The organism is Streptomyces sp. NPDC045968, from assembly GCF_056430475.1.
The window spans coordinates 182,564-239,443 of record NZ_JBWKLF010000002.1 but is presented as its reverse complement, the minus strand read 5'-3'; the positions used below and the strand labels follow the sequence as shown (position 1 = coordinate 239,443).

Below are 56,880 nucleotides of genomic sequence, written 5' to 3'. Positions count from 1 at the left end.
CACCTCGACGACGACCAGCGCAACTACCTCTTCGGCCTCGCGGGCAAGGAGACCCCGCGCCCCCGGCGCCGTGCACGGCAGAAGGTCCAGCCGCAACTCCAGCGCCTGCTGGACGATCTCACCGCCACCCCCGCTGTCGTCCTCGGACGACGGATGGACGTCATCGCCTGGAACCAGCTGGCAGCCGCACTCGTCACGGACTTCGCCCGCATTCCCGAGAAGCAGCGGAATTACGTCCGCATTCTTTTCACCGACCCCGCGATGCGAACGCTGTACGCCGACTGGGAGAAAGTGGCCCGGACGGCCGTCGCCCAGTTCCGGATGGAAGCCGCCAAATACCCCGATGACCCGCGCCTGACCGCCCTGGTCGGCGAGCTGTCCGTCCAGGACACCCAGTTTCGCCAGTGGTGGGCCGCCCATCATGTAGCCGCCCTGGCCATCGGCTCCAAGACCCTCCATCACCCCGTCGTGGGCGAGCTGTCCCTCGACTGGGACACCCTCACGGCCAGCACCGACCCCGACCAGCAACTGGTCATCTGGACGGCCGCGGCCGACACCCCCACCCACGACCGCCTGCGGATCCTCTCCTCCTGGGCCGCCGACCAGGACCTCTCGGCGGCCGTGCCCTCGGAGTGACGCCGACCTCCGTCAAGGGCCCGGACCGGGCGCTGACACCCCGCGTACGTGCCCCGGCGTCAGGGGAGTCCGTAGGCGCGCGCGAGCACCTCCACGGTGGCGGCCATGGCCCGGCGGAGTTCTGCCGGTGCGACGACTTCGACGTCGACTCCGAGCCGCAGTAGTTCGCCGCAGGCGTGCTCGGTGCTCTCGGTCGGGATGACCGCCTCGATCCATCCGTTCTCGTCGGCGGCGGTCGCGGTGGCTTCGACAGCCCGGACGACCTCCGGGGGCACGTTGTCGGGCAGGCGAAGGCGTCCGCGGGGGGACAGGCGGATGGTGGCCGCGCCGGTGTGGCGGCGTGCCCGGAACTCGTCGAGGTAGGAGGTCCAGTAGGCGCCCAGGTCGAAGTCCCGCGGCCGGTCGAACCGCCCGTCGCCCAGTACGGCGTCGAGGACTTGGGTGACACGGTAGGTCGCGACGCCCCTCTCCGAGGCGGCCACGACGTACCAGACCCCGGATTTGAGGACCAGGCCGTAGGGGTGAAGGCGGCGGTCCACTTCCTGCGGGGCGCGCCAGCGGCGGTAGCGCACATCCACCGCACGCCGGGTGAGTACGGCCTCGACGAGCAGGGGCAGCTGTGGTGTCGGCTCGGCTTCCCGGTACCACCCGGGAGCGTCCAGGTGGAACACCGCCGCCGTCCGCGCCGCCTCCTCCCGCAGTCCTGCCGGCAGTGCGGCAAGCAGCTTCAGGCGCGCCGCCGCCACGTCGGCCGCGAGCCCCAGGTCGGCGGCGGGCCCGGGCAGTCCGGCGAAGAACAGCGCCCGCGCCTCTCCCTCGCTCATCCCGGTCAGCCGGGTGCGATAGCCGTCGAGGAGCTGGTAGCCACCGCCGCGGCCCGGCTCCGCGTAGACCGGAACCCCCGTGGCCTGCAGGCGCGCCAGGTCGCGGTACGCGGTGCGCACGGACACCTCGAGCTCATCGGCGATCGCCTGTGCGGACATACGGCCCCGCGATTGCAGTAACAGAAGCACCGACAGCAGCCGACCAGCAGACATGCGCGCATTCTCCCCGGAAACCCTGACAGTCCCTGTCACGCACCTCGCCTACCGTCCAACGGAGGCCGGGCCCCGGACCGATCGAGCCCGCCCACCCGCAGAGCAACGAAACAGGAGTTCCGCTGTGTCCACCGACCTCGTCGGCCCCTCACCTGCCGTGATCGAGCTTCGCCAGTACACGCTGCGTCCCCACCGGCGCGACGAGCTCATCGAGCTGTTCGACCGGGAGTTCGTCGAATCCCAGGAAGAGGCGGGCATGAGCGTGCTCGGCCAGTTCCGGGACCTCGATGATCCGGACCGGTTCGTCTGGCTACGCGGATTCCGGGACATGACGGCGCGCCATCGCGCGCTCACGGACTTCTACGGGGGCGCCGTCTGGGCCGAACACGGTCCCCAGGCCAACGACACCATGATCGACTCTGACGATGTGCTCCTCCTGCGTCCCGCGTCGGCCGAGAGCGGCATCGCGGTCTCCCCGTTCGAGCGGCCCCCGGTCGGTGCTCCGGCGCCGGACCGGTTGGTGGCCGCGACCGTGTGGACCTTTCCTCCCGAACAGAGCACCGGCATCGCACTGATCCGGGACGGCCTTCTCCCCGTCCTCCTCGAGACGGGGCCCACGCCACTCGCCTTCCTGACCACCGAGACCGAACCCAACACGTTCCCCAGGTTGCCGGTCCGCGCCGGAATGAACGTCGCCGCGATTCTCATCTCGTACCCCGACGGGCACGCGCACCGTCGGCATCTCGCCCGCGTAAAGGAACACCCCCTGGCACGGGCGGAGTTGCTTCCCGGCATCGAACGAGCACAGACAGGAACACCTCAGGTACTCCGGCTGGCCCCCACCGGGCGCTCGCTGGTCTCCTGACCTGACGGCACGGGAGGGCGGGTGGCCCGAACTCGAACTCCCGCTCGTACACGGAGCCGGGACGACGTCCGCATCTTTGTGTCTTCTGTCAGTACGACGGTCTGCCCGGGGTGCCGGAGACTGCTCGCCACAGGCCGAGGCGTGTCCCGGAGGCGGGGGCCGAGGCCTAGGACATGACGAGTCACAGGGGGACAGCACGGTGAGCACGCAGCAGTACGACGAGATCGGTGAGGCGTTCGAGGGCTTCAAGGCCCTGCCGCTGGCGCACTACGCGGAGGTGCCCGGTTTCCTGGACATGGTCGGGGACGTGCGCGGCAAGTCCGTCCTCGACCTGGCCTCCGGCACCGGCTTCTACAGCCGGGAGTTCAAGCGGCGTGGCGCCGCGGAGGTGCTGGGAGTCGACATCTCCGGCGAAATGATCGCCGCAGCCCAGAAGTTGGAGGAGTGCCATCCGCTGGGTGTGCGCTACGAGGTGGGCGACGTGTCCGAACTGCGGCCGCTCGGGCGGCGCTTCGACGTCGCCACGGCGGTACAGCTGCTCAACTACGCGGAGGATGTCGCCGCCATGGAGCGCATGTGCCGCAACGTGCACCGGAGTCTGGCGCCCGGCGCCGAGTTCTTCGTGCTCGCCCAGACGCCCGACTACCGTTTCGACGGGCCGCCCCTGGACAAGTACGGCTTTCTCGTCGAGCTGACCGGCGAGGAGGCCGGGACCGGACCGCGCATCCGGCTCACGGCGCTGCTCGACCGGCCGATCACGTTCGTCACCACCTGCCCGCGCCGCGAGGTCTACGAAGAGTGCCTGCGGGCGGCCGGATTCAGCGAGGTGACCTGGGTCCCGCTGACGGTCTCCGACGCCGGCATGCGGGCGTTCGGTGCGGACTTCTGGGCGGACGCCCTCGCCAACCCCCCACTGGAGATGCTGCGCTGCCGCGCCTGACGGCGCGCGGACATCCCGGTGGCCGTGCCGACCCGTGGTGGCGGCCCGGGCTCGGCGAACGCGCAACTCATGTGTCGTCCCGGTCCTTGCCCAGCGGGTGGGCGGTTCCCTCGCCGGGTTCGAAGACATCTCGCCGGCCTGCGGCCTTGGCCTCGTCGAGCTGGGTGATGGCCGGGTGGTGCAGGTCGAACGCGGGCGATTCGGAACGGATCCTGGGAAGCGTGAGGAAGTTGTGCCGCGGCGGCGGGCAGGACGTGGCCCACTCCAGGGAGCGGCCGAAGCCCCACGGGTCGTCGACGTCGATGCGCTTGCCGGTCTTCGCTGTCTTCCACACGTTGTAGAAGAACGGCAGCGTCGAGGCGCCCAGCAGGAAGGCGCCGATGGAGCTGAGGGTGTTGAGGGCGGTGAAGCCGTCGACGGACAGGTAGTCGGCATACCGGCGCGGCATGCCCTCGGCGCCCAGCCAGTGCTGCACGAGGAAGGTGGTGTGGAAGCCGACGAACAAGGTCCAGAAGTGAATCTTGCCGAGGCGTTCGTCGAGCATTGTTCCGGTCATCTTCGGCCACCAGAAATGGAATCCGGCGAACATGGCGAAGACCACCGTGCCGAAGACCACGTAGTGGAAGTGGGCCACGACGAAGTAGCTGTCGGTGACATGGAAGTCCATGGGTGGTGAGGCCAGAATGATCCCGGTGAGTCCGCCGAAGAGGAAGGTGACGAGGAATCCGATGGACCACAGCATCGGGGTCTCGAAGGACAGCGACCCCTTCCACATCGTGCCGATCCAGTTGAAGAACTTCACGCCGGTCGGTACGGCGATGAGGAAGGTCATGAAGGAGAAGAACGGCAGCAGTACCGAGCCGGTGGCGAACATGTGGTGGGCCCACACGGTGGCCGAGAGGCCGGCGATGGCGATCGTCGCCGCCACCAGTCCCACATAACCGAAAACCGGCTTGCGGGAGAACACCGGAAAGATCTCCGTGACGATTCCGAAGAACGGCAGCGCGATGATGTACACCTCGGGGTGACCGAAGAACCAGAAAAGGTGCTGCCACAGAAGTGCGCCACCGTTCTCCGGGTTGAACACCTGAGCACCGAAGCGCCGGTCGGCCTCCAGCACCAGCAGCGCCGCGGCCAGCATGGGGAACGCCAGCAGGACCAGCACGGACGTCAGGAGAATGTTCCAGGTGAAAATCGGCATCCGGAACATGGTCATGCCCGGGGCGCGCATACAAATGATCGTCGTGACGAAATTGACCGCGCCCAGAATGGTGCCGAAGCCGGCCAGGGCCAGGCCCATGATCCACATGTCGGCGCCGACATAGGGGGCGTGTTCTCCGCCGCTGAGCGGGGTGTAGGCGGTCCAGCCGAAGTCGGCCCCGCCCTGCGGTGTCAGCAGGCTGCCCAGGACGATCAGGCCACCGAAGAGGAACAGCCAGAACGACAGCATGTTCAGGCGGGGGAAAGCCACATCCGGAGACCCGATCTGCAACGGCATGATCGCGTTGGCGAATCCGGCGAACGTGGGCGTGGCGAAGAGCAGCAGCATGATCGTGCCGTGCAGCGTGAACGTCTGGTTGTACTGCTCGGGGGAGAGGATCTGCAGACCCGGGCGGGCCAGCTCCGCGCGCAGCAGCAATGCCATCAGACCGCCGACAACGAAGAAGAAGAACGATGCGCCGAGATACAGGTGCCCGATCTTCTTGTGATCGGTCGTGGTCATCCACGTGACCACGAGGCTGCCCCGTTTCCGGCCCTCGACAGGCACCAGAGTCGGCGGCTCGGTGGTGGATGCAGTCATGCAAAGCTCCCGTCACGGTTATGAGAAGAATCAGCTTGAGCACGAATGGAGCGCCCACAGACCGCCGACTGTCGTTCTCATGTCTTACCGGCACAGCGCGCCTGCGGCCGCCCTGCCACCCCGCGCGTCAGGGTGATACTCGGTCCAGACGTGAGCGGCTCACCCACGCGAAGGCGAGGAATCGGCCCTGGCTCCCGCGCACGACGAGGGTGCCGAGGTCGTCGTGCGCGGGGCGTGCAGGGGCCGTACGGGGCGGGTCGCCGGTGGTCGATGCCGCCCCGATGAGAGCGCTTGCTGTGAACGGGGCTCTCTGAGCTGCGGTCGTCATCGCGACCGTGCAACCGCCCCAGGGGCCTGGAGAGTTGGTCATTTTGTAAAGCGGCCAGAACCTTGCCAGCCCAACTGGAGCCGCCCTATGCTGCGCGGGCAGAAAGCGCTTTCCCTCTCAGGTTGCCGTGACGCGATGCATGAGCCGCTACCGGTCCGGCACGGGGAGGGTCCGTCGGGTGACGCGTCGGCGGTTTCGGCGGAACCTGACATGTCCATGGCGTGTAGACCCGGCTTTCGAAGAGACACGAGGAGACCAGGATGAGACGACCATTCGTACTCCGACTCTGTGCGGCGCTGGCCACGATGGCGGTCGCGGGCGTGGGCGGTGTGGTTCTGTCGACGCCCGAGGCGTCGGCAGCGACCGGCAGTGCCACCGGCTACGCGACCCAGAACGGTGGGACCACCGGCGGTGCGGGTGGGCAGACGGTGCGGGCGACCACCGGGACCGCGATCCACGCGGCCCTGTGCGGCCGGGCCGCGAGCAGCACCCCGATCACCATCCAGGTCGAGGGGACCATCAACCACGGCAACACCACCAAGGTGTCGGGCGGCAGTTGCTCCACCGCCGACGGTGTGATCGAGCTCAAGCAGATCAGCAACGTGACGATCGTCGGTGTCGGCAGCGGAGCGGTCTTCGACCAACTGGGCATCCACATCCGCGAGTCCAGCAACATCATCATCCAGAACGTGACCGTCCGGAACGTGAAGAAGTCCGGCTCGCCCACGTCCAACGGCGGTGACGCCATCGGCATGGAGAGCAACGTACGCAATGTCTGGGTCGATCACGCCACCCTGGAGGCGTCGGGCGGGGAGTCGGAGGGGTACGACGGCCTCTTCGACATGAAGGACAACACCCAGTACGTCACCCTGTCCTACAGCACCCTGCGCAACTCCGGCCGCGGCGGCCTCGTGGGCTCCAGTGAGACCGAGCTGTCGAACGGCTTCATCACGTACCACCACAACCTGTACGAGAACATCGACTCCCGTGCACCCCTGCTGCGTGGCGGCATCGCCCACATGTACAACAACTACTACGTGAAGCTCAACGAGTCCGGCATCAACTCCCGTGCCGGGGCCCGCGCCAAGGTGGACAACAACTACTTCAAGGACTCCAAGGACGTCCTGGGCACCTTCTACACCGACGCGGCGGGATACTGGCAGGTCAGCGGCAACACCTTCGACAACGTGACCTGGTCCAGCCCCGGTAGTGAGAACAACCCCGCCGGCCCCAACCCGCAGTCCAACACCACGGTCAGCATCCCCTACGCCTACAGCCTCGATGACGCCGGCTGCGTGCCGGCCGTCGTGGGCCAGACGGCAGGCGCCGACAAGGGGCTGAAGGTGTCGGACGGCAGCTGCTCGCCCCAGACACCGTCGCCGACACCGACCACTCCCACGCCGAGCCCCACCACCCCCACGCCGGGCCCGACCACTCCCACCCCGGGCCCGACCCAGCCCGGCGGGACCAACCTCAGCATCGGGGCCGGCTCAGACGGCTCCGGCAAGGCCGACGGGACGAGCTACGGCAACGTTCGGGACGGTGACATGAGCACCTACTGGTCGCCCGCCGGACCGACGGGTTCCATCTCGATCAAGTGGGGCTCCTCCACCGCCGTCTCCACAGCCAACATCCGGGAGGCAGCCGGTTCCACGGGCAGCATCGGGTCCTGGAAGGTCGTCAACGCCGACACCGGCGCCGTTCTGACCTCCGGCAGCGGGGCGGGCGTCATCACCTTCCCCCGGACCTCGCTGACCAAGCTCACCTTCCAGATCACCAGCTCGACCGGCACACCGAAGGTCGCCGAGTTCGAGACCTACGCCGGATAGCGGCTCGGGGGCCGTCGGACGCGAGGGCCCCCGTTCGCGGACTGTCAGGACCGGCGGGCATGCGCCCGTCTCCCTCGCCATGCCGACGGAGGCCATTCGCACCGCGGGACGCCGGTCTAGGCCGAAGGCCCGTGCCGTCCACGGCGTCGCGGCCGGGGCGAGGAGCGGTGCGACGCCGGCGGGTCTCCGATGGGTACGTCGGCGGCCCCCTCGTGCACGGCCTGCTCGGCCTGGTCCGCGTCCGCCCCGGCGAAGACCAGGATGTCTCCGGCGACCAGCCGTACGCTCTCCCACACGGCGACCGGGAGAGCTGGGCCCGCGTCCGGGGCGCCCCGGACGATGTCGAGCACCCACCGGGTCGCGTGCCGCCGCACGGCGGGGCTTCCGGGGGCGGCTGCCAGGGCTCCCAGGACTCCGGACAGGCCCCGAACGGTGTGGGCGAAGGCCTGCCTGTGCACCGTGTCGAGGGCCGCGGCACCGCGGATCAGGGTGAGGCAGCTGTTGCCGAGGAGGTCCAGATACCTCGTCGACGCGATCTCCTGGTGGACGGGTTCCTGCCGGCTCCGCCAGCGGGAGGTGCGCCGGGCGACGGCGACGGCCTCGTCCCGCGTTCTCCCGAGGTCGTTCAGCAGGGTGTAGACGGGACGCAGCTCCTCCCACGGCTGGGCATCCCGTTCCTCCTCCGACTCGTCCAGCGCCCGCGCCGTCAGTTCCAGCGCGCGGCCCAGTCCGTTCAGTGTGGTGGCCTCGGCCCGTCTCAGCAGGACGAGCGGGTGCGGCGGGAAGAGTAGCTGGCTGAACACCAGCGCCACTCCGGCGCCGAGCAGCGCGTCCAGCACCCGGTCGATGCCGGCCTGCTGGCCGGCCGCCACGGAGATCACCGCGCCCACGGCCGCCTGAGCCATCGTGATGCGCTCCCCGTCGACGACGAGCGCGACGAGGAGCGCGCACAGCACGGCCGCGCCGACGGACGCGGCGCCGTGGCCGAGAAGCCGGAAGGCGAGCTGTCCGACGATGACGCCCGCGATGACCCCTGACACGACGCGTACCGCGTTGGTGCCCCGCCCTCCGACGGGCGTGTTCAGCGCGACCAGGGTGGCGATGGGGGCGAAGAGGGGGACGTGATGATCGAAGACGTTTCTGGCGATCCACCAGGAGAGCGCCGCAGCCACGGCCTGCTGCAGCACAGGCCACAGGTTCTCCCTGATGCGCAGCCACGCTTCGTGCATCGTCCTCTCTTCGGCCCTCGGTGGGACGCAGGGAACATCCCGCGCGAACCCTCGAAGCCTCGCCCCGCGGGGCGGCCGGCGCATCCGCGGCGCGTCCAGGTGACGCAACACGTTCACCCGGTCCGGCGCGATCGCGGTCACGGCACCGAGGACGCTACGGCCGCGGGTCCGAGGGGGCGGAGCCGACCGCGGCAAGCCAGGCATCGGCGATCAGCCGGTGACCGAGGGGGGTCGGATGGACTCCGTCCGGAGCCAGGTCCGCCACGGCCGTCTCCTCCGCGGCACGCGGCAGGACCAGGTCCGCACGCACCACCTCGGCTCCGTTGGCCAGCGCGGCGCGAAGGACAGCGTCCGTGCGGGGTGCCAAGTCCTCGTACCAGCGTTCCTGGCCCGGGGTCACCGGGAGCAGGAACGGCGTGATGACGACCAGTCGCGCGGACAGCTTCCGGGCGGTGTCCGCGAGGAGGCGGTCAAGGCATGCCTCGAACTCGTCGACGGGGCTGATGAGCCCCTGGTCGTAGCGCCGCCAGGTGTCGTTGATGCCTATCTTGACGGTGACGACGGTGGGTTGCTGGTCGATGACATCGGTGGCCCAGCGGGACGCGAGGTCCCTTGCACGGTGGCCGCTGACGCCCTTGTTGATGACCGTGGGGCCGGCGCCGGCGCCCGCCCTGGTCCGCAGGACCTGCGCGATCTCGTGGACGTATCCGTTGCCGAGTGACGCGGCGTCCGTGCGGTCGCGGCCCGCGTCCGTGATGGAGTCACCGATGAACAGGAGCGTGTCGCGGTCTTCGATGGGCATCTCTACTGTCCTGTCGTCGGGGGAGCCGGAGGAGTGGGAAGCGCAGGGGGAGGAGACATACCGGGGCCCCCTGGCCGGTGAGCCGCCGCGCGCCGCATCGTCCCCGCCTCCCGCGCCAGCACGGCGGGATCGTCGTCCGGCACGAACTCCAGGAGCGCCTCGGTCGGGACGCGCCGCTTGTTCAGCAGGTCGAAGACCCCGGCCCACAGATCCTCACGATCTGCCAGCCGCAGGCGGTGATTGCCGGGCCACCACGAGAAGACATGCACCGCGGCGACCAGGTCGCCGAGTTCGGCGAGCCCCGCCACCGCCTCGTCGTCGGGGGCGTCGAGCGGCGGCTGCCAGTACGTGCGGAGATTGTCCGCGCCCACCTCGTCCAGCAGCCGGAGGGTCGAGGCGACGGTGTCGGTGAGCGTCTTCGAATGGAACTCCAGGGCGAGCTCCAGCCCGTGGTCCGCGCCGATCCGTGCGGCCTCCCGCAGGCAGGCCGCGGTCACCCGCCGCTCGTCCGCAGTGGCGGCCCCCGATCCGGCTCCGCCCGCCCAGACCCGTACCCTCGGCGCGCCGAGGATCACCGCCGCACGGGCGACCGCCGGGAACCCGGCCGGCTCGCCCGGGGTGGCACGGAAGTACGAACCGTACGAGCAGCAGGCGAGCCCGTTTCCGTCGGAGACCTCGCGGACCGCGCGGACGGTTCCGGGGTCCCCGGGGGGTGCGTGCACATCCGCTCCCCACTCGATGACCTCCAGGCCCGCGTCGGCCGCGTGACGTGCGACCTCGGCGGCGGGCAACCGCCGGAAGGTGACCGAGCACAGCCCCGGCCGGATCACGGCGTCACCCGCCCGGTCGGCCGACGGCTCGTAATTCTGTACCGCGCCATCGCGCACCGCGTCTCTCCTCCTGATGGTTTACTGCGGGCTTCCACTCCGCACGGGTGGAAGGTGAAGCGGTCCGCCCGTGCGGGCGGGCGGACCGCTTCACCGGTCGTTGCTCACGACGCGTTCGGACCCACGTCCGCGGTCGTGAGGGGGCGGCGGAGGGCTGTCAGTGCCGAGTACTCGTCGGCACCGATGTCCCGCGCGCTGCCACGCGGGTCGCCGTCGATGTCATCGGTCACGGCCGGGCTGCCCAGCGTGGCCGCGCCGATCGCCGGGCTTCCCGCCGACAGCCGGAGGACACCGTCCGGTCCCTGGCTGAGCCGGGGGTCGGCCCGGGTGTAGCCACCGGACGGGATGTTGCCGTTGGAGGCCGCACCCCACACCATGTTGCTCTGCCAGGTGAAGCCGGTGGTGGCCCCCATCGCGACGAGGCTGCCGGAGTCACCGACGAGCAGGTTGTCGGCGACGACAACGTTCCGGGGTTCGTACGTCCGGGTCTCGCCCGAGAGCGTACTGGCGTTGTCGAGCAGGGAGTTGTGCACGATCACCGCGCGGTCGCACGCGTCGTTCCCCCGCCTCTCGTCCGCCGTCTCGCCCGAGTTGTGGTCACGGGTGGTGCCGCTGCCGATCACCAGGGCCCGGCCCGACAGGCCGCTGAGGTAGTTGTTCACGATCAGGTGGTCGTTCCCGTAGAGGCGCACACCCTCGTCCCCGCCGATCAGGTAGTTGCCCTCCACCCTGGAGCGGTTGCCGTGGCGCAGTACGATTCCGCCGCCGCTGTCGCGGATGGTGTTGTACCGGACGGTGTTGTCGGAGGACTTCACGGAGATGGCCTCGGGGTCGCCGTTGCAGCGTTCGAAGAGGTTGTACTCCACGACCGCGTGCGCGCTGGACAGCGCCCGGGGGCTGACGCCGAGCCGGATCGGTTCGCCGCCGTTGTCGCCGGCGAAGCTGTGGTCGGAGAAGTAGTTCCTGAACACGTGGACGCGCTGGGCCATCGCGTCCGTGCCCGCGCCCTCGATACCGAGGTAGATGCCGAGCGTCGACTTGTTGTGGAAGTGGTTCCGGTCGATCTTCGTGTCGTCCGCCCGCACCATCACCCAGTGCAGGCCCTCGACATCGGCGAGCTGGAAGTCGTTGCGGGTGAGCCGGATCTGCGTGCAGTCCGCGGGGATCTCCAGGGTGCTGCTCTGGCGGAAGGCGAAGCCGCTGACGACGATGTTGCTGGAGTTGCTGAAGACGAAGCTGCGCGTGCCGCGCAGCACCGCGCCGCCGCGGGACGCCGAGACGATGGTGATGGGTGCGCTGCTGGTGCCGTTCCTGCCCGAGACGGTGATGGCACCGCCCGACGGGACGGTGTGGGTGCCGTTGGCCAGGATGATCCGGTCGCCGGGTACCGCGCTGTTGATCGCGCTCTGGAGTTCGGCCAGCGAGCCGACCGGCTTGTCGGCCGCCGATGCGCTGCCCGACAGCGTGGTGGTGAGGGGGACGGCGGCGAGCGCTGCCACCGCGGTGCTTCTGAGGAACGTGCGTCGTTGCATGATGCCTCCTGTAGCGAAAGGAACGTACCGGGCCGGTCCGCACAGCCCCCGCGGCTGGGCGTGCCGGGTGCAACCGGTGGCAGCCGGGGCGCGGCGGGCCGCGCCTCGTGCGGGCGTGCTCAGCGGGCGTGGGGACCGACGTCGGCCGGGGTCAGCGGCCCGCGCCTGGGCGCCTTGTCCATGTACTCGTGCGCGCCCACGTCCCGGACCCGGCCGCGCGGGCGGCCGTCGATGTCGTGGGTGACGGGTGGCCGCCTGAGCGTGCCCGCGCCGATCGCCGGACTCCCCGCGGACAGCCGGGCGATGCCGTCCGGGTCGGTCACCAGCTTCGGATCGACGCGGGTGCCACCACCGGCAGGGACGTTGCCGTCGGCGGCGGCGCCCCACAGGAGGTTGCCCGACCAGCTGAAACGTACGGTGTTCGCCATCGCGACCAGCTCACCCGCGTTCCCGACGAACAGGTTGTCGGCGATGGTCACGTCCCGCGGCTCGTGAGGGCGGTGACTCTCGCCGGACAGCGTGTCCGCGTTGTCCACCAGGGAGTTGTACGCGATGAGGACCCGGTCGGGAGCGTCGTTGCCGCGGCGCTCGGCAGGCGTCTCGCCGGGCACGTGGTCGCGGGCCGAACCGCTGCCGATGACCAGGGCGCGTCCGGAGAGACCGCCGAGGTAGTTGTTGACGATCACGTGGTCGTTGCCGTAGATCCGCAGGCCTTCCGTACCGGCGACGAGGTGATTGCCCTCCACCCGGTTGTGGTTGCCGTGCCGCAGGACGATCCCGCCGAAGCTGTCGCGGATGGTGTTGTGCCGGATGACGTTGTGGGAGCTCTTGACGGATATCGCCTCGGGGTCGCCGTTGCAGCGTTCGAAGAGGTTGTACTCCACGACCGCGTGCGCGCTGGACAGGGCCCGGGGGCTCACCCCGAGCCGGATCGGCTCGCCGCCGTTGGACCCGGTGAAACTGTGGTCGGAGAAGTGGTTCCGGTGCACGTGGACGCGCTGGGCCATCGCCTCCGTGCCCGCGCCCTCGATACCGAGGTAGATGCCGAGCGTGCTCTTCCCGTGGAAGTGGTTGTGGTCGACCGTGCTGTCGTCCGCCCGCACCATCACCCAGTGCAGGCCCTCGATGTCGGCGAGCTGGAAGTCGTTGCGGGTGAGCCTGATGTGCGAGCAGGTCTCGGGGACCTCCAGGGTGCTGCTCTGGCGGAAGGCGAAGCCGCTGACGGTGATGTGGCTCGACCGGTCGAAGACGAAGCTGTGGGCGCCGTCGAGGACGACACCGCCTCGGGACTCGGCGACGACGGTCACGGGCGCGCACTCGGTGCCCTGCTTGTTCCGGACGGTGAGGGGTCGGTCCGAAGGGACGGTGTATGTGCCGTCGGCGACGACGATACGGTCACCGGGCCGGGCCCGGTCGATCGCGGCCTGCAGTTCGTCCAGCGAGCCGACGGTGGCCGGAACAGCGGTCGCGCTCGCGGTGGTCGGACCGCCGACGGGGACGGCGACCAGTGCCGCTCCCGCCGCGGCGCCCATGAGGAACGTGCGTCGTTGCATGATGCCTCCGTGTAGGGGTGGATCGGGGGTGGGGCCGCCTCAGCCGCCGACGCGGTCCGCCGGAGCGTCCAGGTACAGCTCGATGACGGGAACCGGAGTGCCGGGGCGCCGGACGGGGAGCTGAAGGGTCAGCGTTCCGGCGGGCTGCCCGCCCATCTCGGTGTTGACGGCGGGCCGGTCCGGGTCGATATGGACCCGGGTGATCTCGGACGCGTCGTTCAGCAACTGGGCGTAGCGCACCCGGCCGGCGAGCCCCGGCAGGTGCAGATGGCGCAACGGCCAGGCGAACAGGTGGACGTAGAGCCGGTTGCCGCGCTGGGTGTACCGGCACTCGGCCGGGGCGGTGTACGGGGACGGGCCGCAGCCGCGGACCGACCGCTCGTGCAGGTCCATCCACCGGCCGATCTCCCCGAGCACCGCGACATCGCGCGGATCGAGGTCGCCACGGCCGTTGGGGCCCACGTTGAGCAGCAGATTGCCGCCCTTGGACACGCCGTCGACGAGCATACGGATCAGTAGATCGGCGCTCTTGTGGTCGAGGTTGTCACGGTCGTAGCCCCAGCTCCCGTTGAGCGTCTGGCACGCCTCCCAGAGGACCGGCCGCCCGTTCTCGGTCATGGGGCCGGACGGCTGGTACTGCTCGGGGGTGACGAAGTCGCCGGGAAGGCCGGTCCTGTCATTGACGAGGACATGCGGCTGGAGTTCGCGGATCATCTCCAGCAGCTTCGGGGAGTCCCAGTCGTCCGGGCCCTTGCCACCCCACCATGTACGGCCCGCGTACGAGAAGTCGAAGAACAGGTAGTCGACGCGTCCGAAGGACGTCAGCAGTTCACGGACCTGGCCGTGCAGATAGCTCTGGTACGCGCGGATGTCCCGGTCGGCGGTCGCGGCCTTGAACTCCTCGTCGTCGCGCTGAGGATGGGTGCCGTCCACGGGGAAGGACGGGTGGTGCCAGTCGATCAGGGAGTGGTAGAGGCCGACCTTGAGCCCTTCTGCACGGCATGCCTCGACGAAGGGGCCGACGAGGTCGCGGCCGTACGGGGTGTTGGTGACCTTGTAGTCGGTGAGGGCGCTGTCCCACAGACAGAAGCCGTCGTGGTGCTTGGTCGTCAGGACGACGTACCGCATGCCCGCCGCCTTCGCCGTCCTGGCCCACCGGACCGGGTCGTAGCGGTCGGGGTCGAAGTGGTCGAAGTAGACCTGGTACTGCTCGTCGGTCAGTTCCTCCCGGTTCTTGACCCACTCGTGCCGTGCGGCCAGGGAGTACAGGCCCCAGTGGACGAACATGCCGAACCGGGCCGTGGTGAACCACGTCGTCTCCGGGGCAACCGGGCTCGCGGCGGGCGTGGCCGGGGTATCAGCGCCGGGTTCGACGCTCGGATCAATGCGCGGGGTCATGGGGAATCGTTTCTTGTCGTACCGGAGGGCTGAGGGCGTGGGTGGTGCGAGGCGTGCCGGGTCAGCCCTTCAGGGCGCCGGAGGACAGACCGTGGACGAAGGAACGCTGGAAGAACAGGAAGACGATCACGGAGGGCAGCAGGGCCAGCAGAGACGCGGCCATCACCACTCCCGGAGTGACGGCGGGATCGATCCGCAGGGTCCGCAGCGCCAGCGGGAGCGTGTACGAGGAGGAGTCGGTGGCGACCAGGAGGGGGAGCAGGTACTGATCCCAGATCATGGTGAAGCCGAAGACTCCGATGACCCCGAGGGCGGGCTTGCACATCGGCAGGATGATCTGGGCGAAGATGCGCAGATCGCCGGCGCCGTCGATGCGGGCGGCCTCTTCGAGCTCCCGGGGCACGTCCTTCATGAACTCGGTCATCACCAGGATGGAGAAGCCCCAGGCGCCCAGCGGGACGATCATTCCGGCCAGGGTGCCGATGAGGTTGAAGTGGAGGACCGGCAGGTCGGCGAGGATCAGGGACAGCGGGAGGGCGAGGATCTCCTCGGGCAGCATCAGCGTCGCCAGGATGGCGACGAGCGCCAGCGTCATCCCGGGGAACACCTTCCTGGCCAGCGCGTATCCGGCCAGGACGGAAACGGCCACCTGGAGCAGCAGCCCGAAGCCGACGACGAAGAACGAGTTCAGCAGATACGCCAGCACGCCCTGGTCGAAGGCGATCCTGAAGTTGTCCAGTGTGGTGCCGGAGGGGATGACGCTCAGCTGTGTCGGGTCCTTGACGTGGGTGAAGGCACTGACCAGCAGGGCCATCAGGGGACCGGCGAAGACGATCAGGACCAGGAGGTAGGTGAGGGCCTTCAGTATCCGGCCACCCGGGCTCCGGCTCTCGGTCAGGCCCAGCGCGGTGTCGTTCGGCGCGTTCACTTGCTCTCCCTCCGTCGCAACAGGTGCACGACGACGGTCAGGACCAGCGTCGCGATGAACAGCAGGACGGCTCCCGCCGCGCCGACGCCGAGTCGGTTCTGCTCAAGACCGAGCTTGTAGATCAGGGTCATCACGACCTCGGTGGACCCGTCGGGCCCGCCGTTGGTGAGCAGGAACACCTCGGTGAACACGCGCAGTCCGCGAATCGCGGCGAGGATGAACAGGATCGAGAACACCGACCGCAGCCCGGGCATCGTCACGTGCCAGACCCGCTGCGCTCTGGAGGCACCGTCGACCTTCGCGGCCTCGTACAGACCGCGGTCCACGCTCGTCAGGCCGGCGAGGAAGATCATCATGTCGTAGGGCGCGCCCCGCCAGATGCCGGTGAGCATGATGGAGGCCATCGACGTGTCGGGGTCGTTGATGAATCCCGAGGGGCCGAACCCCACGACGCCGAGGATGGAGTTGAGCATGCCGTCCGCGGTGGGGTGGTACATGATCCGCCACAGCTCGGCGACGACCGCGATGGGTACCACCACCGGAAGGAACGCCGCGGAACGCACGAATCCCAGTCGGCGGCCCTGCCCTTCCATCAGCAGCGCGAGGGCGAGACCGAGCGCCATCGAGCCGGCGGTCTGCCCGGCGGCGAGGACGACGGTGTGCCACGCGGCCTCGCGGAATCCGTCGGACTGAAGCACCGTGGAGTAGTTCTCGGTGCCGACCCACGTGTTCCCGAGGTAGGGCTGAACCTCCTGGAAGGACATGGTCAGCGCGCTGGCCATGGGGATGAACTTGAAGTACAGGAAGAGGAGCAGCGCGGGGGCCAGGAACAGCCACGGCGTCCACCACCGGCCCGCCCGGCGGTTGTTTCTTCGGCGGCCGGCGGCCGGCCGGCCCGTTTTCCGGGTGACGGGCGCGGCCGACGCGGGGGCGGCCGTATCCGCCTGGTCGAGACTCATGAAGCGGCGATTCCCTGTTCCTTGAGGATGTCGGCGAGCTGCTTGTCGAGCTCGCCCAGCTCCGTCTCGATGTCCAGGTCGCAGTCGGCCATCAGCGCGTTGACGGTCTCCGCGGTCGTCTGTCGCACCGGGGTCCAGTTCGGGATGGACGGTGCGTACCGCCCGGAGTCGCGGTACACCTCGGAGTACGTCGTCCAGCGGGCGTCGGGACGGACCTTGGAGATGTCCACCGTCTTGTTGACGGGCAGTTGCACGGTGAAGCCGGTGTCGCCCTCCATGCCGGTCTTCTGGCCCTCGGGGGAGATGGCGAAGTCGGCGAAGGCGTCCTGGCCCGCCCTGTTCTCGGAGCCCGCCATCAGGTAGATGGAGCCGCCCTCGGCGAGCACGGTCGCGTCCTTCGGCCCCTTGGGCATCGGCACGACCTCGTACTTGTCCTTGCCGAGGGTCTCGTCGAAGCGCGGCAGCAGGTACGGACCGACGACGAACATGCCGGTCCGGCCGGCCTCGAACGTCTCGTTGGTGGGCGGGGTCTCCATGGTCACGGCACCGGGCTGGATCGCCTTGTCCTCGCAGCCGAGGTCGCGGAACCACCGCATCGCCTCGACCGACGCCTTCGTGGTCATCGAGGGCTTGTACGTGCCGTCCCCGGCATCGGTGATGAAGTCACCGCCCGCGGCCCAGAGGAAGTTGGAGAAGTACCAGGAGGCGTAGCCGCGCTTGGTGGACAGGGGTGCGGCGAGGCCGGCGGTGTTCTTCTTGCCGTCACCATCGGGGTCCTCGGTGGTGAATGCCTTGGCCATCGCGGCGAAGTCGTCCCAGTTCTGCGGGACCCCGAGCTTCAGCTTCTCCCGCCAGTCCTTGCGGATGAGCAGCGCGGACGCCTGCGCCGAGTACGGCAGGCCGAACTGCTTGCCGTCCACGCTCTTGCCGGAGGCCAGCCCCTGCTCGATGGTCTGTCCGCTGTTCTTGATCTTGTCCAGGTCGATCTCCCGGAGCAGACCCTGGCTGTGCATGGCACCGAGCTGTGTCACGTCGTTCATGACGATGTCGGGGAGGTTCTTCTGCGCGGCCCGCTGCTGCAGCTTGGTCTCGAAGTCGTCGAAGATGGCTGTGACCTTGACGGTGTGGCCCGTGGCCTTCTCGAAGGCCGCGGCGAGCCTGAGCGTCCCCTGCTCTCCCGGTCCGCCGGGTGTCGTCCTGGTCCACAGTTCGAGCGTCGCTTCGGAGTCCTGCTTCGCGTCCACTCCCGCAGGCCCGGACGTACAGCTGGTGAGGACCAGTGCCGAGGCGAGAAAACCCGCACCGATCCATCGCGATCTCTGCATGACAACTCCCGTTTCACCGCATCACAGCTGGCCTGGAAAGCGCTTGCCGGGGACGCTAACGGGGTCTGAATCCGCGGTCAATAGTCCGATGAATGCAAAAAATTCATGAGGGCCCGCGCGGGACTCCACAGACGCGTCTCCGTGCGCCGCCCGTGCGGCGCGAGGGAGCAGCCGAGACGATTCGCCGCCCGGGTTGTTGCAAGATGAAGTAACGGATCGGCTGCTCAGGGCCCTGATCACGCTAGGTGGAGGACATCGCACGCGATAGTGACAGTCGCTGGGGTGGCGAGCGCGAGGCAAGTGCGCTTCACTGGGCCGTTCCGTCAGTCATCCGATGTATCGTCCCTGCGGATGATCCGACCTATGTATCGAACAAGCCGCGCCAAATTTCGACAACCAGTCAGGCATCTCCCCACACATCCGATCAGATCGCGGGTCGATATGTGACGACCCGTCAGTACATGGCTGAGGAGTGATCCACATGAACGTGCCGGCCGCCAGACCGACAGCACTGTTGGTCATGGAGGAAGAACGCAGGGCGGACGTCTACCCCCGTGAGGTTCTCGCCGAGATCGACCGGCTCGTGCACTGGCAGGGGCCGCCCCTCACGCGACAGCAACTCGGCGAGGAACCCGAGGCGTTGCGAGGCGCCGACGTCCTGCTGACGGGGTGGGGCGCGCCCGTCCTCGATGCCGCCCTCCTGTCGCACGCACCTCGCCTGCGGGCCGTCCTCGTCGCAGCGGGGTCCGTCCGGCACCTGACCACGCCCGATTTCTGGGCCCGCGGAATTCCGATCGTCTCCGCCGCCGCGGCCAACGCCATCCCGGTCGCGGAGTTCACACTCGCCCAGGTCCTCCTCGGGCTGAAGCAGGTGCATCGCATCAGCCGGGACGTGGCGAGCAGCCGTCGCTTCCCTCACCATCCGGAGGTCCCGGGCGCCTACCGTTCACGTGTGGGCCTGTTGGGGCTCGGGCACATCGGCCGCCTCGTCGCGGCCCATCTCAGCCGGTTCGACATCGAGGTCCTCGCGGCCGATCCCGTCGCCTCCGCGGACACCGTCAGGCAGGCGGGCGCCCGGCTCGTCGGCATCGAGGAGCTCTTCGCCACCTCTCATGTCGTCAGCCTTCACGCGCCCCTCCTGCCCGAGACCCGCGGCACGATCGGGTCACGGCTGCTGAACTCCATGGTGCCGGGCGCGACGCTGATCAACACCGCGCGTGGCGCGCTCATCGACGAGACGGCCGCAGCGGAAGTCCTGTGCGCGCGACCCGACCTCACCGCCGTACTCGATGTCACCCACCCCGAGCCCCCGGCCCCGGACTCGCCCCTCTTCACGCTTCCCAACGTGGTCCTCACACCCCATCTCGGCGGCGCACTCGGAGCCGAACGCCACCGGCTCGGAAAGCTCGTCCTCGACGAACTCCGCCGCCTCACACGGGATGAGCCTCTCCAGCACGCCATCGACCCCGCACGGGCAGGGTCCCTGGCCTGACACCGCGCGGCGGCGGATGAGGCGGGGTGGCGTCCGCGTGTCCTCGCCGCCGAAGAGGCCCGCAGCTGATGCCGGTGCCGGTTCTCAGACGGTCTTCGTGGGCTGCCGGTCGGGCTGGTGGCCGAAGCGGGACCGCAGGCCCTCCTGGATCTGCTCGGGGTTCCGGCCGCGGGTCTCGGGCAGGTAGCGGCTGACGAAGAAGAACGCGAACACGCAGATCCCGGCGAAGATCCAGAACGTCTCGCCCTGGCCGATGAGGCTGGCCACGGGCAGGAAGGCGAGGCTGACGACGAAGTTGGACACCCAGTTGACGGCCGTGGACGCGCTGGACCCCTCGGCCCGGACGGACGGCGGGAAGATCTCACCGATCAGCGTCCAGAACACCGGCCCGAGGCCGCCCGCGTACGCGGCGATGTAGATGACCATGAACAGCAGCGTGAGGACCGAGTTCATACCGACCACGAACGCCAGCCCCAGCATGAAGATCGAGACCGCCATGAGGGCCAGCGAGGCGAGGACCATGATGCGGCGGCCCGCCCGGTCGACCAGCCGGATCGCAACCAGCGTCATGACGAGGTTGATCAGGCCGATGAACACCGAGTAGAAGATGGAGTTCGACGCGTCCAGGCCGGTCTGCTGAATGATGGTCGGCGCGTAGTAGATGATCGTGTTGATGCCGCCGAACTGCTGTACTGCGGCGAGGACGAGCCCCAGGATGAGGGCCGGCCGCACGTCCGGGGTGAGGAGCCGTCGCTTGGTGCTTTCGCCGGACGCCTGGGACTTCTCCTGCTTCTTGCGCTCGTCGGCGATCCTCTGCTCGGCCCGTTCGATCAGCGCGTCCGCCGTGGCCTCGTCGATGACCGCGGCGATTCCCCTGCGCGCCCTCTCGGCCTGGCCATGTGCAATGAGCCACTGCGGCGATTCGGGCAGAAACCACAGCGTGGCCGCCACCAGGAGCGCGGCCGGAATCGCCCCGACGGCGAACATGGCCCGCCAGTCCTCGCTGCCGGCGAAGGCGAGGTTGACCAGGTAGGCGATCAGGATACCGAGCGTGATCATCAGCTGGTTCAGTGTGAGCAGACGCCCGCGGATCTTCGTCGGTGAGATCTCCGACAGGTAGACCGGTACCGTCGCCGACGCGGCTCCGACCGCGAGGCCGAGAATCACCCGGCCCGCCATGAGTACCGTGTAGCCGTTCGCCGACGCCGCGATGGCCGTGCCGATGATGAACACCACGCCGACCAGACCCAGGGCCTTGCGGCGGCCCATCTTCTCGGACAGGTCGCCGGCCGACATGGCGCCGACCACCGCCCCGATGAGCAGGACGCTGACCACGCTTCCCTGCTCGAAGGAGTTCAGGTCGAAGTCCTTCTTGACGTAGAGCAGGGCGCCCGAGACGACGCCCGTGTCGAAACCGAAGAGGAAGCCGCCCAGGGCGATCGCGACCGCCCAGCGGGTGATCTTCCGCTGTCCCTCCGGCTGGACCTCGGTGAGTGGTCCGTGGGTGCCCGGTTCTCTGGAGAAGCCCTGAACCATGTCACTTCCTCATGTCTCGACAGCCTGTCCGCTCAACGTCACCACCTCTCGCGACCTTAGGACACAAATACAGGCAATCGAGTGGCTCACCGATCACTGAGCGTGGTGCCGACGTGGTCGGCCGGAGCCGCAGCCGACGCGCCGCCCGGGTGGCGCGACGCGGGCATGTGCTTCTGCTGTACGGCGGTGAGGGCACGGACCATGAGGGCGCCTGCCACGGCAGAACCGACGACGGCCGCGTCGACGAAGAGGAGCGCTGCGGGGTCGGTGTAGGCGCGCGCGATGACGGTGTCGGTCGTTTCGGAGTACATCAGGCCCGTCCCGGTCACCGTGCCGACCAGCCAGAGGCCCCACCACCAGTTCACGGAGCGCGGCAGGCGTTCACCGGGGGCGCTCGAACGGTGGATGTCCACGACGATCCCGCGGGGGATCCAGAGGTTGGCGACGGGGAGGACCCAGCCGACGTACATCCACGGCCAGGAGTAGCGGGCGGGCTGCGCCGAGAGAGCACGGGCGTTGTCGCGGACGCTCCACAGCCAGGCCAGGAAGACGATCGCGCACAGCGCGGTGGCACCTTCTGCCAGGGAACTGACGAGGTGGTACGAGTCCTCCAGGGCGTTCAGCGGGCGGTGCCGGCCGCCCCCCTGGTCCGGCGGCCCGGACGGCGGCTGCCCGGCCGCGGCAAGCCGGATGTGCCACACGCCCACGACCGCCCAGGCCGCTCCCGCGAGGGCGAGGGTGGCGACGGCGCAGTGGGCCACTCCCTTGACGGGGCGGAGGGGAGGCTGTTCTGCGGGGTCAGTCATGCGGTCATCCTGTCCTACGGGAGATCATCTGCTGACTCAGGGGGCAGTGGGCGCCGGCCCCTTCGAGGCCTTCGGCGGCTGCGCGTCACCCCGAGTTGTACCCCCACCTGGCCTGGCCGTCCTTGCCCATGAAGCACTTCGCGGGCCGCCCGTCGGAAGTCGTCGCGGTGCCGCCGACGGGGGAGCAGAACTGCCCGAACCCGACACCCGCGGTGCCGCCGGCGCTGCTGCCCGAGCTGCCGGAACCGCCGCCGCTGGAGCCGCCGGTGGTGGTGCTTCCGCCGGTGCTGCCCCCCGTGGTGGTGCTGCCCCCACTGGTCGTGCCTCCTGTGGTGCTGCCTCCAGAGGAGGTGCCGTAGGACGGCTTCGGCTTCGGCTTTGGTTTCGGTTTCGGCTCAGGTGTGGGCTTCGGCTTCGGGCTGGGTTCGGTGCAGGGGTCGTCGGGACCGATCAGCCACAGGTCGACCCGGGTGTGGGCCGAGACCTCGGTGTCGGGCTCCGGCTGCTGGCGACAGACCTGCCAGTCGGCCGGGTCGCGCGAGGTGCCGTCCAGACGCTTGCCGGTGTGGGCGTGGAAGGCGACCGCGCGATCGAGGCCGAGGTCCTCAAGAGCGCGCGAGGCGTCGTCGTACCACTCGCCGATGAGGTCCGGCATGACGACGCGGCGCGGACCGAGCAGCCGCGTCGGGCATTCCTCCCGGTCCGGGACCGCGTACAGGGTCAGCATCCTGGCCGACGGGCGGACCGTCCGGTCGCGGTCGGGAGTCTGGAAGCAGACCCGCCAGCCCCGCTCGGTGGGCTTCAGCGGCCGGAAGGCGGAGGAGGCGTCCATGGCCGAGACCTTCAGCCACGGGTGCGCCTCGGCCTCCGTCACGGCGGCGGTGAGAGAGGTCCCGGCGAAGTCGGGGACGGTCAGGGTGTGTTCCGTGTGGACCTGTGCCACGGCGTCGTCTCCGCCGGGGTCCGAGGCCAGGCCGCCGAGGACTATCGCGGCCACGCCGGTGGACATCAGCACGGGATGCCGGCGTATCCAGGTGGCCAACCGCATCCCGCGACCGGGACGCAGGGGGGACGCGGAAGGCAGGAGTTCCCCCATGGACTGGAGGAGTTCTCCCTTCGGGTCGAGCTTCGATCCGTCCAGCTTGTGCGGCTTCCCGTCGACGAGGATCTCGACGGCGTCGAACAGTCCGTACCTGCGGCGGAGTATCGGCAGGGGGCCAGGCACCCGGGTCACCTCGGGCGCCGCCCAGAGATTGCGCAGGAGGACGAGACCGTGCCCGGTGAGCGCCGCATGGCCCCAGCCGTCGCGGTAGAGCGCCCGGACTGCTTCACCGGGCTTCAGCTCTTCCAGGAGCGCCTTCTTGTGGGCGTCGGGCAGGGAGACGCTCTCGCCGGCGGCGACCGTGGCCGTACGTGAGTCCTTGGCCAGGAGGTCGGGCGCCAGCGTCCCGGCAGACAGGAGGAGTTGGCCGGACGTGTCGAGCTGCGAGCCCCACAGGCTCACGCTCCGCCCTTCCGCCGACACGTCCACGAGCTGCCGGACGCCGTGCGCGGGGCGCAGGATCGTCAGGGGCCTCGGAACGCGTGTGGCCTGCGGAGCGGACCCGCCGCCCACGAGGATGAGGGCGCTCTCGGTGAGCGCGGCGTACCCCAGCCCCTGGTGGTAGAGGGCGAGCACCTTCTCCCGGGCTCGGAGGGTACGGAGAAGAGCCTGCGCCCCGGCGGTCGGGAGCGCGAGGGTCTCGTGGGTCGCCACCCTTGTGGTGCGGGAGTCGTTCCGCAGGAGGCGCTGCGCGGCGGTGTCGGACATGCGGGGATGTTAACGGCCGGTGATCTTGGTCCGGACACCAGTACGGCACTTTCCGAGGGCCGCACACGGTCGCGCACGGCTGAAAAGAGTTGACCGGAAACCGGCGTATCAGGCCAGGTCGTTTACCGCTCTAGGCGTACGTAGTCCGGTCCGCCCCATCGAAGGAGAACCCGTGCGTTCGAGAAGCAAGCTGTCGGCTCTGGCCGCCGTATGTGTGAGCGCCCTGACGGTCGGTGGTCTTGCCCAGCCCGCGGTGGCGGACGGCACGTACGACCCCATCACGGACAACTGCAACGCCGCGAGCGCCGTGACACCGGGCTCGTACGGCACCGGAAGCCTGACGTGGTGCATCCTGGCGGCGCAGCAGAGCGGCCAGACGAAGAGGCTGGCCCGGGAGGCCTTCGTCAAGGGGCTCCTCGACATGCTGACGAACCACACCGGCGGCTACTACAACATCATGATCTTCGACATCAAGGGCAAGAACGCCTTCGGCGATCCGTGGTTCGTCAACCGCTACCAGCAGAACCTTCAGGACGTGGCGTTCCAGACGGACGTGGAGTACCACGACGAGACCTCGCGCGAGGACCAGACCTACCGGATCTGGGTCTTCTCCGGCGGCGGCAGCTTCACCAACGAGGGCGACGGAGGCTGGGGCAACTGGGCCTTCTACGGCCTGTGGGACCGCGCCGGCTCCACCGTGAACTTCCGCCCCACCGAGGTGCCGACGGTCCCCGGGGTGCCCAAGGGCGAGACTCCGGGCCCCGGGGACACGCCCATCACACCGGGTGTTCCCGCCAACCCGGGCCCCCGCCCCGGATACCGCTCCGACACGGCGGCCACCACGCCCACCGGCTCGGGCCGGCCGCCGGTGGGGGTTCCTGTGTACCTGAAGACCGTCAACAACCTGGGAGCCGTCGCGACGAACGCCGCCTCCGGTTCGACGGTGGTCGCCGGAAAGCTGGGCGCCGCGAACGCGCAGTGGACCTTCAAGGAGACGGACGGCGGCCGTTACGAGATCACCAACGGCCTGGGGCCGGACCTCACGGAGAACACGAGCACCTACTTCGCGAACATCGCCTCGTGGAAGGCGAGTTCGCTGCAGAAGTGGGAGGTGGTCAACCTCGGGGGCGACGCGTACCAGATCCGGATCAGTGATCAGGACTGCCTGACCTACGACGAGGACTACAAGAAGCTCGGCGTGTGGACGTGCGACGGGTCCGGGGCCCAGCGGTGGGTGATCGCCCGCTGAGCGACGCGGCACGCATCGCCCCTCCGGCGACGATCCGTGTCAGCGCAGGTCGAGCCGCATCAGGACGCGGGGGTGGCCGGCCAGCACCGAGGTGGTGTCGGCGGCGTGGGTGAATCCGGCGCGTTCGAAGTTCTTCCGGATTCCGGCGTACGCCATCGTCATGTCGACCTTGGCGTCGCCGTTGTCCAGGGGATACGCCTCGACCGCCGGTGCGCCGTGGGTACGGGCGAAGCCGACGGCGCCCGCGATGAGGGCGTGCGAGATCCCCTGTTTGCGATGCCCGGGGCGTACGCGGATGCACCACAGCGACCAGACGGGCAGGTCGTCGACGTGCGGGATCTTGCGGCTGCGCGCGAAGGAGGTGTCCGCACGCGGTGCGACGGCGGCCCATCCGACCGGCTCGTCACCGTCGTAGGCGAGCACTCCGGGCGGAGGCCGCGTACGGCACAGCTCCGCGACGTACTCACCTCGGGCCGGGCCCCGGAGCTCGTTGTTGAGCTTGGACGGGATGCGGTAGCTCAGGCACCAGCAGACGTTGGCCCCGGGCGACTTCGGGCCGAGCAGCGCACGGACGTCCCCGAAGTCCGCAGCCGGGCGTACGTCGATGGTCATGCCACCACGATGCCACGATGTATGACCTCAAGGGTGATACCGCGCGCTCACCGGCCGCCTTCCTCGTCGTCCTGGTCTCGTTCGGGCCCCGGCTCGGCGGTGCCCATGGCCCTATGGTCCTCGTCCGTCCATTTCCGGGTGTCGCGCGGTTCGACGTACGGCTCTTCGTCGGTGGGGTGGCCGGTGATGACCGCTCGTTCGCGTGCCATCTCCGCGTCGAACTCCAGGCCCAGCAGGATCGCCAGATTCGTGATCCACAGCCAGACCAGGAAGATGATGACGCCCGCGAGGGTGCCGTACGTCTTGTTGTAGGAGCCGAAGTTCGCCACGTAGAAGGCGAAGGCGGCCGAGGCGACCAGCCAGATCAGCAGGGCCAGCAGGCTTCCCAGCGAGACGAATCTGAAGCCGCGGTCCTTCGCGTTGGGCGCCGCCCAGTACAGGATCGCGAGCATGATGGCCACCAGCACCACGAGGAGGGGCCACTTGGCGATGGACCAGACGGTCATGGCCGTGTCGTCGACGCCCAGCGCCGTGCCGATCTGACGGGCGATGCCGCCCGAGAGCACCACGATCAGCGCGCTGACGCAGGCGAGGATCATCAGGACGAGGGTCAGGCCGACGCGTACGGGCAGTACCTTCCAGGCGGGGCGCCCTTCGGGAATGTCGTAGACGACGTTGGAGGTGCGGATGAACGCGGCGATGTATCCGGAAGCGGACCACAGCGCGACGAGCAGGCCGACGATCGCCAGGACGGAGCTGGTGCCGCCGCTGGACTGCAACTGCGTCACCGCGTTGGTGATCACGTCACGGGCCGCGCCGGGGGCCAGCTTCTGAATGTTGTCCAGCACGGTCCGGGTGGCGGATTCGCCCGCGATGCCCAGCAGCGCCACGAGGACCAGCAGGGCCGGGAACAGCGCCAGGATGCCGTAGTAGGTCAGACCGGCCGCCCGGTCGGTGAGTTCGTCCCGCTTGAACTCCTTGACCGTGCGTTTCAGCACCTTCATCCATGATGCTTTGGGGAGCTCGGTCGGCGAGTGGGGCGGCTCGCCCTTGCCGGGCTGTTGCACTGACATCACGACTCACCTGCCATCGGCATCTGGCCATGTCTGATCACGTCGCCCAGGTCGGGCACTCCTTTCCATGATGACCATCTTGATGACATGCGCCACATGAAATCACCACGACCGAAACCCTGGCCCCGGAGCCGGGTGCGAGGAAGACGGGCACCAGCCGGGCGGCGGGACCTGTGCCGTGGCTCACGTTTTGTGTGCGCCCGCTGGGCGCCGGGTTGAGCGTCGGGCATGCTCGCCCTGCGGCCGTGCCCGGAGGGGACACGGTCAGGGGGATGCATCCGGGGGGATACATGTCACAGGTGGATGAGACGCGCTCTGCCACGCCCGCACGCGGCCGAGGCGTGCTCGAAGGCGCGTTCGCGCTGCTGGACGCGCTGCGGCGGTGCGGTGGCGAGGCAGGACTGAGCGAGATCGCCGTGGAGTGCGGATTACCCAAGGGCAGTGCGCACCGGCTGCTCGATCAGCTGTTGCTCGTGGGCGCGGTGGAGCGGCGCGGCAGCCGCTACCGTGTCGGCTCCCAGCTCTACCGCCTGGGCCAGGCATGGCAGCCGTACCCCGGTTTACGGGTGGCGGCCCGCCACCCACTGCACCGGCTGCGCGCGGCCACGGGAGCCAGTGCGCTGCTGACGGTGCTCCACGACGGCCGGGCCCTCACCGTCGCCTCCGTACCGGGGGAGGCGGAACCGTTGGTGCCGGTCAGGAACGGGATGAGCTTCCTGCTGGACACGGCAGCAGGACACGTCCTGAGCGCACGAGGTGCCGGCCGCGCCGCCGGGCGTCTGCCGGGGGCGGTCCTGGAGCGCGGTGAGGTGATGGACGGCATCTGCTGCGCTGCGCTGCCGGTCCGCTCGCCGGACAACCGGACCGTGGCCGCGGTGGCGGTGATGGTCCTGTCCGCCCACCGGTTGCAGCGGGCGGCCCAGGAGGCGGTGCAGGCGGGCGCCGCCATCACCGCGGCGCTCGGGCGGGCGGCGGCCGCCTCACGTGATCTGCCCGCCGTCCTCCACTACTGACGTACGCGAGAGGCCTCCGGACCAGATGCCGGCCGGGACGTGACGGTGTTCGCCGCCGAGTTTCCACCGGGACGGTTCCGGTCAGCGGAACGCGCGTAGAACGGCCGGGGGCCGGCACGGCAGTCTGTAGCCAAGCCGGTCGGGGGACCGGCTGAATCTACCCGAATCGGGGGACAACATGACCGTCAGAAGCCTCACCCGCCTCGCCCTTGCGGCGACTCTCGGCCTCAGCTCGCTGGTGGGGGCCGCGGGCGCCGCACACGCCGACCCGGTCGACTACGTGCAGATCCAGCTGGTCGACCTTCGCTGCGGTGACGAGAGCGAGGGAGACCACGACGAGGCGTACCTGAACATCGCCGCGGGCGGGCAGCCGGTCAAGCTGTGGCCGGCGAGCGCCAAGTACCAGACCATGGGCACGGGTTACGTGCGCACGCTCACCGAGAGCAACAACAACTACATGCTCATTCTCGGCAAGCAGGAGAGCCGCACGCTCTCGCTGTGGGACTACGACAGCACGAGCGGTGACGACCAGATGGGTTCCGTGAACATCACGGGCAACGAGTTCGGCGCCGAGACGCAGTACCGGGTGCTCCAGGGCTCGGGCGGCGTCTACACCATCGCCTACCGGGTCATCGACATCTGATCCCGTCCGCCCGCACTGAACGGCCCGCCCGGTCCCCGACGGACCTGGCGGGCCGGATCGCGTTGTGCCGTCTGCTCCTGCTTTTAGGACATCTGCTTTTAGGACATCTATTCGAGAAATTGGATCATTCTCTCCGCTCGCGGGCGCTTCGTTGCGTAATCTGCACCGCGCGATCCATAAGCCGAGTTCGTTGTCCACGTCATGATTTCCGCATGTGCGCGTACTCAAGGAAGGCAGAGAATGAGACACGTTTTCCGACCGATCACCGCGATAGCCGCACCGGCCGTCGCGGCGGCCCTGCTCGTGGGCCCCGCCCCGACCGCCGTCGCCGGTGCGGAGCAGCCCCTGTACGGCGAGTTGGTGCAGAACGGCACCTTCGACTCGCTCACCGCTCCCTGGTGGGGTGCGGCGAAGGCCCCCATCGCCTCCGTCAACGGGGCGATGCGCATCACTGTCACCGGCACAGGGGCAGGGGGCAACCCCTGGGACGCGGTGGTGGGCCAGAACAACATCAACCTGCGTCAGGGAGCTACGTACACGCTCTCGTTCGACGCGAAGGCGTCCGTGCCGGGGACCATCAAGTCGACGGTTCAGCTGGGCACCGAGCCGTATCCGACGTCGCTGGACAAGAGCGTCAACCTGACCACGAGTACCCAGCGCTTCAGCTGGACGTTCACCTCTACGCTCCAGACGGGTGACGGCCACGTCGACTTCCAGGTGGGCGGGCTGCCCGACAAGAGCGTCATCACGATGGACAACGTCTCGCTGACCACGTCCACCGCACGCGAGGGCTTCTACACCGACCCGGCGAACAACGCGACGAAGTGGGCCCAGACGACCACGGACCCCCGCGCCGCGAAGATCAGGTCAGCGATCGGCGACAACAACACCGCGAAGTGGTTCGGCAACTGGGACGCCGACGGCAATGCGAACACCGGTATCCAGGCCGAGGTCGGCAACTACGTCGGTGCGGCCGCGGCCAAGGGCAAGCTGCCGGTGCTGGTGGCGTACAACATCCCCGGCCGAGACTGCGGTGGCGCCTCCTCGGGCGGTTCGCAGGACGCCGCGCGCTACAAGGAGTGGATCGACGCGTTCGCCCAGGGCATCGCCGGGCGCCCGGCCGTCGTGATCCTGGAGCCCGACGCGGTCGCCCAGTCGTCCGACCCCGGCTGCATCTCGGGCGAGGCGCTCGAAGCCCGTTTCGACATGCTCTGGTACGCCAACCAGCACCTGGCGGCCCAGGGCCCCTTGACGCGTACGTACCTCGACGCGGGTAACGCGACCTGGACCCTGGGGCCGGACTTCAACGACAACGGAGGCATCGGCCTGAAGCGGATGGCCTACCTGCTGAATCGTTCCGGCGTCTCCATGGCCAGGGGTGTGTCGATCGGTGTCTCCAACTTCGACGCCACCGACATCTCCAACCAGTACGGCGCCCGGCTGGCCACGCAGATCAAGAACGACTTCGGCGTCGACACCCGCTGGGTCATCGACACCGCCCGTAACGGCAACGGCGGGTACGTCACCCCCGGAGTTCCCTCCAGCGGTCACGTCGGGTTCTGCAATCCTCCCGGCCGCAAGCTGGGCGTGACGTCCCGCGCGGGCACGGGCGGCGCCGAGTACCTCCTGTGGATCAAGAATCCGGGTGACTCCGACGGCGACTCCCCGCAGTGCCCGGCAGGTTCCCCGCCGGCCGGCTCCTTCTCGCCGGACCTGGCGGAGGCGCTCATCGACGGTCGCTGACGACCGGCGGCTGACGACCGGCCACCGATGGGCGGCCGCAGCTGACGACCGACCGCTGAGCCGCCCCCCGGCGGCTCAGCGGCGGATCGTGAAGTCCCACTGGTGAGGCGGGACGTGGCCGACTTCAGCCCCGGCATCAGTCGGCCGGCGGCCCCTCCTCCCGGGCCCGGGCCGCCATCACCTCGTCCCCGTACTCGAAGGCCCACGCCCCGAACGCGTCGATCGGCCCCAGCAGGGTCCGGCCCAGTTCGGTGAGCCCGTACTCGACATGCGGCGGCGAACCCGGGTGGGCATGGCGTTCCACCAGCCCGTTCAGCTGGAGCCGACGCAGCGTCTCGGTCAGCACCTTGGGGCTGATTCCGCCGATCCGCTCACGCAGCTCGCCGGGACGTGCTGAACGGTCGCGGAGTGCCCAGATCACCACCGCGTTCCACGTGTTGGCGAGCAGGTCGAACGCGAGTCGGGCGCGGCAGTCGGCGAGAAAGCCCTGATCAGTGGTCACTTACCGAATGGTGCCGCAGCCGCTGCCTAGTGTCGTGCCGAATTCGTTGGTACGAGTGGGGAGTTCAGCATGATGAGCATCGGGATCGTCGGCACCGGCAGCATGGCGGAGGCGCTGGGCGGGCAGTGGGCGCGGGCCGGTCACGACGTACTGGTCGGCGGGCGGGACATGAGCCGGGCGGCCGCCCTCGCCGAGCGTCTGGGCGCCAGGGCGGGAAGCCTGCGGGACGCCGCCGAGCACGGCGTGGACGCGGTGCTGCTGGCCGTGCCGTACGCGGCCGCGCAGCCGGTGGTGTCCGGCCTCGCCGACGTCCTCGCGGACCGGACACTGATCGACTGCACCAATCCGGTGGCCCAGGGCTTCGTCCTGACGACCCAGGGCGGGCCGTCGGCCGCCGAACGCATCGCCGCCGCGGCACCCGGCACACGCGTCGTCAAGGCGTTCAACCTCTGCCACGAGAGCGTGTGGCGCAGGAACCCGCCGGTGTTCGACGGCCGCCCCCTCGCGGTTCCGCTCTGCGGTGACGACGTACGGGCCCTCGACACCGTACGCACTCTGGTACGCGATCTGGGGTGCCTGCCCCTCAACGGCGGAGGGCTCGAACGGGCGGCCCTGCTGGAGGCGACCGCCGCGTTCCTGATCGGTCTGTGGGTGGGGGAGGGGGCGGACGCCCAGGCGATCGCCCCGCCCGTCGAGTACGCGGGTATGGGTTAGGGCCTGCCCAGGTCTCCCCGCCCCGGCCGAGGACCGGGGCAGGGGGGCGGGGCAGGGACGTCCGGGTCAGGCGCCGACGTACGTCGCGAGGTACTCGCCGGTGAGCGTGGAGCGGGCCGCCACCAGGTCGGCGGGCGTGCCCTCGAAGACGATCTGCCCGCCGTCGTGGCCGGCGCCCGGGCCCAGGTCGATGATCCAGTCGGCGTGCGCCATGACCGCCTGGTGGTGCTCGACGACGATGACCGACTTGCCGGAGTCGACGAGCCGGTCGAGCAGACCGAGCAACTGCTCGACGTCCGCGAGGTGGAGGCCGGTGGTCGGCTCGTCGAGGACGTACACCCCGGCCTTCTCGGCCATGTGGGTGGCCAGCTTGAGCCGCTGCCGCTCGCCGCCGGACAGCGTGGTGAGCGGCTGGCCGAGACTGATGTAGCCGAGGCCCACGTCGGCGAGGCGCTCCAGGACGCGGTGCGCGGCAGGCGTGCGTGCCTCGCCCGCGGCGAAGAACTCCTCGGCCTCGCTCACCGACATCGCGAGCACCTCACTGATGTCCCGGCCGCCGAAGCGGTATTCCAGGACCGAGGCCTCGAACCGCTTGCCCCCGCACTCCTCGCAGACGGTGGCGACGCCGGCCATCATCGCCAGGTCGGTGTAGATGACACCGGCGCCGTTGCACGTCGGGCAGGCACCCTCGGAGTTGGCGCTGAACAGCGCGGGCTTCACGCCGTTGGCCTTCGCGAACGCCTTGCGGATCGGGTCGAGCAGTCCGGTGTACGTCGCCGGGTTGCTCCGTCGCGAGCCCTTGATCGCTCCCTGGTCGACCGAGACGACATCCGCCCCCACGGGGATCGACCCGTGGATCAACGAGCTCTTGCCGGAGCCCGCCACGCCCGTGACCACGCAGAGCACTCCGAGGGGGATGTCGACGTCCACGTCGCGCAGGTTGTTCCGCGTCGCGCCGCGGATCTCCAGCGCTCCGGTGGGCTTGCGCACGCTCTCCTTCAGGGAGGCCCGGTCGTCGAAGTGGCGGCCGGTGACGGTACCGCCGGTCCGCAGGCCCTCGACGGTGCCCTCGAAGCAGACGGTTCCGCCCGCCGTACCGGCACCGGGGCCGAGGTCCACGACGTGGTCGGCGATCGCGATCGTCTCCGGCTTGTGCTCCACGACCAGCACCGTGTTGCCCTTGTCCCGCAGGCGCAGCAGCAGGTTGTTCATCCGCTGGATGTCATGGGGGTGCATGCCGGTGGTGGGCTCGTCGAAGACATAGGTGGTGTCGGTGAGCGAGGAGCCGAGATGACGGATCATCTTGACGCGCTGCGCCTCGCCGCCCGACAGCGTGCCCGAAGGCCGTTCGAGCGCGAGGTAGCCGAGGCCGATCTCCACGAACGAGTCGAGTGTCCCCCGGAGCGCGGTGAGCAGCGGCGCGACCGACGGTTCGTCGAGGCCGCGGACCCATTCCGCGAGGTCGCTGATCTGCATCGCGCAGGCGTCGGCGATGCTGATCCTGCCGATCTTCGACGACCGGGCCGCCTCGCTGAGCCGGGTGCCGCCGCAGTCGGGGCACTCCGTGAAGGTGACCGCCCGGTCCACGAACGCCCGGATATGCGGCTGCATCGCCTCCCGGTCCTTGGAGAGGAACGACTTCTGGATCTTGGGGATCAGTCCCTCGTACGTGAGGTTGACGCCCTCGACCTTCACCTTGGTCGGTTCACGGTAGAGGAAGTCCTGCATCTCCTTCTTGGTGAACTTGCTGATCGGCTTGTCCGGGTCGAGGAAGCCCGACTCGGCGTAGGTCCGCACGGTCCAGAAGCTGTCCGACTTCCAGCCCGGGATGGTGAACGCGCCCTCGGCGATCGACTTGGAGTCGTCGTAGAGCTGGGAGAGGTCGATGTCGGAGACAGTGCCCCGGCCTTCGCAGCGCGTACACATGCCGCCGGTGCGGGTGAAGGTCACCTTCTCCGTCTTGGTCTTGCCGGCCCCCCGGTCGACCGTGAAACCACCGCTCGCCCGGACCGAGGCGACGTTGAACGAGAACGCGTTGGGCGATCCGATGTGCGGCTTCCCGAGGCGGCTGAAGAGGATCCGCAGCATCGCGTTGGCGTCGGTGGCGGTGCCGACGGTGGAGCGGGGGTCGGTGCCCAGCCGCTGCTGGTCGACGATGATCGCGGTCGTCAGGCCGTCGAGTACGTCGACCTCGGGCCGCGCCAGCGTCGGCATGAAGCCCTGCACGAAGGCGCTGTAGGTCTCATTGATCAGTCGCTGCGACTCCGCGGCGACCGTGCCGAACACAAGAGAGCTCTTGCCCGAGCCGGAGACGCCGGTGAACACCGTCAGCCTGCGCTTCGGGATCTCGACGCTGACGTCCTTGAGATTGTTCACGCGCGCGCCGTGCACACGGATCAGATCGTGGCTGTCGGCAGCGTGCGGCGCAGGCGACTGCGTGCTGGTTCTCTTGGCCGTGCTCATCGTGTCTCCATCTGTTACGCGGGGCCGCTCGCGGTGCCCGCGGGCGGCCCAGACTCGGTCCGGCAGGCTCCGGACCCTATAACTCCCGTGCGCCGGCACGCTGGGGATTCAGTGGTCCTGAAGCAGCCCGAGTACGTTTCCGTCGGGGTCGGTGACGGTGGCCACCAGGCGGCCGCCTCCCACGTCGTGGGCCTTCTCCCGCACGGTGGCACCCGCGGCGGTCACCTCGGCCAGCTTCGCCTCGATGTCCGGAACGTGCCAGTAGGTCACCGGAGAGGTCGTGCCCTGCGGCCCGCCGGCCGGTACCAGCCCGATGTGCTGGCCTGCCGCCTCGAAGCCGACGTAGTAGGACTCGTCGGTCTGCGGCGGAACGCCGAGCAGGGCGGTGTACACCTCCTTGGCCGCCGCCAGATCGGAGACGGGGTGGAGCACGGTCTTGATTCCCTGGGTGGCAGAGCCGGTCATGGTCACTCCTGTGGTCGTGGGTGGGCGAATCGTGCTGGCCGTGTCCGTCACGCTAGCCGTGGCCCGGGGGTCGCGCTTCTCGATTCCTGACCGGTCCTGTCACCCGGTTGGCGAGGTGTGCGGGACCCGCGTCATCGCGCGCGCCGCGTGGCGCCGGCAGGCGCGTGCTCCGGCAGACGGGCCGTTGTCAGTGCCCGGTGGAATGCTGTCCGCATGGACGAGCTCATGCGGCAGCGCCGGGTCTACGGCGCCGACCACGACGACCCGGACCCCGGCCCGAAGCCGGGGCACGACTACCGGGAGCTGGTCGGCGGCCCTCTCGACGGCCTGCTCCTGGACGTGACCGGGTGGACCGACGCGGCGCTGTGCGAGGGGGCGGCGCTGATCACGGAGATCGGCGCGTACGGTCCCGGCGGGCGGGCCGAGTACAGGAGCAGACAGGCCGACCCGTCGAAGTGGGACTGGTGCGGCGACACCCGCTGACCCGAGGGCCCGCGGAGCTTTCCGGGCCGTTCGCCGGATGGCTGGGGAGCCCGCGGTGAGAGAAAATCGGGGCACGGTGAACGAGATTCTTCCGAGTGCCGAGGATGGGTGATGATCATGGCTGACGAGATCGGCAACCGAGTCCATCAGATGCGCGAGAAGGCCGAGCAGCTTTCCAAGGCGGCCGAGGACGCGCCGGACGACAAGGAGAGCCGTCGGCTCAAGGAGAAGGCCGCCCGGCTCCGCAGCCAGAGCGAACAGCTGGGCTCGATGGCCGCGGGCGACGTCTACCCGAGCGACTAGAGCCTCCCGGCCGTGAGCGGCTGCCGGTTCACGGCAGGGGTCCGGCCCCTGCCGCGAACCGGGACGCCCGTCACCCGGTGAGCTTGCCGATCACCTGCCTCGCGGCGCGCTCGCCCTCGGTCGCGCCGCCCTCCATGAACCCCTGGAAGTCGTAGCTGCAGTGCTCGCCGCCGATGTGGATGTTGCCCTGCGGCGTCCCCTCGTAGCCCGCGTAGCGGTGCAGATAGCCGACGGGCCAGTAGGAGTACGCGCCCAGGGCGTACGGGTTGCGGTGCCAGGCCGACAGCTGTGCCTTGCCGGTCCAGGCCGCCTTCGTACCGGGGAAGAACGCGTCGATGCCGGTGAGACGGCGTACGGCGAGGTCACGGACGTACGGGTCGGATTCGGTGGCGAAGGGGGTGGCGGGAGCCAGCTCCCTGGCCAGTCGGCCGCTGCCGTACTGGATGAGGATGCCGCCGCTGCCGGGCTGGACCTTGGTGGTGTCCCAGGTCTGCTGGACGTCGCTGTCCGTGAAGCAGTCACCCGCGCTGACGCCGTGCCAGGGGCCTGTGCCGCGCCACGGCCGGGAGCCGAACTGCATGTTGAGCTTGGTGCAGTTGCCCATGCGGGCGTCACGGAGCAGATTCGTCATGCGTGGGTCGAAGCCGGCCGCCGACCGGTCGAGCCCCTGGAGCACGGGCAGCGGGACACACAGGATCGTGTGGTCGGCGACGACGGTCGTCACCGTGCCGGCGTCCGTGAACGTGAGGGTCTGGGTGCCGTTGCTGTTCGCGCGCAGAGCCGTCAGCTGCTTGCCCATGCGCAGGGTGCCGGCGGGCAGTGCCCGCGCGATGGCGTTCGGGAGTTGATCGTTGCCGCCCCTGATGTGGTAGCGCTCGTTGGAGAGCCCCCAGATGTTGAACTTGCCCGGATTGGTCTGGTAGCCCATGAGCAGGACCAGGGCGAGCGCGGACTGTTCGGTGGTGTCCGCGCCGTACTCGACGTTGTAGGCGACGTCCATGAAGCGGCCGAGCGGGGAGGCGTGGCCTCCGGGGACGCGCGAGTCGATCCACTCGTGGATCGACATGGTGTCGAGCGCGGTCCCGACGGGGGTGGTCTGGTTCCACTGCACCTCGCCCGCTTCCTGCAGATCGCGGTGCAGTGCCTGGTAGACCGCCTTGAAGTCCTCGTCGGCCTGGCTCCGCGGGTAGTAGGTCCCGTTGAACCAGAGGATCTCCTCGGCGCCGTTCGGGCCGCCGCCGAGGAAGTCCTCGGTGGCCAGGCCGAACCGGCGGCAGAGTTCGAGGATCTTCTTGTGGCTGGTGTCGATCAGCTCGCCACCGATCTCCGAGGTCTGGCCGTTGGCCCAGTGGTCGCGCTGCGTCCACATGCGTCCGCCGACCCGGTCCCGATTCGCCTCGTACAGCGTGCAGTTCAGACCGGCGTCCTGGAGCGTCAGCGCGGCGGTGAGTCCGGCTATGCCCGCGCCGACCACGGCGATGACCGGGGCCCCACCGCCCGTCACCGCCTGTGCGGCGGCAGGCCGGGTGGTGAGCCCGGCGCCCAGGGCCGTGCCCAGCCCGAGCGCCGCGGCCCGGCCGAGCAGTTGGCGACGGGTCGAGCCGCGGACATCGGCGACGGGCATGCGCAGCCTGCGGGCGGCGGCATGCTCAGCGGCGAGCCGGCGTAGTGCGTGCATCGTGTGCGTACGGGACACGGGTACTCCTCAGACGGTCGCGGTTGCCTGGTCGGGTTCGGTGTCGCTGCGCTCGGTCGCGTCGTCGAGGACGATGCGGCCGATGATCTCGTAACGCTCCGGCTGTCGGGCCTTGAGGTAGAAGCCGAGTCCGAGTCCGCCGAGGAAGACCACGCCGACGATCCACGGGATCAGCTCGAAGAAGAAGGACTCGGCGGCGAGCCCGGCCGCCGTCTTCATGTTCAGGACGAGCAGGACGACCACGGCGATCATGCCGATGCCGCCCAGCAACGGCGCCGTGAACGTCCGGAACCAGTGACGGTCCTCCGGGTGGTTCTTGCGGAAGTAGCCGATCACCGCGAAGGAGCAGAGGGTCTGGACGATGAGGATCGCCATCGTGCCGAGGATCGCGAGCAGCGTGTAGAGGTGGATGTACGGGTCCTCGCCCGCCAGCCAGAACGCGCAGACGAGCAGGGTGGCGATGCCGGTCTGGACGTAGGAGGCGATGTACGGAGAGCCGTGGGCGCGGTGGGTCCGGCCGAGCGCGGGGTGCAGGAAGCCCTCACGGCCGATGGCGTAGAGGTAGCGCGAGGCGCACTGGTGGAAGGCCATGCCGCAGGCGAACGACCCGGTCAGCAGCAGCCATTGGAAGGCGTCGACGGCCCACGGGCCGATGAAGGACTCGGTGGGGTTGAAGAACAGATCGAGCGGCGAGGCGGACGAGGACACCGTGACGGAGCCTTCGAGACCGTTTCCGGCGATCGTCATCCAGGAGACGTAGATGTAGAAGAGGCCGACGCCGACGACGGAGATGAGGGTCGCCCGGGGGATGACCCGCTTCGGATCGCGGGACTCCTCGCCGTACATCGCGGTCGACTCGAAGCCCACCCAGGACCAGAAGGCGAAGAAGAGACCGAGCCCGGCGGAGGTGCCGGTGAAGGCGTTGACCGGGTTCAGCGGCTCGACCGGGATACCGTCCGGGCCGCCGCCCGCGAGCAGGACGGCCGTGGCGACGGCGAAGAGCACCGCGATCTCGCCGACGAGCATGACGCCGAGGGCTTTGGCCGTGATGTTGATGTCGAAGTACGCCAGCACGCCGGTCAGAGCGAGCATCGCGACGGCGTAGACGATCCACGGGATGTCGATGCCGAGCTGGTCGGCGACGGTCGTCTGGCCGAAGTACGCGAAGATACCGACGATCGAGGCCTCGAACACGATGTACGCCAGGACCGCCAGCATGCCGGACGCCAGCCCCGCGATCCGGCCGAGGCCGTGCGAGATGTACCCGTAGAAGGCGCCGGCCGCCGTGATGCGCTTCGCCATGGCGACGTATCCGACCGAGAAGACGGTCAGCACCACGGTCGCGAAGAGATATCCGGCCGGGGCGCCCGTGCCGTTGCCGAACCCGACGGCGATGGGCAGATTTCCGGTCATCGCCGTGATGGGGGCGGCCGTGGCCACCGCCATGAAGACCACGCCGACCAGCCCGACCGAATTCGCTTTGAGCCGTTGGACCTCATGTGTGGGTTTGTCTGACATGGCGCACCCTCTCTCATCCTTCGCGGTCCCGTTGGTCCGGGGGCGACAGTCTCGGCCGGGGTGACCTGCGCCACAACCGACACGCGGTCACTCAAATGCCGCGCTGGGGCGACGAGTTGTCGGGGCGGAGGGCCCGCCGGTGTGGTCTGTAACCGCAGGGTGATGTCCAGGGAACATGCGGATGTGCTGTCTCGGGGCCGGACGGCGTCGGCGTGGTGTGCGGGGCGCGGGGGCGGACCCCGCCACCATGACGCTGAAGCCTCCGAAGGAGAGATGCCATGAGGAAGATCATTCTGATGATGTCGGTGTCCGTCGACGGATTCATCGAGGGCCCCGGCCGTGAGCTCGACTGGCACCTGGTAGACGACGAACTGCACCAGCACTTCAACGACGAGCTCAGGACGATGAGCGCGTTCCTGGACGGACGGGTCACGCACGAGCTCATGGCGGACTTCTGGCCGACCGCCGACGCCGACCCCGCGGCTGCCGGTCCGATGGCGGAGTTCGCCCGGATCTGGCGGGAGATGCCGAAGATCGTCTTCTCCAGGACCCTGGAGAGCACGGAGTGGAACACCACCGTGAAGCGGGAGGTGGTGGCCGAGGAGATCCTGGCTCTGAAGGAACAGCCGGGCGGAGACATGGCGCTCGGCGGGGCGAACCTCGCCGCGACGTTCATGCGCGAGGATCTGATCGACGAGTACCGCCTGTACGTTCACCCCGTCATCCTCGGCCGGGGCACGCGCCTGTTCCCCGAGGCGGAGAGCAGGACGGCGCTCACCCCGGCCGGGAGTCACATCTTCGGCAACGGGGTGGTCCTTCTCCGCTACACGAGGAACGCGGCATGAGCAACGCGTCATGAGGAACGCGTCACGAGGGGCGCACCGCCATGAGGGGCGTGCGCCACGAACAGACGATCACGACGCGCGGTCCCCCCGTCCCCGGGCTGCAATGGACCCGTGACCGCGCCTCCCGACGACTGCCTCGCGCGCAACGAGTGGATCTGCGGCGACTATCTGTCCAGCCGCAGTGAGATCCTCTGGGACGCGAGTGTCCAGCACGTCCAGCTGACCGTCGTCTCCGTGCTCATCGGACTCGCCCTCGCCCTGCCGCTCGCCCTCGCCGCCCGCCGTCTGCGCTGGGCGGCCGGGCCGGTCCTCGCCCTGACGACGATTCTGTACACGGTGCCCTCGCTCGCGATGTTCTCGCTGCTGCTTCCGGTGTACGGGCTCTCCGCCGCGCTCGTCGTCGCCGGGCTCGTCCTCTACTCCCTGACCCTCCTCGTACGCAATATCCTCGCCGGGCTGCGAGCCGTGCCCGAGGAGACCCGGCAGGCCGCGCGCGGCATGGGATACGGCCCCGTGCGGCTCCTCCTCACCGTGGAACTCCCGCTCGCCCTGCCCGCCGCCATGGCCGGGCTGCGCATCGCCACCGTCTCGGCGGTCTCCTTGGTCACGGTCGGGGCGATCGTCGGCCACGGAGGGCTCGGCAACCTCATCTACTCCGGGATGAACACCTACTTCAAGGCCCAGGTGCTGACCGCATCCGTGCTCTGCGTGGTCATCGCCGTCGCCGCCGACCTGCTGCTCCTGGGCGCGCAACGGCTCCTGACGCCATGGACGCGGGCCCGCTCATGACCACGCTCTCCGAGTCCTGGACCTGGCTCACCACCTCGTCCCACTGGGCCGGCGCCGACGGCGTCTGGCACCGGCTGGGGGAGCACCTCTACCTCACCGTCGTCTGCCTGCTGATCAGCTGTCTGATCGCCCTGCCGGTCGCACTGGTCCTCGGCCACCTGGGCAAGGGCGGAGCACTCGCCGTCAACATCTCCAACATCGGCAGGGCCGTCCCCACCTTCGCCGTCCTGGTGCTGCTGCTCCTGACACCGATCGGTACGTACGGGCAGTGGTCCACCATCATCGCGCTGGTGCTCTTCGCCATCCCCCCGCTCCTCACCAACGCCTACGTGGGTATGCGCGAGGTGGACCCCGATGTCGTACGGGCCGCCCGGGGAATGGGCATGACGGGCCGCCAGATGCTGCTGCGGGTGGAACTCCCCCTCGCGCTGCCGCTCCTGCTCACCGGCGTGCGCATCGCCGCCGTGCAGCTCGTCGCCACCGCCACTCTCGCCGCGCTCGCCGGAGGCGGCGGGCTCGGCCGGATCATCACCGCGGGTTTCAACCTGGCCTCCACCCCCCAGGTCGTGGCGGGGGCCGTCCTCGTCGCCGTGTTCGCCCTCCTCGTCGAGGGCCTCTTCGAACTGGGCCTGCGTCTCGCCCCCGGCCGGACCCGCGAGCGGGCGGCGGCATGACGTCTCCCCGTACGGCCGCCGCGCTTCTCCTGCTGCTGGCCACCACCGCCTGCGCCACCGGTCCCAGCCTGGAGAACCAGGGCGACGTGACCATGCCGCCCGGCGACAGCAAGGAGCTCACCATCGGCTCGGCGGGCTTCACCGAGAGCGACCTCCTCGCCCAGATGTACGCACTCCTGCTGGACCGGGCCGGATACTCCACCGAGATCATCTCGGTCACCAACCGGGAGATCTACGAACCCGCCCTGGAGAACGGCCAGATCGACGTCGTGCCCGAGTACGCCGCCACCTTCGCCGACTGGCTCAACGCCAAGGCCAACGGCGCCGACGCACGGCCCGTCGGCTCACCCGACCTCGGCACCACGATGAAGGCGCTGCGCGCCCTCGCCGCGCCCCGCGGCCTCCTCGTGCTCGACCCGGGCCGGGCCGTCGACCAGAACGCCTTTGCCGTCGCCTCCTCGTACGCCGCGAAGCACCACCTCAAGACGCTCAGCGACCTGGGCAGGTCCAGGCTCCCCGTACGGCTGGCGGCGGGCGACGAATGCGTACAGCGTCCCTACTGCGCCCCTGGGCTCAAGAAGACCTACGGCATCGACATCACCGCCGTCGACCCCAAGGGGGTCGGCACCACCCAGGCCAAACAGGCCGTCCAGAGCGGACAGGACCAACTGGTGCTGACCACCACCACCGACGCCACCCTCGACGACTTCGGCCTCGTGCTCCTCGCCGACGACAAGCACCTCCAGAACGCCGACCACCTCGTCCCCGTCGTCAACCGTTCACGGGCGGGCAGCACCGGCGTCCGCGACGGCCTCGGCGCCCTGAACACGGTCCTGACCACCGCCGACCTGGCCCGGATGAACGAACAGGTGGACAGCTGGCGCAGGCTGCCCGAGGACGTCGCGCGGAACTACCTGGAGTCCAAAAGACTCATCCCGCGCGACTGACCGGCAGGGGACGCACCTCAGGACGCGGGCGCCCAGCCCGCCGCGTCGCCGTGCAGAGCGCTGTAGTACGGGTCGCCCGCGGCGATCTCGCCCGCCCGGACGGTCTCTCCGGTGAAGGCCGCTTTGTAGAGAGCCGCGACCAGTTCCAGGCTCGTACGGCCGTCGGGGCCGCTGCTGCGCGGCCGGCGTCCGGCGCGCATGTCGTCGAGCAGCCCGCGCAGCTGCGCCTCGTGCGAACTGGGCACATCGGGGCCGAAGTCGCTCCAGATGTCGAACTGTTCCGGTGTCACACCAGGCGCCGGGGTGATGCGCCAGTCCGCGTTGCGGTGCCCGTACAGATGGGTGAGCTCGACCGTCGCGCGCTCGCAGTCGATGCGTATCCGGCTGACCTCGTCGGGGCTGAGGACACTGTTCACGATCGTGGCCATCGTGCCGTTCTCGAACCGGACGAGGGCGGTCGAGACGTCCTCCGTCTCGATGTCGTGCACCAGCCGCCCGGCCATGGCACGGATCTCCGACCACGGTCCGAGCAGATCGAGCAGCAGGTCCATCTGATGGATACCGTGCCCCATCGCGGGACCGCCGCCCTCGCTGCTCCACTTCCCCCGCCAGGGAACGGCGTAGTACGCCTCGTCGCGGTACCAGGTGGTCTGGCAGTGGGCCACCAGTGGCCGGCCCATCGCCTGCCGGGCCAGCAGCTTCCGGACATGACCGGAGCCCGATCCGAAGCGGTGCTGGAACACGATCGCGGCGAACGGACCACCGGCCTCCGGCCCCTCCGCCGCCTCGATCGCGTCGAAATCCTCCAGCGAAGGGCACGGCGGCTTCTCGCACCACACCCACGCCCCGGCCCGCAGCGCGGTGATGGTCTGGTCGCGGTGGAACCGGGGCGGCGTGCAGAGGGTGACCAGGTCGGGCCGCTGTTCCGCCAGCATGAGGCCGAGATCCGTGTACGGACGCCCCGCGCCCGCGTCCGCGCAGAACGCCTTCGCCGATCCGGCGTCCACATCGACCGCCGCGACCATCTCCAGCGGCTGCTCGGCGGCGAGCGCGACGAGCGCGGGCAGGTGGCTGCCGCGCGCGATCGCGCCCGTGCCGACGATCGCGACACGGACCGGCTTCGCGGCCGACGTGTGTGCGGGCATGACGAGCACCCCCTGGGCGGAGAGAGTGCGCCTGCCCGATAGCAAGCGCTTTCCCTCGGAACCTAGGCGTGATGGGGGAGCCGGGTCAAGCGTGGTCCAGGGCGCCGGACGGTCAGGCCAGCAGCTTCCCCGGCAGCCAGACGAGCTGCGCGGCCTGCTGGAACGGGCCGCCGCCCTCGTGGTCGTTGAAGGGGTACACCTCGATCTCCTTGTCCTCGTGGGCATAGGCGTTGAAGGCGGCGAAGACCGTCGACGGCGGGCAGGTCTGGTCCTCCAGGGCCACCGAGAAGAGGGCCGGAACGCGCCCGCGGGCCGCGAAGTGGACACCGTCGAAGTAGGCCAGCGTCGTCCGCACCTGCTCGGTCCGTCCCCGGTGGGTCTTGAGGTAGTTGCCCACCTCGCGGTACGGCGACCGGTCGGTGACGGTCAGGGCCCGCGGGAAGTCGCACAGGAACGGCACGTCCGCCGCGACGGCTACGAGGTCCGGTATCAGCCCGCCGACGGCGAGGGCGATCCCGCCGCCCTGGCTCTCACCGATGGCCGCGGTGCGCGTGGCATCGGTCAGGGGATGCGAGCGGGCCGCCTCCACCGCTCGTACGGCATCGGTGAACACCCGCCGGTAGTAGTACGTCTCCGGGGTCTCGACGCCCCGGGTCATGTAACCGGGGAAGGAGGGGGCGCTGCCCACCGGGTCGGCGGTGTCTCCCGGCTGCCAGGTGCTGCCCTGCGCCCGGGTGTCCATCACGAAGTGGGCGAAGCCGGCCGATGCCCACAGCAGATGGGAGTGCGGCAGCCCGCGCCCGCCGCCGTAGCCGATGAACTCCACGATGACGGGCAGCGGACGCGTGGTGCCCGCGGGGAGGACGAGCCAGCCCTTCACCGGGTGCCCGCCGAAGCCCGCGAACGTCACGTCGTACACCTCGACCGTGCTGAGCCCGGTGTCGGTACGGAGCTCGAAGCGGGCGTCCAGCTCGTGGGACCGGGCCTCGTCGAGGGTCTTCGACCAGAACGCGTCGAAATCCTCCGGCTCCACCGACCGGCTGCGGTAGGTGCGCAGCTCGTCGAGGGGCAGATCGAACAGGGACATGGGAAACCGCCTTGGTCGCAGGGCTGAGTGATCACACCCTACGGTCAGCGCTTTCTGTCAGGGAGCGCTGAGCGGTTCCCGGGCCCACGCGTGCGGATCAGGCCGGAGGCCACGGCACACCGGCCAGTGCGGGGAGCAACTGCTCCTCCTCGTAGGCGAAGTGGGCGGTCAGCTCTCTCGACATCCGGGCCAGTTCGGTGCGGAACCGCTCGGGGTCCGCGGTGGTGATGTCGGCCAGCAGTGCGGCCAGTTCGCCCTGGATGGCGGCGACGGTCCGGTGTTCCTCGCGGAGTCTGTCGAACGCGTCGGCGAGGTGCGGGTGGTAGCCGGCCATGACCGGGAAGACGTGGCCGTCCTCGGCGGTGTGGTGGAACTCCAGGGCCTGGCAGAACGCCAGACAGTGCTGCCGGATCTGCAGGCCGAGCCCGGGCGCGGGCGGTTCGCCCGGCTCCCCGGACCTCTGACGGTCCTCCCGCGCGGCGAAGTGGGCGTCGGTCTCGGCGCGCACGTGGCGCAGTTGGTGGCGCAGCCAGGTGTGCACCTCCAGGATCTTGTCGGCGAGCGTGGTGATCTCGGCGGGGCCCTCGCCCGCCGGGGCCTCGGAACGCTCCAGCACGACCACGGGCAGCACACGGTCCGTGCTCGCCTGGTAGTCGCCGTAGCCGGGTGCCACCCGGACCACCTGCTCGAACAGCCGGTCGCGCCGGGCTCCTTCGGCGGGGACGGCGATCGCCTCGAACCGCTCGGTTCCCACCTCGACGCCCACGGCGGGATGGGCGAGGAGGTTGTGGAACCAGACGGGATGCGCGGGAGCGCCGAGGTTGGAGCCGACGACCAGCAGCCGGCCGCCGTCGGCGACATAGCCGAGGGGTGTGGTGTGCGGTCGGCCGGTCCTGGCGCCGGTGGTGGTGAGGAGCAGCAGGTCGCCGCCCGCGAAGGGGCCGCCGACCTTGCCCGCGTGGGAGCGGAACTCCTCGATGACGGACTGGTTGAAGGACTGGGGCATGGGGTGCCGGATCTCCGTAAGTGTGTGCGGCGGCCCGGGGCGTCACTGGGTGGTCCCTGTGGGTTCCGGGCGGCCGGAGGCATGACGTATCGACGCGTCTGCGTTGCGGAGGGTCGCGCGGAGGTGCGGCGACGCGCAACAGCGCTGAGGTCAGAAGCAGGGGGCTGAGAGTGAACTCATGGCATCGTCCCTGAATGAAGGTGCCGGCCCGGCTGTCGGCCTGCCCACATCTCTCGGCCGGCGCCACGCTGCACGGGCACCATTAGAACGAGCCGACCGGCGGCTGTCAACGCGCGAAAACGCGTTGCCCGCCGCTCGGGCGGCTGCGACGCTTCGGGCCATGTCCGTCGAAGATTCCAGCAGCACGCGCCAGGTCACAGACCTCTTCTCGCGCGGCCGTCTGACCGCCATCCCCCGTAAAGCCGCCCGCCGCGAGCAGTTGCTGAACCACCTCGCGCAGAGCCTGTTCGAGCGCGACCGCGACTACACCGAGCACGAGGTCAACGAGGCGCTGCGCACCGTGCACGAGGACTGTTCCGCCCTCCGCCGCTATCTGGTCGTGGCGGGACTGCTGGTCAGGCCGAAGGACGGCAGCAGTTACCGGCGCGCCCGCTGAATGAGTGTCAGTTCACTGTTGCCCTGCTCGACGGACGCGTGCGCGACAGGGCTTGCAGAGGCCCCGCTGCCCCGCCCCTACGCGTCCGCGACCGAATCGAACTGCACCTCGTCGCGCCCGACCCCCTGTGCGTCGGCGTCCACGGAGCGCCGCAGCGCCTCGTGGAGCTTGGCCGGGGTGAGTACGCCGAGGAAGCGCGCCCCGTCCAGCACCGCGACCCAACCCGCATCGTGCTGGAGCATCTCGCTGAACGCCTTCTTCAGCGGAGCGCCGACCGGCACCCAGGCGTCCATCCGCCGGGCGAGCTCGCCGACCGTGCCGTACTCCCCGGCGATACGGAGCGTGTCCGCAGAGACCCAGCCGTGCAGGTCGCCCTCCGCGTTCAGTACCACCGCCCACCGCGCACCCGCGGCGTTCAGCCGCCCGGCCGCCGCGCGGGCCGGCTCGTCGAACCGGGCGACCGGCGGCTCTTCCAGGTCCTCCGGCTCGATCGTCGTGACCGAGAGGCGTTTCAGGCCGCGGTCGGCGCCCACGAACCGTGCCACGTACGGTGTCGCGGGCGTACCGAGCACCGCCCCCGGGGTGTCGAACTGCTCGATGTGCCCCTCCCCGTACACCGCGATCCGGTCGCCCATCCGCACGGCCTCCTCGATGTCGTGCGTCACCATCAGCACGGTCTTGCGCACCGTGGCCTGAAGACGCAGGAATTCGTTCTGCAGCCGTTCGCGCACCACGGGGTCGACTGCTCCGAACGGTTCGTCCATCAGCAGGACCGGCGGGTCCGCCGCCAGCGCCCGTGCCACGCCCACCCGCTGGCGCTGCCCGCCGGAGAGCTGGGCGGGGTAACGCGAACCGTATGTCTTCGGATCGAGGCCCACGAGATCCAGCAGCTCCGCCGCGCGCTCCCGGGCTCTGGTCCGCTTCCAGCCGAGCAGCGCGGGTACGGTCGCGGTGTTCTCCAGGACGGTCCGGTGCGGGAAGAGGCCGACCTGCTGGATCACGTAGCCGATCCTGCGGCGCAGCTTCACGGGGTCGATCGTGGAGATGTCCTCGCCGTCCACCAGGATGCGGCCCGAGGTCGGCTCGATCAGCCGGTTCACCATCATCATCGTGGTCGTCTTGCCGCAGCCCGAAGGGCCCACGAGCGTGACCAGCTCCCCCTCGCCCACCTCGAAGGACAGGTGGTCGACCGCGGTCGTTCCGTCCGGGTAGACCTTGCCGACCTGCTCGAACCGGATCATGACTGCACGCTAGGAGCCTCCAGGGCGTCGCGCACACGGGCCGGGACTGTCCGAGTAACGGCCGTGTGCTGGACTGTCCTGGACCATCGGATCTCAGGAGCACCCTTTGAGCAGGTACCGGCACCCCGGCGTCGTCTTCACCGACCGTCGCTTCACCGTCCCCCTCGACCACACGGACCCGGGCGGGGAGCAGATCGAGATCTTCGGCCGGGAGGCCGTGGCGAGCGGCAAGGCGGACGAGGAACTGCCGTGGCTGGTGTACCTGGAGGGCGGCCCCGGCTTCGGCGCCCGCCGCTTCGTCGGAACGGAAGCCTGGCTGGGCCGGGCCGTGAGCGAGTTCCGGGTGCTGTTGCTCGACCAGCGCGGCACGGGACTCTCCACCCCGGCCAACCGCCAGACCCTCCCGCTGCGCGGCGGGCCGCGCGAGCAGGCCGACTACCTCGCCCACTTCCGGTCGGACGCCATCGTCCGCGACTGCGAACTGATCCGGCGCCGGCTGACCGGTGGTGCCCCCTGGACCGTCCTCGGCCAGTCCTTCGGCGGTTTCTGCGCGGTCCACTATCTGTCGGCCGCCCCGGAAGGGCTCAAGGCGGTCCTGATCACGGGCGGACTGCCTTCGCTCGACGGCCACGCCGACGACGTGTACCGCGCAGCGTATCCGCGGATCGAGCGGAAGGTCGCCGCCCACTACGCCCGCTACCCGCAGGACGTCGAGCGTGCCCGCGCGATCGCCGCGTACCTCTGCGAGCACCGCCCGGAGAGCGCAGGCCACCGCCTGACGGTGGAGGGGTTCCAGTCCCTCGGGATCATGCTGGGCAGCGGCAACGGCAGTCACCAGCTGCACTACCTGCTGGAGAACGCCTTCGTCCGTACGCCGTACGGCACCGAACTCTCCGACACCTTCCAGGAGGCCATGCGCACGGCCAACTCCTTTGCCGGCCACCCGCTGTACGCCCTGATGCACGAGGCGATCTACGGCCAGGGGGAGCGCCCGACCGGCTGGGCGGCCGAACGGGTCCGCGCCGAGTTCCCGCAGTTCGACGCGGCGGAGGCGCTCAAGGGCGAGGGGCCCGTGCTCTTCACCGGCGAGACGATCCACCCCTGGCACTTCGAGGTGGACCCGGCCCTTCGGCCGCTGCGCGAGACCGCCGAGCTGCTCGCGGGACGTACCGACTGGGCGCGGCTGTACGACGCCGAGCGGCTGGCGGCCAACGAGGTGCCGGTCGCCGCGGCGGTCTACCACGACGACATGTACGTCGACACCGAGCACGCGCTGCGCACCGCGGCGTCGATCCGCGGGCTGCGCACGTGGGTGACGACCGAGTTCGAGCACGACGGGCTGCGGGCCGGCGGGCCGCGTGTGCTGGACCGGCTGCTCGCACTGGTCAGGGACGAGATCTGACCCGTACGGCTCCGGACACGGAGGGAGCCGGCCGCGGGTGACACGCGGCCGGCTCCCTTTCCCGTGCGGGCACGGGGCCCGTGCGGCTCACTTTCGCGGGGCCCGTGCGGCTCGCTCTCGCGGCGCCCGCGCGGCTCACTTCTGGAGTGCCTCCAGCGTGGCGCCGAGGTCCGTGGCCGCGTGCGGGGCGCGGTTGTACGGAAGCTTCGACAGGACCGCGGCCATGCCGCAGGTGTTGGTCACCGCGGAGAAGACGAGCCCGGAACCGATGCCCGCGGACAGCCAGCGGGCCGCGGGGAAGCGGGTCCCCGCCAGCAGCCCGGCCACCACCAGCGAACCGGCGGCGAGCCGCACCTGACGCTCCATGGGCCAGGTGGCGCGGGCGCCGGCGGGGCGGTCCAGGTCGCGCCCGTCGCCCTCCCAGGCGGACGTCCCGCCGGTCAGCGTGGCGGCGTCGATGTCCGCGGCCGAGAGGATCTCCCAGGCCCGCGTCGAGCGGACGCCGGAGGCGCACACCACGAGCAGCGAGCCCCGGGCGGCGGCCGCCTTGAGAGCGGGCACGGCCTCCGGGAGACGGTCGAGCGGGATGTTCAGCGCACCGGGCACATGGCCGGAGACGTACTCGCCGGGGGCCCGCACATCGATGACGGTGAACTCGTCGAGACGGGCTGCGGCCTGCGCGGGGGAGAGGGAAGCGGGGCTGGTCACGATCGCAGATTCCTTTCGGTCACCGGGCCGGGCAGGAGACTCCGTCTCTCCTGCCCCGGACGGGCTAGAATACCCCCCAGGGTATTCGAGGAGGGTGTGTGGAACTCGACATGGCGGCCGACGAACTCAGATCGGTCCTCAACCGCCTGCGCCGCGCCCAGGGTCAGCTCACCGCGGTCATCAGGATGATCGAGGAGGGGCGGGACTGCGAGGACGTGATCACCCAGATGGCGGCCGTCTCGCGGGCCCTCGACCGCGCCGGGTTCGCGGTCATCGCCGCGGGGCTGCAGCGCTGCATGGCCGACGGCACCGCGGATCCCGCCGACCGCGAGCGGATGCGGGCCCGCCTGGAGAAGCTCTTCCTCTCCCTGGCCTGAACCGGGCCACGGCGACCAATGCCGACGGTCCGGCCCCTCGCGCCGATAGCCTGCGGGCATGACGCAGCAGTTGGAGCCCATGCCCACGGACTGGCAGCGCGCACTGGCCGTCGTCGCCCACCCCGACGACCTGGAGTACGGCTGTTCCGCGGCCGTCGCGAGCTGGACCGACGCCGGACGTGACGTCGCCTATCTTCTCGCCAGCCGCGGCGAGGCGGGCATCGACACGATCGCTCCGCGGGAATGCGCGCCGCTGCGGGAGCGCGAGCAGCGGACGAGTGCCGCGGTCGTCGGTGTCGGCACGGTGGAGTTCCTGGACCACGAGGACGGCGTGATCGAGTACGGCACGCGGCTGCGCCGTGATATCGCCGCGGCCATCCGGCGCCACCGTCCCGAACTGCTCATCACGCTCAACCACCGCGACACCTGGGGCGGAGTCGCCTGGAACACGCCCGACCACCGCGCGGTCGGGCGGGCCACCCTGGACGCCGCGGGTGACGCCGGAAACCGGTGGATCTTCCCGGAGCTGACCGAGCAGGGGCTGGAGCCGTGGGACGGCGTGCGGTGGGTCGCCGTCGCGGGCACCGACAGGCCCACCCACGCGGTGGACGCGAGCGAGGGATTCGAGCGCTCCGTTGAGTCACTGCTCGCCCACCGCACCTACATCGAGGTGCTGACCGAGGAAGACCCCGAGACGTACTGCCGCACGTTTCTGACCGGTATGTCCCGTGCCGCGGCGAGTCGGTTCGGTGGTCGTCCCGCCGTCGCGTTCGAGGTCTTCGCTCGTTGAGTTCCACGGCTGCGTAAGAAGTAACTCCAGGTCAGTGAGCTGGTGTTGTCCAGACCATTGACATGGCATCGTCATGATGTTGAATTCGGTGGTGTTGTGTTGCGCGACTCCGGTGACATCAGTGACCAATGGAGGACCCTTGACGCCTCACCCACCCCGCATCACCGCGCTCGGCGCGGCCGCGACCCTGCTCGTCGGCGGTCTGCTGACCGCCGCACCGTCCGTACAGGCAGCCGACGGCAGCGCCCGCAGCGGCACCTCGGTGAACCGCCCGACCGGCCCACGTGCCCCGGCCATCACTCCGACCCCGCAGTCGGTCACCGGGCGGCCCGACGGGATCACCGTCACGCCCACGGTCACCCTGGTGGCGGGTGAGACGGCCGACGCCGCCTCCGTCCAGGTCGTGGAGACCGCCCTGCGCGGAGCCGGCGCGCGGCGCGTCGTACGCGGCGACGGGCCCGGCAGCGGCGGCCTCACCGTCCACGTCGGCTCCCCCACGGCACTCGCTGCCCAGGACATCGAGGGCCCGGCCGCCCTGCCCGCCGACGGCTACGTCCTCGGTATCGGCGCCGGCCGCATCGTCCTCGCGGGGAAGGACACGACCGGTACCTACTACGCGGCCCAGACGCTGCGTCAGATCCTGCCGCAGCGCCGGACGCCCGGCGCCACGGTGGGGGGCCTCGCCGTCCGGGACTGGCCCGCGACCCCTCTGCGCGGAGTCATCGAGGGGTTCTACGGCACCCCCTGGTCCCACGAGGCGCGGCTCGACCAGCTCGACTACTACGGCGAGCACAAGATGAACATCTACGTCTACTCGCCGAAGGACGACGCGTATCTGCGCGAGAAGTGGCGCGAGCGGTACCCCGCCGACCGGCTTGCCCAGATCAAGGAGCTCACCGACCGGGCCCGTGCACGGCACGTCGAGTTCACCTACGCGCTCTCTCCCGGGCTGTCCGTCTGTTACAGCTCCGACGCGGACACGAAGGCCCTCGTCGACAAGTTCCGGACGATCTGGGACGTCGGCGTACGCACGTTCGCCGTGCCACTCGACGACATCAGCTACACCGACTGGAACTGCGCCGAGGACAAGGCGAAGTGGGGCACGGGCGGCGGGGCGGCGGGCGCCGCTCAGGCGTACCTGCTGAACCGGGTGAACAAGGAGTTCATCGCCGCCCACCCGGGCGCCCAGCCGCTCCAGATGGTGCCGACCGAGTACTACAACGTCTCACCGTCGGCGTACAAGAAGGCGCTCGCCGAACAGCTCGACCCGGATGTACTCGTCGAGTGGACGGGCGTCGGCGTGGTCGCGCCGACCATGACCGTCGCCCAGGCGAAAGCCGCCCGCGCGGTCTTCGGGCACCCGATCCTGACCTGGGACAACTACCCGGTCAACGACTACGCCACCAACCGGCTGCTGCTCGGCCCGTTCAACGGCCGGGAGAAGGGGCTGCCCGCCGAACTGGCCGGGATCACGGCCAACCCGATGATCCAGCCCTACGCGTCCAAGCTCTCCCTGCACACCGTCGCGGACTACTCCTGGAACGACACCGCGTACGACGCGCGGACCTCCTGGGGAGCGGGCCTCAAGGAGTACGCGGGCGGCGACCCGCGCACCGAGAAGGCCCTGCGCGCCTTCGCCGACGCCAACTACAGCTCGGCCCTCAACAAGGAGCGGGCCCCCGAGCTGGCCGCGGAGTTCAACCGCTACTGGGCGTCCGGCGACGCCCGGCGCCTGAACACGGCGCTGGCCGGCCTCGGTGAGGCCCCCGGCCGGCTGCGCGCCGGTCTTCCCGACCGAGGTTTCCTCGACGACGCGGGGCCGTGGCTGGATGCCACGGAGTCCTGGGCGACCGCCGCCCGCACCGCACTGCGCATGGTCGAAGCGGCCCGGCAGGGCGACGGGGCGCGGGCCTGGGAACTCCGCCAGAAGCTGCCCGCGCTCGTCGCCGACGCGCGGTCCTTCACCTACACCGGACTCGACGGGCGCGAGGTCCCCGTCCTGGTGGGCGACGGCGTCCTCGACGGATTCATCGACGCGGCCAACGCCGAACACGACCGGATTCTCGGCGTGACCGGCCGCCCCAAGGCATCGACCAGCATGGACACGTACCAGAGCAACGGCGTCGCCCGGATGCTCGACGGCGACGACACCACCTACTTCTGGAGCGACGGCGCCCCCGCCGCGGGCGACCACGTCACCGTCGATCTGGGGCGGTCCCGCGACATCGGGGACATCACGCTCGCCATGGCCAAGCCGGGCAGTACCCAGGACTACCTCCAGGCGGGCGTGCTCGAATTCTCCGCCGACGGTCAGAACTGGCGGGAACTCACCACGTTCTCCGGCACCCCGGACATCAGCGCGAGCCCGCCCGCCGGGACGCGGGCGCGGTACGTACGGGCCCGTGCGACGGCCGGCCAGGCGAACTGGCTCGTCGTACGGGAATTCCGCGTCGCGACGACGGAAGCGGCGGTGACCGGAGGCCCGCCCGCCGCCGCCGGATCGGCCCTGCGCTCGGCGGCCGACGGCGACACCGGCTCGGTCTACCGGGCCGCACGCGCCCCGGAGGCCGGAGAGGCGCTGGAGGTGGACCTCGTCGAGGCCCGCTCCGTGCACACCGTCACGGTCCTGCGGCCCGCGGGCGCCACGGGCGGGGCCGAGGTGCGGCTGCGCGGGACGGACGGCGTCTGGAAGTCGGTCGGGACGCTCGACGGCCCGTACACCGAACTGGACACGGACGGCGCTGGCGCGGACGCGGTGCGCCTGGTCTGGAAGGAGGGGTCCACGGAGGCCCCGCAGGTCGCCGAGGTGATCGTCAGCGCCGGGACCTGAGAAACACATGACAGCCGGGCGGGCCCGTTCTTCGGGCCCGCCCGGCGATCTTCCTATCCGATTGACAAATCCGTTTGCTGATCCTGCAATGGTCGGTATGAACGAACAGCACCGGGACGACCCGGAGATCGACGCCGTGCTCACCGGCGTGGGGCCCCGGCTGCGCCGCTTGCGCAAGGAACGCGACGTCACGCTCGCCGCCCTCTCGGCGGCCACCGGCATCTCCGTGTCCACGCTCTCGCGGCTGGAGTCCGGCGGCCGGCGCCCCAGTCTGGAGCTGCTGCTCCCCATCGCGCGCGCCCACGAGGTGCCGCTCGACGACCTCATCGGCGCGCCGCCCGTCGGCGACCCCCGGGTGAGGGCCAAGCCGATCGTCCACGACGGGCGCACCATGCTGCCGCTGACCGCCAGGCCGGGCGGCCTCCAGGCGTACAAGGTCGTGCACCGGGCCGGTTCCACGGAGGTGCCGGAGCAGCGCACCCACGAAGGCTACGAATGGCTTTACGTGCTCTCGGGAAAGCTGCGGGTGCTGCTGGCCGAACACGATCTGGTGCTGGAGGCCGGTGAGGCGGCCGAGTTCGACACGCGGCTGCCGCACTGGTTCGGGCCGGTGGGTGAGCAGCCGGTGGAGTATCTGAGCCTGTTCGGGCCGCAGGGGGAGCGCATGCACGTCAAGGCCAGACCGAAACGGGCGTGAGGGCACGATCGCGAGCCGCCGAGGTGTTCCCAGGCGGGCAAGCGACCGCTTAGTATGCGCCGGAGCAGTGGTAATGCCGACAGTGTTGTGGAGGCCCCTCATGCAGGCATGGCGAGTGCACCGGAACGGCGAGCCGAGCGAGGTGATGGAGCTCGAGGAGACGGACCGCCCCACCCCCGGAGACGGGCAGGTGCTGCTCAGGGTGCGCGCGGCGAACATCAACTTCCCCGACGCGCTGCTCTGCCGGGGGCAGTACCAGGTACGGCCGCCGCTGCCGTTCACACCGGGCGTGGAGATCTGCGGTGAGACCGAGGACGGACGCAGGGTGCTGGCCACCCCCGCCCTTCCCCACGGCGGCTTCGCCGAGTACGTCGTCGCGGACGAGGCGGCCCTGCTGCCCGCCCCCGAAACCCTGGACGACGCCGAAGCGGCCGCGCTGCACATCGGCTACCAGACGGGCTGGTTCGGACTGCACCGGCGCGCACACCTCCAGGCGGGCGAGACGCTGCTCGTACACGCGGCGGCGGGCGGCGTCGGCAGCGCCGCCGTGCAGCTCGGCAAGGCCGCGGGAGCCACCGTCATCGGCGTCGTCGGAGGTCCGGAGAAGGCCCGCGTCGCCCGCGAGCTGGGCTGCGACGTGGTCATCGACCGGCGCGGCGAGGACATCGTCGCGGCCGTCAAGGAGGCCACCGGCGGACGCGGCGCCGATGTCGTCTACGACCCGGTCGGAGGTGACGCGTACGCCAAGTCCGTGAAGTGCATCGCCTTCGAGGGGCGCGTCCTCGTCGTGGGCTTCGCGAGCGGCACCATTCCCGCCCCGGGACTGAACCACGCCCTGGTGAAGAACTACTCGATCGTCGGCCTCCACTGGGGTCTCTACAACACCAAGGACCCCGCCGCCGTGCGCGCCTGCCACGACGAGCTCACCAAGCTCGCCGCGCAGGGCGTCGTCAGGCCCCTGATCAGTGAGCGGGTCGGCATGGCCGACGCGGCGCACGCCGTCCAGCGCGTCGCCGACGGCACGAGCACCGGCCGCGTCGTCGTCCTCCCGGCAGGAGCCGCCCGATGACCGTCACCGTCGACGAGGCCGAAGTCCGCCGCCGCACCCTTGAGCTGCTGGCAGCCCACCCCCCGGCCACCACTGACCGCACCGACTTCCTGAAGGCCCGCTTCGACGCGGGTCTCGCATGGGTCCACTACCCGGCCGGCCTCGGCGGACTCGACGCGCCCCGCTCCCTCCAGCACGTCGTCGACGCCGAACTCGCCGCAGCCGGAGCCCCCGACAACGACCCGCGCCGCATCGGCATCGGCCTCGGCATGGCCGCCCCGACCATCCTCGGCTACGGCACCGACGAGCAGAAGCAGCGCTTCCTGCGCCCCCTGTGGGTCGGCGAGGAGGTCTGGTGCCAGCTCTTCAGCGAGCCCGGCGCCGGATCCGACCTCGCCGCACTGGGCACGCGCGCCGTCAAGGACGGCGATTCCTGGGTCGTGGACGGGCAGAAGGTCTGGACGTCTAGCGCCCATGTGGCCCGCTGGGCGATCCTGATCGCCCGCACCGACCCGGACCTGCCCAAGCACCGGGGCATCAGCTACTTCATCTGCGACATGACCGACCCCGGCGTCGAGGTACGGCCGCTGCGCCAGATCACCGGCGAGGCCGAGTTCAACGAGGTCTTCCTGACCGGCGTACGCATCCCGGACAGCAGGCGGCTCGGCCCGGTCGGTGACGGCTGGAAGGTCGCGCAGACCACCCTCATGAACGAGCGCGTCTCGATCGGCGGAGCCCGTATCCCGCGCGAGGGAGGCATGATCGGCACCGTCGCGCGGACCTGGCGCGAACGCCCCGAACTGCGCACCCACGACCTCCATCAGCGCCTCCTCACCCTCTGGGTGGAGGCCGAGGTCGCCCGGCTCAGCGGCGAACGGCTGCGCCAGCAGCTCGTCGCGGGGCAGCCCGGCCCCGAAGGGTCGGCCATGAAGCTCGCCTTCGCGCGCCTCAACCAGCAGATCAGCGGGCTCGAAGTCGAACTGCTGGGTGACGACGGCCTGTTGTACAGCGACTGGACCATGAGCCGCCCGGAGCTGGTCGACTTCACCGGACGCGACGCCGGCTACCGCTATCTGCGCTCCAAGGGCAACTCCATCGAGGGCGGTACGAGCGAGGTTCTGCTGAACATCGTCGCCGAGCGGGTGCTCGGGCTGCCCCCGGAACCGCGCAACGACAAGGACGTCGCCTGGAAGGACCTCTCCCGATGACCGCACAGACAGCACAGCCGGGACAGCACGAACCGGCGGCCCCCGTCCTCCTGTACTCCGAGGCCGAGGAGGATCTGCGCGCCGCCGTGCGCGCGCTCCTCGCCGACCGCGCCGACGCGCCGGGCGTCATCGCCCGCGTCGAGTCCGACACGCCGTACGACCCGCGGCTCTGGAAGGCGCTCGCCGCCGACATCGGCGCCGCCGGACTGCTCGTACCGGAGAAGCTCGGCGGTCAGGGCGCCTCCCACCGTGAGGCCGCCGTGGTGCTGGAGGAACTCGGCCGCAGCGTCGCCCCCACGCCGTTCCTGACGAGCTCGGTCGTCGCGACCGAGACGCTGCTCGCGCTGGCCGCCCAGGACGGCCCCGTCGTCGAGCTGCTGGGCGAACTGGCCGCAGGGCGCAGGACGGCGGCCCTCGCCGTGCCGTTCTCCGCCCCGACGGCCGACGAGGCGCAGCCCGCGAGCGCCGTGACCGGCAGGCTGGAGGGGACGGTCACCGGTGTCGCCGACGCCGCCACCGCCGATGTGCTGCTCGTGCCCACCACCGACGGGCTGTACGCGGTGGAGACGGCGGCGGACGGGGTCACCGTCGAACCGCTCGTCGCACTCGACCTGACCCGCCCGCTCGCCACCGTCGTCCTGACCGGTGCGACCGGTGTCCGGGTCGCCGACGCGGCGTCCGCCGTCCCCGCGGTCCGGCGCGGCCTGCTCGTGGGTGCCGGGCTTCTCGCCTCCGAACAGCTCGGCATCGCCGAGTGGTGTCTGACCGAGACCGTCCGGTACACCCGTGAACGCCACCAGTTCAACCGGCCGGTGGGATCGTTCCAGTCGCTCAAGCACCGGATGGCGCAGCTCTGGCTGGAGATCGTCTCCGCCCGGGCCGCGGCTCGCAACGCGGCGGGCGAGCTGGCCGTCAACAGTCCCGACGCGCCGCTCGCGGTCGCCGTGGCCCAGGCGTACTGCTCCGGGGTCGCGGTCCACGCCGCCGAGGAATGCGTCCAGCTGCACGGCGGGATCGGTATGACCTGGGAGCACCCGGCGCATCTGTATCTGAAGCGGGCCAAGGCCGACTCGATCGCCTACGGGACCGCCGGCCGGCATCGCGAGGTCATCGCGGAACTGGTCGACCTGCCGGCACCGTAACCAACGGGCGCGCCGGACAGAGGAGTTACGGGCGGGGGGGGGGAAAAACAGGGCCCCCCCCCCCCCCTCCCCGCCCAACCCAACGACCCCCCCCCCCCCCCCCCCCCGCTTTTTCTTTGCACATCCCCCCTCCCAACCGCTATTCCCCCCCCAATTCG

General features: G+C 70.0%; 51 protein-coding genes (1 of these 51 running past the window's edge). 25 read left to right on the top strand and 26 right to left on the bottom strand.

Going from position 1 to position 56,880, the window contains the following annotated elements; all coding sequences use genetic code 11:
- Window positions 1–636 carry the 3' portion of a helix-turn-helix domain-containing protein gene (locus AC07FA_RS06750; RefSeq protein WP_479073629.1) on the top strand. The gene continues 234 nt to the left of window position 1, outside the view, so only the last 636 of its 870 coding nucleotides appear in the window; the start codon falls outside the window, past its left edge; its stop codon occupies window positions 634–636.
- A gap of 59 nt (window positions 637–695) precedes the next feature.
- On the opposite strand, the gene AC07FA_RS06745 is transcribed toward AC07FA_RS06750, so the two are convergent.
- Complete coding sequence (locus AC07FA_RS06745; protein ID WP_479073628.1) at window positions 696–1,673, bottom strand: helix-turn-helix transcriptional regulator; 978 nt, start codon at window positions 1,671–1,673, stop codon at window positions 696–698.
- A gap of 124 nt (window positions 1,674–1,797) precedes the next feature.
- Here AC07FA_RS06745 and AC07FA_RS06740 point away from each other — a divergent pair, with 124 nt between their 5' ends.
- Window positions 1,798–2,538, top strand: coding sequence for an NIPSNAP family protein (locus tag AC07FA_RS06740; RefSeq protein ID WP_479073627.1), 741 nt, complete (start codon window positions 1,798–1,800; stop codon window positions 2,536–2,538).
- Window positions 2,539–2,737: 199 nt separating this feature from the next.
- Complete coding sequence (locus AC07FA_RS06735) at window positions 2,738–3,478, top strand: class I SAM-dependent methyltransferase (protein WP_479073626.1); 741 nt, start codon at window positions 2,738–2,740, stop codon at window positions 3,476–3,478.
- A 67-nt stretch (window positions 3,479–3,545) separates the two neighbouring features.
- On the opposite strand, the gene ctaD is transcribed toward AC07FA_RS06735, so the two are convergent.
- The gene (gene ctaD / locus AC07FA_RS06730; protein ID WP_479073625.1) at window positions 3,546–5,279 is read right to left on the bottom strand and encodes an aa3-type cytochrome oxidase subunit I; all 1,734 of its coding nucleotides are present in this window, start codon (window positions 5,277–5,279) and stop codon (window positions 3,546–3,548) included.
- A 588-nt stretch (window positions 5,280–5,867) separates the two neighbouring features.
- Between ctaD and AC07FA_RS06725 the strand changes: the two genes are divergently transcribed.
- Entirely contained in the window at window positions 5,868–7,436 is a 1,569-nt protein-coding gene (locus AC07FA_RS06725) for a pectate lyase family protein (protein ID WP_479073624.1), read from the top strand.
- A 116-nt stretch (window positions 7,437–7,552) separates the two neighbouring features.
- Here the strand turns inward: AC07FA_RS06725 and AC07FA_RS06720 are convergent, their stop codons facing one another.
- The 9 genes from AC07FA_RS06720 to AC07FA_RS06680 all read right to left on the bottom strand — a co-directional run bounded on the left by AC07FA_RS06720 (window position 7,553) and on the right by AC07FA_RS06680 (window position 18,049).
- Window positions 7,553–8,665, bottom strand: coding sequence for an FUSC family protein (locus AC07FA_RS06720; protein WP_479073623.1), 1,113 nt, complete (start codon window positions 8,663–8,665; stop codon window positions 7,553–7,555).
- Between the two features lie 154 nt (window positions 8,666–8,819).
- Complete coding sequence (locus AC07FA_RS06715) at window positions 8,820–9,467, bottom strand: SGNH/GDSL hydrolase family protein (RefSeq protein ID WP_479073622.1); 648 nt, start codon at window positions 9,465–9,467, stop codon at window positions 8,820–8,822.
- 2 nt (window positions 9,468–9,469) lie between these two features.
- On the bottom strand, window positions 9,470–10,354 hold the full coding sequence (locus tag AC07FA_RS06710; RefSeq protein ID WP_479073621.1) for a sugar phosphate isomerase/epimerase family protein: 885 nt from the start codon (window positions 10,352–10,354) through the stop codon (window positions 9,470–9,472).
- Window positions 10,355–10,458: 104 nt separating this feature from the next.
- On the bottom strand, window positions 10,459–11,886 hold the full coding sequence (locus AC07FA_RS06705) for a chondroitinase-B domain-containing protein (RefSeq protein WP_479073620.1): 1,428 nt from the start codon (window positions 11,884–11,886) through the stop codon (window positions 10,459–10,461).
- Between the two features lie 119 nt (window positions 11,887–12,005).
- Complete coding sequence (locus tag AC07FA_RS06700; RefSeq protein ID WP_479073619.1) at window positions 12,006–13,439, bottom strand: chondroitinase-B domain-containing protein; 1,434 nt, start codon at window positions 13,437–13,439, stop codon at window positions 12,006–12,008.
- 39 nt (window positions 13,440–13,478) lie between these two features.
- Window positions 13,479–14,837, bottom strand: coding sequence for an alpha-L-fucosidase (locus AC07FA_RS06695; protein ID WP_479073618.1), 1,359 nt, complete (start codon window positions 14,835–14,837; stop codon window positions 13,479–13,481).
- A 61-nt stretch (window positions 14,838–14,898) separates the two neighbouring features.
- A complete protein-coding gene (locus AC07FA_RS06690) occupies window positions 14,899–15,765 on the bottom strand; it encodes a carbohydrate ABC transporter permease (RefSeq protein ID WP_479073617.1) in 867 nt (288 codons plus the stop codon).
- Window positions 15,762–16,724 (bottom strand): carbohydrate ABC transporter permease, encoded by a 963-nt coding sequence (locus AC07FA_RS06685; protein ID WP_479073616.1) that lies wholly within the window; start codon window positions 16,722–16,724, stop codon window positions 15,762–15,764. Before AC07FA_RS06685 ends, AC07FA_RS06690 begins: the two co-directional genes overlap by 4 nt.
- Complete coding sequence (locus tag AC07FA_RS06680) at window positions 16,721–18,049, bottom strand: sugar ABC transporter substrate-binding protein (protein ID WP_479073615.1); 1,329 nt, start codon at window positions 18,047–18,049, stop codon at window positions 16,721–16,723. The genes AC07FA_RS06685 and AC07FA_RS06680 overlap by 4 nt, the downstream gene beginning before the upstream one ends.
- Before the next feature lie 481 nt (window positions 18,050–18,530).
- Here AC07FA_RS06680 and AC07FA_RS06675 point away from each other — a divergent pair, with 481 nt between their 5' ends.
- Complete coding sequence (locus AC07FA_RS06675; protein ID WP_479073614.1) at window positions 18,531–19,541, top strand: hydroxyacid dehydrogenase; 1,011 nt, start codon at window positions 18,531–18,533, stop codon at window positions 19,539–19,541.
- A gap of 84 nt (window positions 19,542–19,625) precedes the next feature.
- Here AC07FA_RS06675 and AC07FA_RS06670 read toward each other — a convergent pair whose 3' ends face one another.
- The 3 genes from AC07FA_RS06670 to AC07FA_RS06660 all read right to left on the bottom strand — a co-directional run bounded on the left by AC07FA_RS06670 (window position 19,626) and on the right by AC07FA_RS06660 (window position 23,693).
- Entirely contained in the window at window positions 19,626–21,077 is a 1,452-nt protein-coding gene (locus tag AC07FA_RS06670) for a sugar porter family MFS transporter (RefSeq protein WP_479073613.1), read from the bottom strand.
- An 86-nt stretch (window positions 21,078–21,163) separates the two neighbouring features.
- Window positions 21,164–21,883: a DUF4328 domain-containing protein gene (locus AC07FA_RS06665; protein WP_479073612.1), complete on the bottom strand. Its 720-nt coding sequence runs from the start codon at window positions 21,881–21,883 to the stop codon at window positions 21,164–21,166.
- Window positions 21,884–21,968: 85 nt separating this feature from the next.
- The gene (locus AC07FA_RS06660; protein WP_479073611.1) at window positions 21,969–23,693 is read right to left on the bottom strand and encodes a PASTA domain-containing protein; all 1,725 of its coding nucleotides are present in this window, start codon (window positions 23,691–23,693) and stop codon (window positions 21,969–21,971) included.
- Between the two features lie 172 nt (window positions 23,694–23,865).
- Here AC07FA_RS06660 and AC07FA_RS06655 point away from each other — a divergent pair, with 172 nt between their 5' ends.
- Entirely contained in the window at window positions 23,866–24,942 is a 1,077-nt protein-coding gene (locus AC07FA_RS06655) for an RICIN domain-containing protein (RefSeq protein ID WP_479073610.1), read from the top strand.
- 39 nt (window positions 24,943–24,981) lie between these two features.
- On the opposite strand, the gene AC07FA_RS06650 is transcribed toward AC07FA_RS06655, so the two are convergent.
- Window positions 24,982–25,554 carry a GNAT family N-acetyltransferase gene (locus AC07FA_RS06650; RefSeq protein ID WP_479073609.1) on the bottom strand — a complete coding sequence of 191 codons (573 nt, stop codon included), beginning with the start codon at window positions 25,552–25,554 and terminating at the stop codon, window positions 24,982–24,984.
- Between the two features lie 47 nt (window positions 25,555–25,601).
- Window positions 25,602–26,627 (bottom strand): YihY/virulence factor BrkB family protein, encoded by a 1,026-nt coding sequence (locus AC07FA_RS06645; protein WP_479073608.1) that lies wholly within the window; start codon window positions 26,625–26,627, stop codon window positions 25,602–25,604.
- A 290-nt stretch (window positions 26,628–26,917) separates the two neighbouring features.
- Here AC07FA_RS06645 and AC07FA_RS06640 point away from each other — a divergent pair, with 290 nt between their 5' ends.
- The 3 genes from AC07FA_RS06640 to AC07FA_RS06630 all read left to right on the top strand — a co-directional run bounded on the left by AC07FA_RS06640 (window position 26,918) and on the right by AC07FA_RS06630 (window position 30,026).
- Window positions 26,918–27,640 (top strand): IclR family transcriptional regulator, encoded by a 723-nt coding sequence (locus AC07FA_RS06640; protein WP_479073607.1) that lies wholly within the window; start codon window positions 26,918–26,920, stop codon window positions 27,638–27,640.
- A gap of 178 nt (window positions 27,641–27,818) precedes the next feature.
- Entirely contained in the window at window positions 27,819–28,283 is a 465-nt protein-coding gene (locus AC07FA_RS06635; protein ID WP_479073606.1) for a hypothetical protein, read from the top strand.
- A gap of 240 nt (window positions 28,284–28,523) precedes the next feature.
- Window positions 28,524–30,026 carry a glycoside hydrolase family 6 protein gene (locus AC07FA_RS06630; RefSeq protein WP_479073605.1) on the top strand — a complete coding sequence of 501 codons (1,503 nt, stop codon included), beginning with the start codon at window positions 28,524–28,526 and terminating at the stop codon, window positions 30,024–30,026.
- 136 nt (window positions 30,027–30,162) lie between these two features.
- On the opposite strand, the gene AC07FA_RS06625 is transcribed toward AC07FA_RS06630, so the two are convergent.
- A complete protein-coding gene (locus AC07FA_RS06625) occupies window positions 30,163–30,528 on the bottom strand; it encodes a winged helix-turn-helix transcriptional regulator (RefSeq protein WP_479073604.1) in 366 nt (121 codons plus the stop codon).
- A 72-nt stretch (window positions 30,529–30,600) separates the two neighbouring features.
- Between AC07FA_RS06625 and AC07FA_RS06620 the strand changes: the two genes are divergently transcribed.
- Window positions 30,601–31,242, top strand: a complete 642-nt coding sequence (locus AC07FA_RS06620; protein WP_479074244.1) for an NADPH-dependent F420 reductase — start codon at window positions 30,601–30,603, stop codon at window positions 31,240–31,242.
- A 66-nt stretch (window positions 31,243–31,308) separates the two neighbouring features.
- On the opposite strand, the gene AC07FA_RS06615 is transcribed toward AC07FA_RS06620, so the two are convergent.
- Together AC07FA_RS06615 and AC07FA_RS06610 are read right to left on the bottom strand one after the other, a co-directional pair.
- Complete coding sequence (locus AC07FA_RS06615) at window positions 31,309–33,705, bottom strand: ATP-binding cassette domain-containing protein (RefSeq protein ID WP_479073603.1); 2,397 nt, start codon at window positions 33,703–33,705, stop codon at window positions 31,309–31,311.
- 108 nt (window positions 33,706–33,813) lie between these two features.
- Entirely contained in the window at window positions 33,814–34,170 is a 357-nt protein-coding gene (locus tag AC07FA_RS06610; protein WP_479073602.1) for a VOC family protein, read from the bottom strand.
- A gap of 213 nt (window positions 34,171–34,383) precedes the next feature.
- Here AC07FA_RS06610 and AC07FA_RS06605 point away from each other — a divergent pair, with 213 nt between their 5' ends.
- Entirely contained in the window at window positions 34,384–34,653 is a 270-nt protein-coding gene (locus AC07FA_RS06605; protein ID WP_479073601.1) for a hypothetical protein, read from the top strand.
- A gap of 117 nt (window positions 34,654–34,770) precedes the next feature.
- The gene (locus AC07FA_RS06600) at window positions 34,771–34,956 is read left to right on the top strand and encodes a DUF6381 family protein (RefSeq protein WP_479073600.1); all 186 of its coding nucleotides are present in this window, start codon (window positions 34,771–34,773) and stop codon (window positions 34,954–34,956) included.
- A 70-nt stretch (window positions 34,957–35,026) separates the two neighbouring features.
- Here the strand turns inward: AC07FA_RS06600 and AC07FA_RS06595 are convergent, their stop codons facing one another.
- Both AC07FA_RS06595 and AC07FA_RS06590 read right to left on the bottom strand, forming a co-directional pair.
- A complete protein-coding gene (locus AC07FA_RS06595; protein WP_479073599.1) occupies window positions 35,027–36,652 on the bottom strand; it encodes a flavin monoamine oxidase family protein in 1,626 nt (541 codons plus the stop codon).
- 9 nt (window positions 36,653–36,661) lie between these two features.
- Entirely contained in the window at window positions 36,662–38,170 is a 1,509-nt protein-coding gene (locus AC07FA_RS06590; protein ID WP_479073598.1) for an APC family permease, read from the bottom strand.
- Window positions 38,171–38,448: 278 nt separating this feature from the next.
- Here AC07FA_RS06590 and AC07FA_RS06585 point away from each other — a divergent pair, with 278 nt between their 5' ends.
- The 4 genes from AC07FA_RS06585 (at window position 38,449) to AC07FA_RS06570 (ending at window position 41,425) form a co-directional block, all read left to right on the top strand.
- Entirely contained in the window at window positions 38,449–39,015 is a 567-nt protein-coding gene (locus tag AC07FA_RS06585; RefSeq protein WP_479073597.1) for a dihydrofolate reductase family protein, read from the top strand.
- 111 nt (window positions 39,016–39,126) lie between these two features.
- Window positions 39,127–39,804 (top strand): ABC transporter permease, encoded by a 678-nt coding sequence (locus AC07FA_RS06580; protein WP_479073596.1) that lies wholly within the window; start codon window positions 39,127–39,129, stop codon window positions 39,802–39,804.
- Window positions 39,801–40,478 carry an ABC transporter permease gene (locus AC07FA_RS06575; protein WP_479073595.1) on the top strand — a complete coding sequence of 226 codons (678 nt, stop codon included), beginning with the start codon at window positions 39,801–39,803 and terminating at the stop codon, window positions 40,476–40,478. Before AC07FA_RS06580 ends, AC07FA_RS06575 begins: the two co-directional genes overlap by 4 nt.
- Window positions 40,475–41,425 (top strand): ABC transporter substrate-binding protein, encoded by a 951-nt coding sequence (locus tag AC07FA_RS06570; RefSeq protein WP_479073594.1) that lies wholly within the window; start codon window positions 40,475–40,477, stop codon window positions 41,423–41,425. Before AC07FA_RS06575 ends, AC07FA_RS06570 begins: the two co-directional genes overlap by 4 nt.
- A gap of 17 nt (window positions 41,426–41,442) precedes the next feature.
- On the opposite strand, the gene AC07FA_RS06565 is transcribed toward AC07FA_RS06570, so the two are convergent.
- The 3 genes from AC07FA_RS06565 to AC07FA_RS06555 form a co-directional block, all read right to left on the bottom strand.
- Complete coding sequence (locus AC07FA_RS06565; protein WP_479073593.1) at window positions 41,443–42,570, bottom strand: Gfo/Idh/MocA family protein; 1,128 nt, start codon at window positions 42,568–42,570, stop codon at window positions 41,443–41,445.
- Window positions 42,571–42,682: 112 nt separating this feature from the next.
- The gene (locus AC07FA_RS06560) at window positions 42,683–43,657 is read right to left on the bottom strand and encodes an acetylxylan esterase (RefSeq protein WP_479073592.1); all 975 of its coding nucleotides are present in this window, start codon (window positions 43,655–43,657) and stop codon (window positions 42,683–42,685) included.
- 97 nt (window positions 43,658–43,754) lie between these two features.
- Window positions 43,755–44,663: a nitroreductase/quinone reductase family protein gene (locus AC07FA_RS06555; protein ID WP_479073591.1), complete on the bottom strand. Its 909-nt coding sequence runs from the start codon at window positions 44,661–44,663 to the stop codon at window positions 43,755–43,757.
- Between the two features lie 340 nt (window positions 44,664–45,003).
- On the opposite strand from AC07FA_RS06555, the gene AC07FA_RS06550 reads away from it, so the two are divergent.
- Window positions 45,004–45,279 (top strand): DUF2087 domain-containing protein, encoded by a 276-nt coding sequence (locus tag AC07FA_RS06550; RefSeq protein WP_479073590.1) that lies wholly within the window; start codon window positions 45,004–45,006, stop codon window positions 45,277–45,279.
- Window positions 45,280–45,356: 77 nt separating this feature from the next.
- Here AC07FA_RS06550 and AC07FA_RS06545 read toward each other — a convergent pair whose 3' ends face one another.
- Window positions 45,357–46,520: an ABC transporter ATP-binding protein gene (locus AC07FA_RS06545; RefSeq protein ID WP_479073589.1), complete on the bottom strand. Its 1,164-nt coding sequence runs from the start codon at window positions 46,518–46,520 to the stop codon at window positions 45,357–45,359.
- Window positions 46,521–46,626: 106 nt separating this feature from the next.
- On the opposite strand from AC07FA_RS06545, the gene AC07FA_RS06540 reads away from it, so the two are divergent.
- A complete protein-coding gene (locus AC07FA_RS06540; protein WP_479073588.1) occupies window positions 46,627–47,922 on the top strand; it encodes an alpha/beta fold hydrolase in 1,296 nt (431 codons plus the stop codon).
- Window positions 47,923–48,057: 135 nt separating this feature from the next.
- Here the strand turns inward: AC07FA_RS06540 and AC07FA_RS06535 are convergent, their stop codons facing one another.
- Window positions 48,058–48,630 carry a rhodanese-like domain-containing protein gene (locus tag AC07FA_RS06535; RefSeq protein WP_479073587.1) on the bottom strand — a complete coding sequence of 191 codons (573 nt, stop codon included), beginning with the start codon at window positions 48,628–48,630 and terminating at the stop codon, window positions 48,058–48,060.
- Between the two features lie 98 nt (window positions 48,631–48,728).
- Here AC07FA_RS06535 and AC07FA_RS06530 point away from each other — a divergent pair, with 98 nt between their 5' ends.
- From AC07FA_RS06530 to AC07FA_RS06500, 7 genes are all read left to right on the top strand, one after another.
- A complete protein-coding gene (locus AC07FA_RS06530) occupies window positions 48,729–49,007 on the top strand; it encodes a metal-sensitive transcriptional regulator (RefSeq protein WP_479073586.1) in 279 nt (92 codons plus the stop codon).
- A gap of 58 nt (window positions 49,008–49,065) precedes the next feature.
- Complete coding sequence (locus AC07FA_RS06525) at window positions 49,066–49,797, top strand: PIG-L deacetylase family protein (protein WP_479073585.1); 732 nt, start codon at window positions 49,066–49,068, stop codon at window positions 49,795–49,797.
- 139 nt (window positions 49,798–49,936) lie between these two features.
- Entirely contained in the window at window positions 49,937–52,627 is a 2,691-nt protein-coding gene (locus AC07FA_RS06520) for a beta-N-acetylglucosaminidase domain-containing protein (RefSeq protein ID WP_479073584.1), read from the top strand.
- 97 nt (window positions 52,628–52,724) lie between these two features.
- Window positions 52,725–53,324 carry a helix-turn-helix domain-containing protein gene (locus AC07FA_RS06515; RefSeq protein ID WP_479073583.1) on the top strand — a complete coding sequence of 200 codons (600 nt, stop codon included), beginning with the start codon at window positions 52,725–52,727 and terminating at the stop codon, window positions 53,322–53,324.
- Between the two features lie 100 nt (window positions 53,325–53,424).
- Window positions 53,425–54,393, top strand: coding sequence for an NADPH:quinone oxidoreductase family protein (locus AC07FA_RS06510; RefSeq protein WP_479073582.1), 969 nt, complete (start codon window positions 53,425–53,427; stop codon window positions 54,391–54,393).
- The gene (locus tag AC07FA_RS06505; RefSeq protein ID WP_479073581.1) at window positions 54,390–55,580 is read left to right on the top strand and encodes an acyl-CoA dehydrogenase family protein; all 1,191 of its coding nucleotides are present in this window, start codon (window positions 54,390–54,392) and stop codon (window positions 55,578–55,580) included. The genes AC07FA_RS06510 and AC07FA_RS06505 overlap by 4 nt, the downstream gene beginning before the upstream one ends.
- Window positions 55,577–56,722 (top strand): acyl-CoA dehydrogenase family protein, encoded by a 1,146-nt coding sequence (locus AC07FA_RS06500; protein WP_479073580.1) that lies wholly within the window; start codon window positions 55,577–55,579, stop codon window positions 56,720–56,722. The genes AC07FA_RS06505 and AC07FA_RS06500 overlap by 4 nt, the downstream gene beginning before the upstream one ends.
- Window positions 56,723–56,880 lie beyond the last annotated feature (158 nt).

Bases quoted from the DNA above. Each gene is read 5' to 3' on its own strand.
- AC07FA_RS06745 (WP_479073628.1), bottom strand. From the start codon at position 1,673: ATGTCTGCTGGTCGGCTGCTGTCGGTGCTTCTGTTACTGCAATCGCGG.
- ctaD (WP_479073625.1), bottom strand. From the start codon at position 5,279: ATGACTGCATCCACCACCGAGCCGCCGACTCTGGTGCCTGTCGAGGGC.
- AC07FA_RS06725 (WP_479073624.1), top strand. From the start codon at position 5,868: ATGAGACGACCATTCGTACTCCGACTCTGTGCGGCGCTGGCCACGATG.
- AC07FA_RS06720 (WP_479073623.1), bottom strand. From the start codon at position 8,665: ATGCACGAAGCGTGGCTGCGCATCAGGGAGAACCTGTGGCCTGTGCTG.
- AC07FA_RS06715 (WP_479073622.1), bottom strand. From the start codon at position 9,467: ATGCCCATCGAAGACCGCGACACGCTCCTGTTCATCGGTGACTCCATC.
- AC07FA_RS06705 (WP_479073620.1), bottom strand. From the start codon at position 11,886: ATGCAACGACGCACGTTCCTCAGAAGCACCGCGGTGGCAGCGCTCGCC.
- AC07FA_RS06700 (WP_479073619.1), bottom strand. From the start codon at position 13,439: ATGCAACGACGCACGTTCCTCATGGGCGCCGCGGCGGGAGCGGCACTG.
- AC07FA_RS06695 (WP_479073618.1), bottom strand. From the start codon at position 14,837: ATGACCCCGCGCATTGATCCGAGCGTCGAACCCGGCGCTGATACCCCG.
- AC07FA_RS06685 (WP_479073616.1), bottom strand. From the start codon at position 16,724: ATGAGTCTCGACCAGGCGGATACGGCCGCCCCCGCGTCGGCCGCGCCC.
- AC07FA_RS06680 (WP_479073615.1), bottom strand. From the start codon at position 18,049: ATGCAGAGATCGCGATGGATCGGTGCGGGTTTTCTCGCCTCGGCACTG.
- AC07FA_RS06675 (WP_479073614.1), top strand. From the start codon at position 18,531: ATGAACGTGCCGGCCGCCAGACCGACAGCACTGTTGGTCATGGAGGAA.
- AC07FA_RS06670 (WP_479073613.1), bottom strand. From the start codon at position 21,077: ATGGTTCAGGGCTTCTCCAGAGAACCGGGCACCCACGGACCACTCACC.
- AC07FA_RS06665 (WP_479073612.1), bottom strand. From the start codon at position 21,883: ATGACTGACCCCGCAGAACAGCCTCCCCTCCGCCCCGTCAAGGGAGTG.
- AC07FA_RS06660 (WP_479073611.1), bottom strand. From the start codon at position 23,693: ATGTCCGACACCGCCGCGCAGCGCCTCCTGCGGAACGACTCCCGCACC.
- AC07FA_RS06650 (WP_479073609.1), bottom strand. From the start codon at position 25,554: ATGACCATCGACGTACGCCCGGCTGCGGACTTCGGGGACGTCCGTGCG.
- AC07FA_RS06645 (WP_479073608.1), bottom strand. From the start codon at position 26,627: ATGTCAGTGCAACAGCCCGGCAAGGGCGAGCCGCCCCACTCGCCGACC.
- AC07FA_RS06640 (WP_479073607.1), top strand. From the start codon at position 26,918: ATGTCACAGGTGGATGAGACGCGCTCTGCCACGCCCGCACGCGGCCGA.
- AC07FA_RS06635 (WP_479073606.1), top strand. From the start codon at position 27,819: ATGACCGTCAGAAGCCTCACCCGCCTCGCCCTTGCGGCGACTCTCGGC.
- AC07FA_RS06630 (WP_479073605.1), top strand. From the start codon at position 28,524: ATGAGACACGTTTTCCGACCGATCACCGCGATAGCCGCACCGGCCGTC.
- AC07FA_RS06620 (WP_479074244.1), top strand. From the start codon at position 30,601: ATGAGCATCGGGATCGTCGGCACCGGCAGCATGGCGGAGGCGCTGGGC.
- AC07FA_RS06615 (WP_479073603.1), bottom strand. From the start codon at position 33,705: ATGAGCACGGCCAAGAGAACCAGCACGCAGTCGCCTGCGCCGCACGCT.
- AC07FA_RS06610 (WP_479073602.1), bottom strand. From the start codon at position 34,170: ATGACCGGCTCTGCCACCCAGGGAATCAAGACCGTGCTCCACCCCGTC.
- AC07FA_RS06605 (WP_479073601.1), top strand. From the start codon at position 34,384: ATGGACGAGCTCATGCGGCAGCGCCGGGTCTACGGCGCCGACCACGAC.
- AC07FA_RS06600 (WP_479073600.1), top strand. From the start codon at position 34,771: ATGGCTGACGAGATCGGCAACCGAGTCCATCAGATGCGCGAGAAGGCC.
- AC07FA_RS06590 (WP_479073598.1), bottom strand. From the start codon at position 38,170: ATGTCAGACAAACCCACACATGAGGTCCAACGGCTCAAAGCGAATTCG.
- AC07FA_RS06585 (WP_479073597.1), top strand. From the start codon at position 38,449: ATGAGGAAGATCATTCTGATGATGTCGGTGTCCGTCGACGGATTCATC.
- AC07FA_RS06575 (WP_479073595.1), top strand. From the start codon at position 39,801: ATGACCACGCTCTCCGAGTCCTGGACCTGGCTCACCACCTCGTCCCAC.
- AC07FA_RS06570 (WP_479073594.1), top strand. From the start codon at position 40,475: ATGACGTCTCCCCGTACGGCCGCCGCGCTTCTCCTGCTGCTGGCCACC.
- AC07FA_RS06565 (WP_479073593.1), bottom strand. From the start codon at position 42,570: ATGCCCGCACACACGTCGGCCGCGAAGCCGGTCCGTGTCGCGATCGTC.
- AC07FA_RS06560 (WP_479073592.1), bottom strand. From the start codon at position 43,657: ATGTCCCTGTTCGATCTGCCCCTCGACGAGCTGCGCACCTACCGCAGC.
- AC07FA_RS06555 (WP_479073591.1), bottom strand. From the start codon at position 44,663: ATGCCCCAGTCCTTCAACCAGTCCGTCATCGAGGAGTTCCGCTCCCAC.
- AC07FA_RS06550 (WP_479073590.1), top strand. From the start codon at position 45,004: ATGTCCGTCGAAGATTCCAGCAGCACGCGCCAGGTCACAGACCTCTTC.
- AC07FA_RS06545 (WP_479073589.1), bottom strand. From the start codon at position 46,520: ATGATCCGGTTCGAGCAGGTCGGCAAGGTCTACCCGGACGGAACGACC.
- AC07FA_RS06525 (WP_479073585.1), top strand. From the start codon at position 49,066: ATGACGCAGCAGTTGGAGCCCATGCCCACGGACTGGCAGCGCGCACTG.
- AC07FA_RS06515 (WP_479073583.1), top strand. From the start codon at position 52,725: ATGAACGAACAGCACCGGGACGACCCGGAGATCGACGCCGTGCTCACC.
- AC07FA_RS06510 (WP_479073582.1), top strand. From the start codon at position 53,425: ATGCAGGCATGGCGAGTGCACCGGAACGGCGAGCCGAGCGAGGTGATG.
- AC07FA_RS06505 (WP_479073581.1), top strand. From the start codon at position 54,390: ATGACCGTCACCGTCGACGAGGCCGAAGTCCGCCGCCGCACCCTTGAG.
- AC07FA_RS06500 (WP_479073580.1), top strand. From the start codon at position 55,577: ATGACCGCACAGACAGCACAGCCGGGACAGCACGAACCGGCGGCCCCC.